Raw genomic sequence first — 48997 nt, 5'->3', positions numbered from 1 at the left:
CCCCGCGGAGCGGGTCCCTTCGGGCTGCGCCCGAAGAAAGCGAACCCCCGCGCTGCGCGCGGGGGTTGCGCTCACGCTCCGCGTGAGCGCGAGCGGCTCGCTGCGCTCTCCGCCCAACCCACAGGCTGCGCCTGTGGGTTGCTGCCCCCTTTCGCTTCGCTCCGGGGGCAGAGCCGTTTACGCGGTCAGGCCCGGGGCTTCGCCCCGGGCCGTGCGGTTTCCGCTGCGCTCCAACCGCAAAGCCCCGCGCTGCGCGCGAGGCAAACGGGCCACGCTGCGCGCGGCCCGAAGTCGGCAGCAGGACGGGCTGTGTGCCGGCCGAGAGGTTTGGTGGCGCTGGTTGCGCCGGAAGAGGTCGTCTGCCTCTGGGAGTTGGATGCGTGGCGAACGATGTTCGTGGGTTAGCGATAGACCGGTGGTGGCGGCTGAACAGGGGTTGGTGGTGCGGGTTTTGGCGGCCAGAAAGGATCGTTCGGAGGGGTGTACGGATTTGTCGAGTTGCTAGGAGCGGGAGCGGGAAAGTGAATCTTTCCTGCGGTCCACAGGACACCCAACGTGATCACTGTGGCCGTCACGATAGCCAGTAAGTGGTAAAAAGCCCTCTTTAACACGCCCCTGCCCCTCCCTCACCTGCTTCACCCGGCCATCGCCCGGCTTCTTCCGTACTCGCACCCGTCTGACTCCCTCCTCCCCCGGTCTTCCAACCCGAAACGAGGGACATTGAGGCACAGTCGAGGCGTTCTCCTGAAGCAGGATGCTTCAAATTGAGACTTAGATAGACTATGGAATGAAGCAGCAGCACCAGTAAGGTCAAAAAAGCCGGACCTGGTCACCTTGTCTGTACCGGCCAGAGGCGGATGCTCGGCTTCGGCCACGTTCCACGGGCTGCTGATCCACCGTCACATCCGTGGTGACTCCGGGCTCCCTGCCGTGCGATGCACCAGGCACGGCCCGCAGAAAGCGGCAGATGGGAATGGTAGTGAAGGAACTCCGACCTCACCAGCGAGAAGCAGTGGACGCGGTCCTGCGAGCACTTGAATTTCCCGCAAGATCGCTTGTGCCCGAGCGTGGACTCCGAACACAGGTCATCATGGCGACCGGAACCGGCAAGACCCTCATCGCCGCACGCAGCGCCGAGGAGCTCCGCGCGGGCCGTGTTCTGGTGCTCGTACCCTCGCTGGACCTCCTCTCTCAGACCAGGGCCGCATGGCGCGAGGGCGGCCGTAGCGGACCGATGATCGGGATCTCGTCCCTGCGCGGGGACGAGGCGGGCTTCCCCAACACCACGGACGTGGAGGAACTGGTCGCCTGGATACGGCCGTTCGACAAGGTCACGGTGTTCGCCACGTACGCCTCGCTGGGACTGGGCACACTGGAGCGGGCACACAAGGCCGGCCTACCTGGCTGGGACTTGATCGTGGTCGATGAGGCGCACCGGTGTTCGGGACGGATCGGGAAGCCGTGGGCGGTCGTTCACGACAACACCCGCATCCCCGCCCTGCGCCGCCTCTACATGACCGCCACGCCCCGGCTGTGGCAGCTGGACGAGGACTCCGAGGGCGCGCCGGGCGAGCTCGTGGCGAGCATGGACGACGACCCCAGCTCGCCGTTCGGCAGCAGGTGCTTCACGTTGACGCTGTCCGAGGCGATCGACCGGGGGATCTGCGCGCCGTACCAGGTGGTGTGCGTGGACATCACCGACACCCAGCTCCAGGCCGCCCAGCTCCTGGGAGCCGAGGGCCGCTCGGACGAGGTTCGCGGGCCCCGGCTCGCGACGCTGCAGACCGCGCGGGTGAAGGCATCAGCGAGGAAGGCTTCCGCAGGACGCTGACGGTGGCCGGGGCGCTGTCCCAGGAGCGACGCGAGCAGTTGGAGGAGATCGACCCCTCCTGGTGCCCCACCTGGCCAGTGGAATGGCAGCGCGCCTTCCACCTCGTCCGCCTCCACCTGGAAGCCGGCGGCGAGCTCCCGATGGAGCCGGGCACCGTCGTGCACCAGGGCGAAGACCTCGGCCGGTGGGTGAAGTCGGTGCGGTTCGGCTGGGACAAGCTGACGACCGTGCAGCAGTGGATGTGCGAACACATCCTCGGCATCGAGCCCGCGGCCAAGGACGAGAAACCGCCGCCGCGCCGTACCCAGGCCGACAAATGGGCCACGAACTACACCGCCACCAAGCAGTACTACGAACGCGAGGGACACCTGCGGGTACCGCGCAAACACACCGAGACGATCGTCGTCGGCGACGGGAAGGGGGGCAGCGGCCAGGACCAGGAGGAGCGACAGCACCAGCTCGGTGCATGGATCGGGAACCAGCGCTCGCGGAGTACGACGCTGTCGCCGGAACGCGTCGAGCAGTTCTCCGCCATCGGCATGCGCTGGGCATAGCGGCGCGGGCAGCCGTGGAACCGGCTGGTCGTTGCGCCGGATTGCCTTCGATGCCGCCTGAGTATCCGACGCCGACGTAGACGCCGCCGTGTGCGAGGGAGGCGTTGCAGGGACCGAGCAGCGGACCGGCGACGCCGTCGATCACGACGTCCACGCCCCGGACGTCGGTGATGCGCGGGACGCCGTCGGTCAGGGATTCGCGGGACAGGTCGATGACGTGCTCGTGGCCGGCGGCACGGGCGGCTTCGGCTTTGTCGGTGCGGCTTGCGGTGGAGACAGTCGGGGATACGCCGAGTTCGCGGGCCACCTCCACGGTGCCCATGCCGACAGAGCCACCGATGCCCGGTGCCAGGACGGTACCGTCAGCCTTCAGCCCGGCAGGCCGGGTCAGGACGAGGTAGGCGGTGCTGTATCCGGCCCCGGCGAACAGCGCGCAGGCGGCCTCGTCGCTCGCCCCGTCGGGATGGGTATCAGCTGATTGGCGTCCGCGGTCAGTTGCTCGCGCCAGGTGCCGTCGGTGCGCCAGCCGAGCCCCCCGCCGCCGACCACGACGCGCGCTCCCTCCGCCAGGCCGGTCGTCCCGGGGTCGGTGATCTCACCCAGCGCGCCGCCGCCGGGTACGTGGGGCGGCGTCTGGTGCAGGGCGGGGTCTATCCGGCGTGCCCTGATGGTGTTGTCGGCCGGGCTCATGTCGGCGTAGGGGAGCCTGAGCGACGTACGGCCTGTGGTGGCCGGTTCGGCTGGACGGTCCGCGAGCCGCAGTTCCTCGTGTCCGCCATGGCGGCGGTGCTCGATCGCCCGCATGGCGTTCCACCTCGGTACGTCCGAGCACGGGCCGTGCGACGGGCCTTGATGATCCAAGTCGATGAAACAGGTTCTGTACAACTGCGGGCGAAGGTGGGTCCCGGCCGGCCCCGCTCGGCGCATCAGCCGGAGCGGTCGGCCAGGGTCTTCCTCAGGACGTCCCGCGATCGGGGCCCCCGCGAGTTCCCGCCGGACAGCCTCTTCTGCGTCGGCATAGACGTGGTGCAGCGCGGACTGGATGCCGCGGCCGACGGGGCACGCCTGGTTCGGTTCACCGCGGTGCAGGGCGAACAGAGGCTCGTCGTGCACCGCGTGGTAGACGTCGAGCAGCGCGATGGACTCGGGTTCGCGGGCCAGTGTCCAGCCGGCCCCGGCACCGTGACGGGCGGTCACCAGGTGCGCCTTCCGTAGATCGGCGAGGCTGCGCCGGATCACGACGGGGTTCTCCGCCGCGACGGCGGAGGGGACTGCGGCCTTCCTTCCCCCCTGTCTGCTGGGTCTGCGGATAGGCCGGCGGTCGATGAGCAGGCTGTTGCCCCTGGGCCGCCGCGGCGGCGTCGACGTCGTCCTCCCCGTCACCTGGCAACCGAGCTCGCCCCTCGCCGGCCTGCGGTGATGGCGCGGGCCGGCGGGGGCGCGCGGGGCGGACAGGCACCGCGCGCTCAGACGGCGCTCAGCCCTCCGTCGACCACCAGACTCTGTCCGGTGATGTAGGAGGCGCGGTCGGAGAGCAGGAAGGCGACGGCTTCGGCCACCTCCCAGGCGGTGCCCTGGCGCCCGAGCGGTATGCGCGTGAACGAGGTGGTACGCGACGCCCGCCGGGCCGATGCCTCGCGGCCCATCGGGGTGTCGATCAGGCCCGGGACGACCACGTTGGCGCGGACCCCGCGCGGCGCACCCTCCTTGGCGACATGGCGGGTGAGGCCGACCAGGCCCGCCTTGGAGCTGTCGTAGGCGGGCGAGCCGGTGGCGGCGCGCAGCCCTGCCACGGAACCGACGAAGACGATCGAGCCCCCGTCGGCGAGCGCGGGCAGCGCGTACTTGGCGGCGAGGAAGGGGGCGCCCAGGTTGAGCGAGAGCACGCGTTCCCACTGCTCCGGTGAGGTGTCCGCCAGACCCGCACCGAGTCCGATGCCGACGTTGACCACCAGTGCGTCGAGCGCGCCGAGTTCGCGGAGGGTCTCGTCGACCATGGCCGAGGACTGGCCGGGGTCTGTGGCGTCACCGACCACGGGCAGGCCACGGCCGCCTTCCTCGCCGACCAGGGCGGCGGTGGCCGCGGCGGCGCAGGGGGAGACGTCGGCGCAGGCCACGCGGGCTCCCTCGCGGGCGGCGAGAACGGCCACCGCCCGCCCGTTGCCCACCGGGGCCTCGGGGTCGTCGCTGGGGCGGGTGCCCGCCCCGATGACCAGGACGTTCCGTCCGGCCAGGAGGCCGGCCGGGCCGGTCGCGGTGTGCCGGGACTCAGGCATCGCCGTGTGCTCCTTGCGCCGCGTCCGCGCCGGCCCCGGCGAGTGTGGGCAGGCCTTCCGTCGCGTAGTCGGGCTCGAGTGGGGTGCCGGCGGAGTTCAGGAAGAACGCGACCATGTGGTACTGACCGACGAGCATGGTGATCTCGATCAGCTGGGCCTCGTCGTGGTCGGCGGCGAGCGCGGACCAGGTGGCGGCGGACAGGCGTGCGTTCCGGTGCAGTTCGTCGGCGGCCCGCAGCAGACGGGCGTCGGCCGGCGTCCACCCCTGGGCGTCCGGGCCCGCGCCGACCCGCCGGATCTCCTCGTCGGTGACCCCGGCGGCCCTGGCCAGCGGTACGTGCCGGCCCCATTCGTAACCGGCCCGGGTGTTGTACGCGGTACGCAGGATCAGCAGTTCCCGGGTCCGGTCCGGGAGGCGGCCGTCGCGCAGCAGATGGGTGCCGAAGGGCAGGAAGTGCCGGAAGAGGCCGGGGTGCCGCACCAAGGTGGTGAAGACGTTGGCCGGGCGGCCGTCGGCGTCCCGGGGGACCGGGGCGAGGAGCTCCCGGGTGAGCGGGTCCCAGCCGTCCTCGGGCAGGGGCGCCAGGCGTGGGCCGGTGGGGGCGGCAGGACGGTCGGGGCGGTGATGGTGCTCGTCGGTCATGGTGCTCTCCGCACGGTTCGTCAGGGTGGTCGGTGGCACGGGGGCGGCCCTGAGCACGGTCGATCGGCGCAGCGCTGCGTGCGCCGATGCGGGCTCCTTGCGCCGCCGTGCCACTGTGCTTTCGGCGGTGGGGGCTTGTCGACGGCTCCTCGGCCAAGGGCGGGGGTCGGCATATTGTTCAGATGTACAACGGCCGGTTCCGGAAGGCGGGAGGTGAGGTCCATGCCCGGACAGCCGGGCGCGGCAGCGCCCCTCGAACGGGTCATCGCCGCGATGGCCGCACAGCAGCGGCACGTCGGCCGGCGATTGCATGCGGATCTGGCGGATGACATCCCCTCCTACCGCGCGGTCCCGCGGGAACTTCTCGACGAGATCTGGCGCCGGCACTTCCAGCGGGCCCTCGCGGTGGTGCGAGAAGGGACGGTGCCGGCACCGGAGGACTTCGGCGAAGCCGATGTGGCCCGGGACCGGGTCGCCCGGGGAGTGCCGCTCAGCGACGGGCTGCGCGCCTTCCGCCGGGCGCTGAGCGCGATACGGGATCTGTTCATCGCCGAGGCGACCGGAAGCGGGCTCGCCCCCGGCCTCATCATCGACCGCACCACGTGCCTGTGGGAGCTGGCGGACGTCGCGAGCCTGCGGATCGCCGCGGTCCACCGGCAGGCGGAGGTCGCCTCCGCCCTGTTCGACGCCCGCCGCCGCGCCGACTTCCTGCGCGGGCTGCTCTACGGCACGCTGAGCGCCGTGGAGATCCACAGCGGCGCGGCGGTCTACGGGCTGGACCCGTCCCGGCCGTACCGGGCCATCAGGGCCGTACCGTGCGGCGACGCGGATCCGGGCGCGCTGGAACGCCCCCTCGGGTCCCACTGCCGCGGGAACGGCCGGGGCGCGCTGCTCACCGTGCTGGACGGGGCTGTCGCCGGGGTCGTAAGCGCGAAACCGGAGATCGGTGACCTGGAGGTGACGGCGGGGCTCGGTCCGCCGGCGGACCTGGCCGCGGCGCACCGCTCCTTCCGCGCCGCCGGCAGGATGCTGGAGGCCGCCCGTGCGTACGGTCTGCGCGGCCTGTACGACCTGGGTGACCTGTCCTGGCGGGTGGCCGTCGTCGCCGAACCGGAACTCGCCGCGTTGCTGTGCGGCCGCTATCTGCGCCCCCTGGAGGCGGAGGGGGAGTTCGGTGCGCTCATCGAGGAATCGGTGCGGGCATATCTGGACAACGGACGGCAGATCCGCGAAGTCGCCCGCACCGCACACGTGCATGTCAACACCGTCCGCTACCGCCTGCGTCGTTTCGAGGAGCTGACCGGCACCAGCCTGGACGCTTTGGACACCGCGGTGGAACTCAGCTGGGCCCTGGCGGCACGCGAACTGGGCACGTTTCGACGGGGCCAGGCGTGAGGCCGGCCACCGCGCCCGCCGGAATCCCTCAAAGGCTCCGGTCGGTGTGCAGGACCGCATCCCGCCGGGCGACGACGCCCGCAGCGAATGGCTGCTCACCCAGTGGGCCCGCGTCGGCCGCTGGATCATCGACCACGCCAGCGCGGACGCCACACACGCGTGAAGCCGGGACGTGCGCGCGCCGGCGCCCCTGCGGACCGCGGGAGCCGCGCCGCAGCACCCGGCTCCTGACACGCGCCGATGTGCTGACGGCCGTCGACGCGCACGCGGTGCGCCGCGGTCAGGAGCACGGCGGCGGCGCACCCGATCCGCCCCTCGATCGGCCATGCCGTCCCGGCGCGGGCGCGCCGCCCGCTTACGGTGCCGCCAGGAGGTGGGCGATGCGAGTGGGGTTGCACGTGCTCGGTATCGGTGACGGTGCCCGTCCCGAGGTCATCCGGGCGGTGGCCACGGCCGCGGAGGCGCACGGCTTCGCGAGACTCTGGTGCGGCGAGCACGTGGTGCTCGTGGACGCGCCCGCCTCCCGCTACCCCTACTCCGCGGACGGCCGGATCGCCGTGCCCGCGGACGCCGACTGGCTGGACCCGCTGCTCGCCCTGAGCTTCGCGGCAGCGGTCACCAGCCGCATCGAGCTCGCCACCGGCGTGCTCCTGCTGCCCGAGCACAACCCGGTCGTCGTCGCCAAACAGGCCGCCACACTCGACGTGCTCTGTGCCGGACGGTTCAGTCTCGGGGTAGGGGTCGGCTGGTCGGCCGAGGAGTTCGCGGCGCTGCGGGTCCCCTTCGCCGGGCGCGGGCGGCGCACGGAGGAGTACCTCGCCGCGATGCGCACCCTCTGGGCCGAGGACCCGGCCTCCTTCGCGGGGGAGTTCACCCGCTTCGAGGCCATCCGGGTCAACCCCAAGCCGTTGCGCGGCGGCCGGCTCCCGGTCGTGTTCGGCGGCAACAGCGACGCCGCCCTGCGCCGCGCAGCCGCGCTCGCCGACGGCTGGTACGGCTTCAACGTCCCGGCGGCCGACGTGCCCGCCCGGATCGCCGTCCTCGCCCACGAGTGCGCCCGCCGCGGCCGCGCCTTGGACGAGCTCACGGTCGCCGTCGCGCTGGGCGACGGCACCCCCGAGGACCTCCCCGCGCTGGCTGCTGCGGGCGTCACCGAACTCGTCGTCGTCGGCGCGCCCCCGCCGGGTCCGGGCACGGCGGGCGCCTGGGTCGCCGAACTCGCCCGGACGTGGATCCGCCCGTGACGTGGCCGGCGGCGGCTCGGCACACGACTTCGCACACCAGCAAGGCCCCCTCCGAGCGTCAGCGGCGGCGAAGAAGGCGATCCGGGACGTCTGCAACGCCGAGGCCCGCGCGCACGCCGAGCGGGCCAACCAGACCTTCGCCAGGCTCTACGGAGACGTGCTGCCGGAGTTCTACGACTGCCCGGCCGAGCACTGGATCCACCTGCCAAGCAGCCACCCCGGTCGAGTCGGCCTTCGCCACCGTCCGGCTCCGCACCAAGGTCACCGAGGGCGCCGGCTCCCGCGCCGCCGGGCTCGCGATGGTGTTCGAGCTTGTCGAGTCGGCACAGGCCCGGTGGCGGGCCGTCAACGGCGCGCGCCTCGTCCCGCTCGTGTGCGCCGGAGCCCGCTTCGAACGCGGGCAGCTCGTCGGGCGGGCCGAGGCGGTGGCCGCGTGAATCGCCCGGGGTGCGGGATGCGACCGGTCTGCTGGGCGGCTCCTGTTGCGCGTCGCCAGCCGGATTGCGGAGGGTCGGCCGACGCTCCTGCGAGTGGCTGTGTGGTCAGGGCCCTGCCGGATCCGGCAGGGGTCGCAGGTCCAGCATCATGTCAAGTGACACAGAGCCGTCCGCCTCGGTGAAGAAGCCGGCCGGTTGGAAGCCGTTCTTCTCGTAGTAGCGGATGGCACGAGGATTGTCAGCGCGGACGCCGCCCCACAGGATGATCCTGGTCCTGCCAAGCAGCCGTACGACCTCCGTGATAAGCGGGGAGATGAGCGTTCCGACGCCCCGGCCCTGGTAGTCGTCAGCCAGAGTGGGGCCGAAGCGGCAGTCAGTCGTCTCGGCAAGGTGGATGCCCGCGTCCTGGTAGCGGGCGATGTCCTCGGGAGTCAGAGCGAGGCTGAATTCGAGCAGGCCGACGATCCTGCTGGACGGTGCTTCCTCGAGCACCAGCCTGAGCTTGTCGTAGCGTGCGATCGCGTCACACAGCTCCTGGGCGGTCGCGAGGTCGTACCCGTCGAACGTGCTGAACCTCCTCGATTCGCAGGACAGAGCCTCGAGGAACCCGGCCAAGTGCCCTGTGTCGGCGTTTGTCAGGGGCCGGAAGATGACGTCCGGACCGCCATGAGCTTTCAGACGGCGCGTCAGGCACAGGGGGTTTTCAGCAATCTCCGTCAGCGTAAGCACCCCAGCAGCCTCTCCGTCCCAGTTCCGGTGCGACGAATCTACCGGCTGCCGAGGGTCAGAAGCAGGCCGCCGACGAGGTGCCTCAGGCTGAGGTCCCCTTTTCCGACGGCCCCTTCCCGAACCGGACGGGCCCGGTGTCCAGGCCTCCGGCTCTCCAGTGATCACTTCCGCAGCGGTGCGGTGGGACGTCACGCGTCGATGTCTTCATGACAGCGGTGGCAGATCACAAGGGTCTTGCGCCGTGGCATCGCCATGAGATGGACCCACGCGGAGTGCTCGCGCTCCCCCACCGCCGACGGCCCGCACCCAAGGCAGTCCGGGGTGCCCGACCCCCGAGAGGGAAACCCCGCATGTCCACCATGGCCCTGCTGGTGATCCTGCTCCTGGCCGTCGCCGTCGCGATGCTCGCGGCCGGCGCCGCCTGCGCCCGTCCGCCGCGACCCGTCCTGGGGACCAACCGCTGACAGTCGCCTTCGGCGCCGTCCGTCATGGGCACTCTGATCGGCGTGATCGTCGCCCGGTGGACCGGGGTGGTCGCCGGGCCGGCCGGCCCGCGCGGACCGGGGTGACGGCGGAACTCGCGTACAACCGCTCACGGCTGGTGGCCGGCGCTGCCGCCGGTGCCGAGCGCCCGCCGCGCTACCGTCCCGATCCGCTGCTCCACCCGGCACCGGCTTCTACAGTAACGCCGCGCCGGCACCCGGGCCCGAGCCGGCGGGCCTGCCAAGGCTGGCTGACGACCGCTGCCTCCTGCCCGGACGGCCCGCCGCTCTTGGGGCGGCGGGCCGTCCGCACTCGGTGAGAAGTCGTGCCACGTCCTGTTTCAGCGGGTCATCGCTGACAGCGGAGCCCGGGATCCGGTACCCGACCATGCCGCCGGCTCCGGACGGGCCCCTTCACCAGGACCTGGCCGGAGGCCAGGTCGTCAAGATGATGCTTAGCCTCCATCGCCTTGATGCCGGCGGCGAACAGAGCCGGAGCGAACCCGCGGACAGCGGCCGTCGCGCAGCCTCACCCGACCGGCGCGCCCGTCGCAGTACGGCAGTGGGCCTTGATGATGCCGACCAGGCCGTCGGCGGCGTCGATGCCGAAGCCCCACCCGGTGGCCGGGGTCAGGTCGAGGATGCGGGCAACGGCGGCGTGGCGCGGTGTGATGGCGCTCTGAGCCGCGCCGTGAAAGGGATCAATCGCCGCATGCTGCGGGCACGGGACACGATGGACCGCGCCTACGCGCAGCCGCTGGACATCTCGGCCCTGGCCGGGATCGCCCATGTGTCCAAGGCGCACTGCACGCGCACCTTGCGGGCCACGTTGGGCGAGACTCCCCACCGCTACCCGCAGCGTCGCCGGGTGGAGTGTTTCGATGTTCCTGCTGCGGGAGACCGACCACAGCGTGACGGACGATCTGCTTCGCGGTCGGCTTCGCCGGCCCGGGAACCTTCAGCCGCACCTTCCGCGCCGCCGTCGGCCGCTCGCCGCGGGCGTACCGCAAGGAAGCGGCGGCCACGGACGTACCGACGTGCTTCACGATGGCGTGGCCTCGGCCGAAGGCCTGACCGTCCGCGTCACCGGCGCCGTCCGTCGGCTGAGCAGTTTTGGATAGGTTTTCCTCCGGCCCGCCCACTGGCGTGACGCACATGTTCAACGCCATCACGCATTGGCAGATCTACGTCCTCGACCAGAACGAGGCCCCGGACTTCTACGTCGGCAAGCTCGGCCTGGAGGTCAACGCCGACGTCGGCCTGGGCTTCCTGCGGTGGCTGACGGTCAGCATCCCCGCTCACCCCGACCGCCAGATCCTGCTGGAGCGGCCGGGCCCTCCGGCGCTGTGCGAGGAGACGGCGCAGCAGGTTTGCGAGCTGATCACCAAGGGCGCGATGGGCGGCTCGCTCATCTTCAGCACCGACGACTGCCAGAAGACGTACGAGACGCTGCGCGCGTGGAGTTCGCCGAGGAGCCCACCGAGCGTCCCTACGGAATCGACTGCGCCTTGCGCGACCCCTTCGGCACCAGTATCTGCTTCACGCAGCCGAAGCCATGAGGGCCGTCCCCGCCAGCGCCTGGACACGCCGGCCCCCACCGGACCGCTCCCGACCCGCCCGGTACGGCCGCGGAGAACCATAGTGAGGCCGGCTCTTGCAACATGCCGGCAGGGCCCACGTCTGCCGGCCGGTGTGCGGCGCCCTACACCTGGCCGCGCCAGGTTTTCAGCCCCAGCCGACCCGCCAGGACGCTCCTGCGGAACGCGGACCACTCAACTGCCGTGAAGCGCAGCGCCTCACGGTGGGGGTTCTTGGAGTCGCGCAGCGCGACCGCCCCACCGGGCAGATGCGCCACCTCGACGCGGTCCCCGTCGGCGAGACAGAACGACGACTTCTCCCACCGCACCTGCGAGAGGTCCAACGCGTGCAGATCAGCCTCCTCCATGACGTCCTCCTCGCCTGAGCCGGTCGCGCCGCATCACTACCCGAGCCGGACAACGCCTACCGGTCAATGCTCTCTGCAGCCTCCGGGGCGTGCCCGGCGGTCAGTTACCGTCTCACCGGGCACGCGGGTCCGAGCGCTCCGCGTCAGCTGTTGACGCAGGTGTTGCCGAACGTCGGGTTCAGCAGTCCGACGATGTCGATGGCGTTGCCGCACAGGTTGATCGGAAGCTGGATCGGCACCTGGATCACATTGCCGGAGACGACGCCGGGCGAGCCCACCGCTGCGCCCTCGGCGCCGGAATCTGCGAAGGCGACGCCTGAGCCTCCCATCATGGCGGCCGTAGCCAGAGTGCAGGCCGCAACGACAGTACGGATACGCATGTAACCCTCCCACGGGACAGTGCTCTCGAATCGGCGGCGCCAGTCGGCAGGACAGCCCGAGAAGCGCCGACCGCACGGGGATGAAGATCTCCGGCCCGGCCCCGCACAAACGACTCATGCACCCGATTCCGCCTTACCGGTGACGACCTCGATTTCATGCCAGGGCAAGGGAAGTTGAGTACAGCGTCACCCGACGCCGGCGCCGTACTGGGGCGCCGCGACCGTTGTCGGCGAGCGCCGAAAGGGGGGGTCCTCCCCCACGGAGGGCCCCGCCCACTTTCCGGATGGGGGTCGGCTCAGGCCGGGGCCGGACAGAGCGGTCGTCCGTTCACGTTTGCACACAATCCGCAGGACCATCAGGGAGAGCCTCGGTGATCCGAGCCGACTCGTTTCCCCGGGCGCCTGATCAAGCCCCTCGCCGTCGAACCCGCCCCCCTGCCCCATCCACCGGCAGCAGGCCCGGTCTCGCCGGCCGCCTCATCGACGCCCTCGCCTGCCGACCGCCCCGCTCCTGGCATGCCGCAGGATCTGCGGGCCGTTGAGGTGCCACGTCCCCGGCACGCCGGCCCGCACGGCCACGCCGCCGAAACCGGACAGGCCCTCCTGGCCCGCGCCACAGCACTCCCCCTCCCCACAGCCCGCCACCGGGAACCCGACAGCGGCCAGCCCGCCGACGGCCCGACGGAAGGGGACGAGCAAGACAGCACCGACGACCTCGACGGCCTCCCCGACGACGACACCAGCCCCGCCGCCTCCACGGGCTTCGGGCTCTACGACGCATACGAGGAAGCCGACAAGTGGTGCCTCCTCAACCGCAGAGCCCGAACAGCGCAGCAGCCACCGCCGACGGCGCGGCCGGGCCGTCCTGGCCCCTGGTCACCTGGCCACTCCGTGTTCGTCTGGCCCTCTGCGAGCATAACGGGGACGGGCTGCGCGCCAGGGAGATCTGCCGCATCCTCGGCACCGGCACCGGACCGCGGTACACCGAAGGCATGCGCGCCGAGCTGAAACGCCTGGTCAACCGCAGTGTCCTCACCGAAGCCGAACCTGGCCTTCTCCCCCTCACCGCGCCAGCCCTGGCCGCCCCGGAGGCCGACTCGAACTGACATCAGCCGAAGGCCCGCAGAACACCTGCTCCGACGACACGCGCAAGGCAGCCCTTGGCCCGGGACGTTGGGAGAGACGGCCCATGGGGCCCCGCGGCCTCCGCCGCCGTGGCTCGACCACTGTCAGTCTCCGGTCTGCGGCTGCGCCGGTACGGCGATCACCGCCCGGTAGGTGGCGGTGTCGTTCGGTTCGCCGACGGGCCTGCCCTCGGCTTCCACCCAGGCGTGCGCCCCGAACGGTGAGGTGCGTACCCCGCTGCACCACAGGGGCCAGTGCCCGCGCATCCGGCACAGCAGGGTGGTGGCCAGGGAGCGTTGGAGGCAGTAGCGGCCCGCGCACAGGGTGCTGACGGCCGTGACGTCCTGGCGGGCGCGCAGGGCTTCGTCGTAGCGGGCGGGGGGCCGGTCCTGGTCCTTGCGGCCAGGGCCGGCACCCGTCGGGCCATCAGGGCCACAGGCCGACCGGCATGTCAGGCCAGTCCCCGATGTAGCCCTGGGTCACCTCGGTGTACTTCCCGACCTCGGCCAGCAGCGGCGGCTCGTAGACGTCCTCGGTGCCGATGTTCTCCAGCTTCTCCACAGCGATCACCTCCGGTCACACGGCGGCGGAACTCACGCATCCCGCGGGCCAGTTAGGCACGCGGCGCCATGAGCCGACCGGCCCCACCAGGCCGAATCGATCATTCCGCCCATCGAGGCACCGACCACGTGCGCGCGTTCCATACCCAGCTCCTGCCGCGGCTGCTGCGCGGCCGGCGGCTGGGGGCCGGTGTTCGTCACCCACCACCGGCCGGACCCGGCAATGGTGGTGGGCCCGCCGCCTCCGGCGGCGCTGCACGGCGTCGATCGCCCACGCGCTGCCCTCATCGTCCGCGACCAGGCCGGGTGTTCCACCCGGCCACGGGCCAGCGGCCGGGACCTCCTCGACGGCGCTCACGCGTACCTCGGCCACCGCGACGCCGTACATGCCGGCGCAGGGCTCGCACGCCTGCAGGTTCGTGCCGTCCGTGCCCGGCCGCATGGGGAACGGCGGGTCGAGGGTGGCGCTGCACCAGCAGGAGCTGCCGGCGGACTGGCGGTGGCTCGACTTGTCCGGGTGCAGCGCAGGAGTGTCCACCAGGGCGCCGGGGCGGGGAGCTGTGCCGCGCGTCGTCATCGTCGGGGCATCGTTCGTCGTCACGGTGGCCGCCGGTCCCCGTCGGGGATGGGAGGGGAGGGACCGACAGGCCGTCCACTGGGCCATCGGGAACGATCAGCGGACTGCCGGTATTCACTCAACTCCGCTGTGCTGCACGGGGAGCGGAGTGGGGCCGGTCAAAGTGCAGGGCGTAGACGGGGGTGTGGGTGGAGGTCGAGGTAGAGGCCGTCGGTGGGCCGGTCGGGGCGGGTGGGCAGGGGCAGCATGTCGCTGGTGGCGTGGCCGCCCAGACCGTGGGGGCTGTGTCCGGGGCGGGGCTGGGTGAGGGTGGTGTGGAGGCGGTCGAGGAGGCTGTGGCGGCTGTCGTGGAGGTCGTCGGTGCCGGTGATGATGTTGAGGAAGGACTCGTGCAGGCGCAGGTGCTGTTGGTCGCGGTGGCTGAGGGTCTGGGCGGTGCGGAAGTAGGAGTCGCGGCCGTCGTGGATGCGGTAGAAGGCGCTGACGAGGATGAGGAGTCTTTCGTAGGCGTGCCGGTAGGCGCTGTGGTAGAAGCGGCGGGCGTGTTCCTCGTCGATGTCGCCGGCCAGGATGGTGGCCAGACAGGCCGCGGCGAGGGTGGCGCTGTACATGGCGAGGTGGACGCCGGTGGACAGCAGGGGGTCGAGGAAGCAGGCGGCGTCGCCGGTCAGGAAGTAGCCGGGGCCGCAGAATTCGCGGCTGACGTAGGAGTAGTCGCTTTCCACTTTCAGGCCGGTGGCCAGATGCGCCTGGTCCAGGAGGGTGCTCAGCAGTGGTTGCTGGGCGAGGGCCCGGTGGTAGACGGCCACGGTGGAGCCGTGGGTGCGGCGGGCGGTGTTGAAGGACGTTTTGTCGGTGACGAGGCCGACGCTGAGCGTGTGGTCGTGCAGGGGGATGGCCCACAGCCAGCCGTGTCGGGGCAGGGAGAACACGCCGATGGCGCCCTCGGGGGCGTTCGGCAGGGGTTCGGCGCCGCGCCAGTAGCCCCAGGCGGCGACGTTGCGGAACACATCGTGCAAGCGCCGGTTGCGCAGCTGGCGGGCGGCCAGGACGCCGGCGCGGCCCGAGGCGTCGATGAGGTGGTCGAAAGCGGTGCGGCCGTGGCGGCCGTTGCGGTCGCGCCACAGGGCGGTGGAGGGGCGGCCGTCTTCGAAGAGGATGCGGCGGACGGTGACGCCTTCGTGGACTTCGGCGCCCTCGTGGCGGGCGTGGGTCAGGAGCAGGTCGTCGAACTCGCTGCGGATGACCTGGAAGCTGTAGGCGGCAGGCCTGCCGGGCTCGTCGAAGCCGAGGGACCATTTCTGGCCGCCCCAGTCGTAGAACGCGCCGGTCTTGCGGACGAAGCCGTGCGCCTCGACCGTCTCGCGCGCGCCGAGGACGTCCAGGAGCGGCAGGAGGGACGGCAGGAGCGATTCGCCGACGTGGTAGCGGGGGAAGCGGTCGCGTTCGAGGAGCGTCACGTCGGTTCCCTGGCGGGCCAGGAGCGCGGCGGCGGTCGATCCTGCCGGACCGCCGCCGATGACCAGGACACGGGTGTGCTGCCGCATAGGGGTTCCTTCCAGCCGACACCTCCAACATGATTACCGTAAGTGACACAATGGTTGCTATGAAGAGTGAGACGTGGACGTCCTCCCCCGCACCGTCCCCCGCGGCCCGCGCCCCGTCTTCCTCTCACGGCGGCACGCCCCCAGTGCGGGTGGGGGTGGAGGAGGAGTACCTGGTGGTGGACCCGGTCTCCCGGCAGCTCAGCGCCCGGGCGGACAAGGTCGTCGCCGAAGCGGCCACAGAACTCGGTGCCAGGGTCACCACCGAACTGACCCGCTATCAAGTCGAGGTCCGCACCCACCCCCACACCAGCCTCGCCGCCCTCGGCGAGGACGTGCGCCACACCCGGCGTGCCGTCGCACGCGCCGCCGCCCGCCTGGGACTGCGCATCATCTCCAGCGGCACACCCGTCCTGGGCCAGAGCACTCCCCGCCGCTCACATCCGGACAGCGCTACGCACAGAGCCTGGCCACCTTCCGCGCACTCGATCACGAACAGACCGTGTGCGCCTGCCACATCCACGTGGAGATCCCCGACCTCGGTACTGCTCTCGCCGTCAGCAACCACCTGCGGCCCCACCTGCCCGCACTGATCGCCTTGAGCGGTAACTCCCCCTACTGGGACGGCCAGGACACCGGCTACGACAGCTGGCGCACCCTGGCCTGGCAGCGCTGGCCCGTGGCCGGGCCCCCGCCCTACTTCGAGTCCGCCGCCCACTACGAAGACCTCGTCGGCCGGCTCATCACCAGCCACACCCTCCTGGACCGCGCCGGCGTCTACTGGGACATCCGCCCCTCCCACCACGTGCCGACTTTGGAAATCCGCGTCGCCGACGCCGCCCCCACACCCGACGACACCCTCCTCCTGGCCGCCGCCGTCAAGGGCCTCACCGCCGCGGCCCTCGGCGCCGTACGCGACGGACAGGGCGGGCCGCGGCCGGAGGCGGAGATGCTGCGCGCGGCGTACTGGCGCGCCGCCCGCGACGGCGTGAAGGGCCAGAGCATCCACCTGTCCTCCGGCCGGCTTCAGCCCGCCGGCCGCCTCCTGGAGCAGCTGTGGAACACCGCCCTGCCCGCCCTGGCCCCCGGCGACGCCGACAGCGTCCGCACCATCCGCCAACGCCTCGCCGGGCAAGGCAACGGAGCCGACCGCCAACGAGCCGCCTACCGCCTGCGCCACAAGCACCACGACGTCATCGACCACCTCATCCAGCAGACCGCCTGACTCGGGTTCTGGCGGTGCCGTAACCTCACCGCAGACATGCACCCGGCTGATCTATTCTCCGGTGAGCCTGGCCCGCCACCGGGGTGAGCCGGCCCGGGTGGCGGCCGCCCCGTGCGCTGCCGACCACCCGGACCGGGACACCGCCCTCGCTGCGGTGCAGGGGGCCGCCGCCGCCCAGGCCCACCAGCAGGCCGCGCTACCGGAGTTGGTGGGGTGCCGCACGGCGGATCCGGCGACGTGGCTGCGCACGCCGGAGGGCCTTGCTCGGTTCGCCGCCTTCGCACGCGAGGCCGATGTCCGCCGCGCCATCGCCGACCGTCAGCAGCCTGAATCCTTGACCCGGTCGACGATGTACGCGTAGCCGTCGTGGTCCGTCCGCGCGACGTCACCGGTGCGCAGCCAGCCGGCCTGGACGGCGGGTATGCGCTGGCCGGTCTCGGCGGCCTGCCTCCAGGCGACTTCCCGGGCTGAGGCGCGGGCCGCTCGCAGCGAGGCGAGTACTGCCCCCTCGGTGTTCGGCGAGCAACCGCCAGGCGGTGGGCGTGGACCGAGCCTGGCCAGGGCACCAAACGGGGCGGCCAGACCGGCCGCCGTTACGGCTCCGTTCACCGGCGTGCCGCGGAACCGCCTTCGACCCGTTTGCGCACCCTGCGCACCAGCTCATCCGCGGCCCGCGGCCACTGTGCGTACTGAAAGTCGAAGCCTGCCTGCGTCAGTCGGCCCGGGACGACACGGCGGCTCTTCAGCAGCAGTTCGGTGTCGGAACGCAGAGCGAACGCGCCGACCTCGGCCATCCACTTGGTTGCGGGGAGACCCACCGGTACACCCCACGCGGAGCGCAGGGTGCGCATGAATGCGCGCTGCGGCAGAGGATGGGGAGCCGCCAGGTTCACCGGCCCTGCGATGTCCTCCCGGTCGATCAAGAACTCCACTGCGCGCACGAAGTCGTGTTCGTGGATCCACGACATGTACTGCGCTCCACCGGCGACCGGGCCGCCGAGACCCAGGCGGGCCAGTCCCAGCAGGACGGCGAAGACCCCACCGGGGTCCGGGCTCATCACCATGGCCGAGCGCAGAGCGACCTTGCGCGTGGCCGGCGTTTCGGCCTGCTGCTGAGCCTGCTCCCACGCCTTGGCGATCTCGACGCTGTACGCCCAGTAGTCCGGCACGCCCGGTTCGGTACCGCCGATCACACCGGTGGCCTCGTCGTTGGGCGCGTCGAAGCGGTGCGCGTACACCGTGGCGGTGCTCATCTGCAGCCAGACCCGGGGCGGTCGGGCAGCTCCCGCGATCGCGGCGCCCACGACCCGGGTGGAGTCGACCCGGGAGTCCATCATCTCGCGCAGGTTGGCCGCCGTGTATCGGCAACTCACGGTGCGTCCGGCCAGATTGATCACGACATCACTGCCGTCCACCGCCGCCGTCCATGGCCCCAGGGTCTGACCGTCCCATCGGACCGCGCCCTCGCGCCTGGGGCGTCTGGTGAGAATCACGACCTCGTGGCCGGCGGCGTCCAGCGCGCGCTTCAGGACCGCGCCGACCTGTCCGGTACCCCCAGGAATCACAATCTTCACCGGCTACCCCTCCTTCGTCCCGGATGAGCCTAGACCGAAGAGTTGAACGCGTTCAAAAGGATGGGTGCAATCCCACGATTCCAGTCAGCCCCGGCGTGCGGCACAGGGCGCTGGACGCCGTGCGAGACGTCAGAGCCGGTCAGGTCGGGCGACATCGGCACGCTGCCCGGCATCCTCGTCGCGCCCTTGCTGCACTGGAGCTGGGCACACATCGAGAGCAGCTCCGGGCCACTGTTCGTCTTCGGCTTCCTCGCCGCCTACCGAGGGGTGGCCCGCTTTCTCGGCCTGAGCCTGCTGGTCGGCGTGACCAGCGGGCTCGCGGTGTGGTTTTTCGAACGAGGCGACGTGGATACGGTCGGCGCCAGCGGTCTGATCTTCGGATACTTCAGCTACGCCGTCGTGCGCGGACTGTTCGACCGGCACCTGGTCGACACGCTGATCGGTGTGGTCATGGCGGCCTCCTTCGCCTACCTGCTCACCGTGGCCGTCCCCGGGACGCCGGGAGTGAGCTGGCCGGCACACGCGGGAGGGCTCATCGGCGGCCTGGCGGGAGCCTGGGTCTTCCGAGACCGGCGCTCGCGGACCGACGCAGGGACAGGCTCCCGCCAGGGACCGGGGCCGGCCACGCACGGCAACGTCCAGGTGCGCTCCGGCCACCCGCGCGCCGACCTCCACAAGGAACTCGGCGACCTCGGACTGCTCTAGACGCGTGATCAGGAACCGTCACCGGCGGTTCGTTGTGCCCGGTTGCGGCTTCAGTGCCGCTCTTGGCCGAGGGCGGCGACCTCGCGTACGGCCTCGGCGACGGCCGGGAAGTCCTTCTTGAGGATGGCCCCGTGGTTGCCGGTGACCTTCGCGCTGATGCGGATGTGCGGGTTGCGGGCGGTCACCGCGTCGAGGCTGGTGCGTATGCGTTCCTGTTCGTCACCGCGGCTTCCGAAGGACGTCCCCGATGCGACCACATACCGTACCGGGACGGTGATGCCGTCCAGCACGGGGCCCAGCTCGCTCTCGCGGGAGAGCCTGCCGAGTTCGATGTTGCTGTCCGCCTGCTGTTCGGCGGTCATCCGCGGGGCCAGGCCCGTCGGGCGGAGCAGCGGCATGAACCAGCCCAGTCGGCGGAAGAGCGTGCGGATCCGCTGCTCCATGGCCTCATCCAGCCAGTCGTAGGGGAACGCGCCGTCGACCAGGACCGCGCCCAGGGCACGTTCGGGATTGCGGCCGGCCCAGTGCGCCGCGACGACCGCTCCGTAGGACCAGCCCACCATAAGAGCCCGGTCCACTCCCCTGGCCGCCAGGACGGCGTCGACGTCCCGGACGGCGGCCTCGAAGGAATAGTCGGCCGAGCGCTTCGATCTGCCGCGGGCCCGCTCGTCGTAGGTGATGTGCCGCCATCTGGGCCCCAGTTCGGCGACGACCCGCCGCCAGTAGCCCTGGGTGGCGAACTGGCCGTTGAGGTAGACCACCGGGATGCCGGGACCGCCGGTGTCGGTCACGGCCAGGGCCGTATCGTCGACCGGCACCATGCCGGCCCACTTGGAACCGCTCGAGGAAGTGCTGTTCTTCGTCATGTGTTCCCCCTGATTCGCGTAAGAGCGTCTGGTACGACTCGCCGGGCCCTGCACGCGGATCGCGGGGACCTCGGGACGGAAGGCCGGGGCCTCGGCGACGACCGAGTGGGGCTCGATCGCGGTGGCCCCGGCCGGGCAGTTCTGGTTCTGTTCCTTCAGAGGCTGCGGGCGGTGATGTCGCCGTGGGAGGTGGTGGCGCGGATGTCGAGTTCGGCGGTGCCGTCGTTCTTCAGGGCGTTGCTGATGCGGCCGGAGGCGGTGCCGGCGTCCAGGGTGGCCGATACGCCGGCGGCGGCGGTGACGGTGATGTCGCCGGACTGGGTGGTCAGTTGGACCGTGCCGCGCACGGCCTCGGCGATCTGGATGTCGCCGCGTGCGGTGCTGATCTGTGCGGGGCCGCCCAGCCGGCCGACCTCGACGTCGCCGTCGACCGCGGTGAGGCGGAGGCTCGCGGCCTCGTCGATCTTGATGTGGCGGTACGCGCCGTCGAAGACGACGTCGCCGAGGCGGCCGACACCGCGCAGCTCGCAGGCGTCGGTCCTGGCCTCGACGCGGGAGCCGGCGGGCAGCTTGACGGTGACCTCCACCGAGCCGGAGGGGCCGAAGAGCTGGTTCTGGGGCTCGGCGGCGCTGATCCGCAGGACGCCGTCGGCGTAAGCGACTTCGGTCTGCTCCGCCGCCTTCACGTCACGGCTCTTGGACGAGCTGGCGGGCTTCACCTCGACGGTGGTGTCGCTCCGGTCGGCGGCGATGAGCTGGATGCGGCCGGCGGGGAGGTCGAGGACCGCGGAGACCGGGGCGGGGGTGTCGAACTTCTGCATCGTGCTCTCCTGTGCTCGCTGTTGTTTCCGACAGAAGGAAAGCTACGTTGCTTTCCAGGTAAGGGCAACAACTTCTTTGCATCAAAGATGCATCTACGCTGGTGAAAGCGCTATAATCGTTGCAACATTCTCTCGTTTAACGCAATGACCGTGCATCAGTTCGTTGCAATAGGATGACGGTGAACGCTATGGTGGATGCGTCAGGCAACACCGAGCAGCACCGCGGAGCACCCGTGGACACGAAAGGGGGCCGGGATGCCGGGAGGCAGACTCACACAGGCTGAACGTCAGCAGATCGCGGCAGGGCTGGCCGACAACCTCGCCTACGCCGAGATCGCCCGGCGTCTTGACCGACCCACCTCCACGATCACCCGTGAGGTGATGCGCAACGGCGGCCCCACCGCCTACCGCGCGGACCTCGCCCACCGCGCCACCCAGCAGCGCACCCGCCGGCGCCCGCAGGCCGCGCCCCGGGGGGCACAGGCGCTCGAGCAGCCCCACGGACGCGACCCCGAAGCCGTGCGCGACTACCAGGAGAGGCTCACCACCGTCTTCATGGTTTCGGGCCTGCCCAAGATGATGGCGCGGGTCCTGGGCTGCCTCTACACCACCGACGCCGGCAGTCTCACCGCTTCCGAACTCGCCCAGCGTCTGGCGGTCAGCCCCGCCTCCGTCTCCAAGGCCATCACCTTCCTGGAAGGCTTGGACCTCGTCCGCCGCGAACGCGACGAACGCCGCCGCGAGCGCTACGTCGTCGACGACGACCTGTGGTACCAGTCCATGGTCCGCAGCGCCCGCGCCAACGACGAGTTCATCGAAACCGCACGGCAGGGCACCCGCGTCCTCGGCCAGGGCACCCCAGCCGCCACCCGCCTCGAAAACGCCGCCCGCTTCCTCGACTTCGTCAGCGAGAACCTCATCCGCGCCGCGGAACAAGGCCGCGAAGTCCTCTACACCCGAACGAGAACGACCCCGGACGGCACCGCCGAGCCGGGCCCGGGCGACGGACGGGCAACCGTCCCCACGACCACACCGTGAGCAGCGCCGTCCAGCCGGCTCCACGGCTCGCTCCCGCGCTCCCGGCTTCCCCGGACGCCACGATCCGGAGGGTCCGTTCGGGGTGCGCTGCTGCAGCGCACCCGGCCCAAGGGCGCCGGCGAGGCAGCGGTCGGTGGTTCCCTACGAGCCACGTGCTCCCTGGCACAGCTCATCGGGGCAGCCGTGGACGACCGGCCGCCTCAGGTTCCCGGAGCCCGGTGCCCGACCCCGAAGGTGAACTCGCGGCGCGAAGACGTTGGGCATGTTGTGGCTGATCAAGATGATGCCGAGGCCCTGGTCGCGCAGGTCGCGCACGAGTTTGAGGACCTGTCCGGTCTCGCGGACGCCGAGGGCGGCGGTGGGCTCGTCGAGGATGACGACGCGGCCTGCGAAGGCCGCCGTGCGGGCGACGGCCACGCACTGGCGCTGGCCACCGGAGAGGGTTTCCACGGCCTGGTTGATGTTCTGCAGGGTGCCGATGCCCAGCCGTTTGATGTGGTCGGCGGCCTGCTTCTTCATCTCGCCGGTGTCGAGCATGCGGAACACCGAGCCGAGCACGCCTTTGCGGCGGACTTCCCGGGCGAGGAACAGGTTGCTGGCGATGTCGAGCGCGGGGACGACGGCCAGGGTCTGGTAGACCGTCTCGATGCCTGCTTCGCGGGCGTCCTGGGGCCGCTTGAAGTGGACCTCCTTGCCATGGACGAAGAGGCGGCCCTGGTCGGGGACGAGGGCCCCGGACAGGCACTTGATCAGGGTGGACTTGCCGGCGCCGTTGTCGCCGATGACGGCGAGGACCTCGCCGGGGTGGAGGGTGAGGTCGACGTCGTTCAGGCCGACGACCTTGCCGAAGAGCCTGACCAGGCCCTTGGCCTCGAGGACGGGGGCGGTGGCGGTGGTCACGACTCCACACTCCGGATCCACTGGCCGACGGAGACAGCCGCGATCAGAAGGATGCCGGCTGCGAGGACTTGGTAGTTGGGGTCGATGCCGGCCAGCGCGAGGCCGCTGACGAAGACCTGGACGGCGCCGTGGCGGGGGCCGGGGCCCCGGCCCCCGCCCCGCGCCCTGTGTGCCCACTGCCCAGCCGGCAGGCGCCCGGGCAGGCTCGGCCTGAACGGCCGCCCGGCTCTCCTCGCTCCGGTACGGCCACATCGACTTCCTCGGCCGCTGCCCCTGCGCCCGGCCTCCGGCAACCGGGCCTGGGGCAGCGGCGCGATCCGACCGCACGGCATGCGCGATCCGGCGCGTCAGGGGATCTGGGCCTCGAGGGAGGCGAGTTGGGCGGCGAGGACTTCTTCGAATGCGGCGCGGCGGTCGGCTCCCAGGGGGCGGACGTCGCGGGCGAAGTGGGCCAGGGCGGGGAAGCGTTCGGGGCCGGCGCCGGGCACCGCGACGCGGAACTGCTCCATGCCCTGTTCGTGCTCCCTGGGGGTGAGGGTGCTGATACCGGCCTCGGAGGCGATCAGGGCGGCGAGGAGGATCACGGTGCGGTGGTATCGCGCCGGGACCTCCTCGTCGGGCAGGCCTGATGCGCGCAGGGCCTGCAGCAGCTCTCCAGGCTGCCCCCTCGCCAAGGGCCGCCAGGCCGCCGCCCTTCGCCGGGGTGGGGGAAGGGCCGGGCGTGTGTGAGGTGCGTGCCCGGCCAGGCCCAGACATTGCCGGAGTTCACCGTGAGCTGTTCTGCCGTGCCGGTCGGCGGCAGGTAGGCCGGTCACCAGAAGCGGCGGCGCCCTTGATGTACTTGTCCCGCACTGTCAGCCCACCCTGTCCCCTGCGTCCCCTGCCATCTGCTTCTCGATCAGGTCTGCGGCCCGGCGGGTGCCGCCCTCGGCGCGTACCTCGGACCACAGCCATGCCGAGCGCGCGGCGACCTGTGGATCGCCGATGAGTTCCATCAGGGCGGTACGCAGCGCCGCCGCCGTGACGTCCGCGGTGTCGATCCGGCGGGCGACCCCCAGTTCGACGAGCCGGTCGGCATGGAGGCACTCGTCCGGCCCGCTCGGTACCGCGATCATCGGCACACCGGCGTACAGGCCCTGGCTGCTGCTGCCCATCCCGGTGTGCGTCACCCACACGTCAGCCTGCTCAAGAATCGTCAACGGCGCCGCCCACGGCCGTACTTCGAAGTTACGAGGAACCCGCTCGGCCAACTCGCTGCCCCTGTCCGTCTGCAGCACCACGTGCCACCCCGGGAGATCCGCGAACGCCGCCACGCAGTGGTGGTAGATCTCCTGCGGTCCGTGGCAGGCCGAGCCGGCCAGCGACACCAGCAGCACCTTCTTCGCACCAGCCGGCCGCGTCCAGCCGTCCTGCTCCCGGCGGGCGCCGAAGCACGGTCCGACGAACGTCACCGCCTCGGTGTCGACACGCTCCGCATGTGGCTGCAGGGCGCGCGGGATCATGGCCAGCACTCGCCGCGGGTGGCCGGTGAATTCCTCCACGTTCGTGGTCACCGCGCCGCACCGGGTCAGCCAGGCCGCGAACCGCGCTCGGTGTGCGGGACCTCCCGGCAGCTGGGCGAACGCCGCGCCGATCTCCTCCTGGGCGCCCTCCCAGGCCACGTGCGTCGCGGCCAGCTGGACGAGGCCGCGGCCCTGCTCCTCGGCCAGCGCGCGGCCCGCGTACGCGCCGACGTCGTAGAGGTAGAGATCGGCGGGATCGTCGTCGTACACGGCGCGCAGTTGTGGCAGCGCGGCCATCGCCTCGTCGAGGAAGAGGGAGGCGGAGGCGATGGGATCCTGCGGCCAGCGGTCGGCGACCGGAAGAGTGGAGGTGATGCCGACCAATTCGGCGCCAGTGGGGGTGATCAGCTCGGCGACGGGGCCGGCATTGGCGTACGTCACGCGATGACCACGGGCCACCAGCTCACGGATGATCTCCAGGCCGGCCAGCACATGGCCGACCAGAGGCGTGCCGACCATGGCGATATGAGCAGGACGGGGCATGACCAGACTTCCTTGGATAGACGTCTACGCCATAGCAACGCTGAGGAGCCCGGCTGAGCAACGCGGTCCTTGGGCCGAACCGCCCGCACGTCCGCCGGCGGGTGCAGCCCGGCCGCCGTGCGGACGGTTCGGCGGCCGGTGTCGGTGAGGGCCCGCAGGTGCGGTCGATGAGGTCGAAGGTCTTGTCGTGGTCGGCGGTGCAGTAGCCCTCCTGGGACTGCTCGCCCGTCACGATGCGGCGTGCGCCACGGGCCGGTGCGCAGTGTCCGGCGCCGCCGGACCTGAATCCGCGACGCTCCGCGTCGCCACTGCCAGATTCGCTTCACCACCGGCTGGTGGTCTGCGGGGAAGTTCATGCCGCACAGAGCGACACACATCGGCATTGCCCACGCCAATACCAAGAGGGTGGAGTTTCCCGGGACCGCAGCGACATCTCACCGGCATCCCGGTCGTGCCGCTGCCACCGGCCACTTCCTGAATCCCGCAGCACAGTTGCGGGGGGATGCCGCCCGGTCGGCCTTCGGACGGCGAGTTCGGCGTCGGGAGCTGGCGGCGTCGGCGGCGTCGGCCTCGACGGATGTCCTCCGCTGTCCGTACTCCGGGGCCGGGTGGACGGATAGCGGCGTGAATGAAGTGTGCTGCAGACGTGAACTTCCGTGCATGGGATGCCGGTCCGGCCTTGTGTACGGGTGGAGCGGGTGCGAATACTGAGGCCCTTGGCATGGACGTGACATCCCGCTGATGCGGGCCGGCTCCTCCGTGCCAGGCATGTCACACCTCCTCCCGGGCCCGCATGACTCCCCACAGTCAGGGCCCATCCCCCACGAGAGGCACTCAGTTGAAGCACCACCGCATACGTCACCGCCGTACGATGCTGGCCGGCACGGGCGCGCTCGCGCTCGCCGCCACCGCGACTCTCACCCTCACCAACGCCCAGGCCGCCCCCACATCCTCGGCGGCCAGACTCTCCCCGGCCGCCGCAACCACCCTGGCATCCCAGCTCACGACTGGTGCGGCTGGCGCGTACTACGACGCCAGGACCCAGAAACTGGTCGTCAACGTCGTGGACGAGGCGTCCGCCACGGCTGTCCGGGCCAAGGGCGCCGAAGCCAGGATCGTCCGCCACTCGACGGCGCAGCTCGATGCGGCCCGGCAGACCCTGAAGGCCAAGGCGACCATCCCCGGCACCGCCTGGGCCATGGACCCCAGGGCCGACAAGGTCGTGGTGACGGCCGACCGCACGGTGACCGGCGCCAAGCTGGACCGGCTCACCAAGGTTGCCAAGAGCCTCGGCGACACCGTCGAACTCCACCGCACCAAGAGTGAGTTCAAGCCTTTCATTGCCGGCGGTGACGCGATCTGGGGCAGCAGCGCCCGCTGCTCGCTCGGCTTCAACGTGGTCAAGGACGGCCACCCGTACTTCCTGACCGCCGGCCACTGCGGCAACGACATCAAGGACTGGTCCGACCAGCAAGGCGGCCAGACGATCGCGACCACCGAGCAGTCCACGTTCCCGGGCAACGACTACGCGATCGTCAAGTACACGGGCAACACCGACCACCCCAGCGAGGTCGACCTCTACAACGGCAGCACCCAGAAGATCACCAAGGCAGCGGACGCCGTCGTCGGCGAGAAGGTGCAGCGCAGCGGCAGCACCACCCAGGTCCACGGCGGCACCGTCACCGCACTGAACGCCAGCATCAACTACCAGGAAGGCACCGTCAGCGGACTGATCCAGACCGACGTCTGCGCCGAGCCCGGCGACAGCGGCGGCGCCCTCTTCGACGGCGACAGCGCCCTCGGCCTCACCTCCGGCGGCAGCGGCGACTGCACCAACGGCGGCCAGACCTTCTTCCAGCCCGTTCCCGCCGCCCTCCAGGCATACGGCGCACAGATCGGCTGACCCCGGGCGAAACGGCCCTGGCGGGCGGCATGCACCGGCCCCCGGACTCCCGTCCGGGGGCCGGTGCCGGGTGGCAGCCTGCCGCCACCCGGGCCGGCCCGCCCGCGTCGCGCACGATCGTGAGGATGCGCTGGTACTCCGGCGGCAGCGCGTCCTGACCCCGCTGCTCGCCCGTGCGCCCTGGTGCTTCCTCCAGCTACACCGCTTCAAGCGCCTGGCCTCCGCCGGGAACGCCGTCCCGACCTGCACGACGCCCGCGCCTCACTCGCCCGCAGCCTCCATCTGCGCAAGTAGCCGGACTCGGATGCGTCTACCTCGCGCTGATGAGCCGGGACCCGACCGGCAAGGGCCGACGCAGGTGGACCATGCGCTGGAAGACGCCGCTGAACGCCTTCCAGATCGCCGTCGACGGCCGGCTGGGCCCGAACCGCCGCTGACCACTCAACAACCGGGATCAGCCGTTGAGTTGACACTCCCGGACCGCACCGCCAAGCGGAAGATCTGCTCGACCTCGTTGCCGCGGGTCAGCCCGGCCTTGCCGTGGATCTGGACGGCCTGGTCGGCGACCCGGAAGCACGCCTCCGACGCGAACAGCTTGCACATGTTCGCCTCGACCGAGACGTTCTCGCCCCGGTCGGCCCTGGCCGCTGTCGCCAGGACCATGGAACGGGCGGCGTAGATGTCGGTGGCCATCTCGGCGATCTTGTGGTGGATGGCCTGGTGGGCGGGGAGCAGCTGACCGAAGGCGACGCGGTTCGTCGCGTACGTGAGGGACAGGTCCCAGGCGCGGCGGGCGGCGCCGATCAGGGACGGGCAGTGCAGGAGCCGGTTGAGGGTGATGCGTCCGATGCCGATGCGCAGGCCCTGGCCGATCTCGCCGAGGAGGTCCGCGGCCGGGATCCGGCAGTTGTCGAAGACGAGGTCGCCTTCCAACTGCTGGCCGGACACGGGGACTTCGCCGTCCAGGACCGTACAGCCGGGGGTGTCCAGGTCGACGAGGAAGGCGCTGTACGCCTCCTCGGTGCCGGCCATGCGGGCCACGACGATCGCGAAGTCCGCGACGGGGGCGACGGAGCTGAACACCTTCTTGCCGGTGAGGACGTAACTGTCGCCGTCCGGGGTGGCGGTGGCGGTCATCCGCCGTACGTCGGAGCCGGCGTCGTCCTCGGTGAGGGAGAAGCAGCAGGCGCGCTCGCCCCGGATGACAGGCATCAGATAGTGCTCCATCTGGTGCTCGGTGGCGTACTTCACGATGGCTCCGGCGCGCAGCGGGGCGCCCATGTCGGGCGAGCACCGAGTGGGACAGGGCCGCTCCGGATGCGGTCAACTCCTCCTTCACAGAGCAAAGTTCGGTGAGGTTCAGGCCCTGGCCCAGATCGGGACGGCACGGGGCCGCCTAGCCGGTTGTCGACGGCGAGCAGGAGCTGCGGCCACTCGTCCTGCGACCCGTGTAGTCGGCTGCGGGGGCAGTGGGACGGCCGCTGCTTTTGTGGGTCTGTGCGGGGGCGGTGGGGGCTTTCCAGACCTGGACGAGGTAGGCCTCGGGGGCAGGAGGGCTGGTCTTGGCGGGCCGGGGCCGGCAGGGCGGGGCGGCATGCTTGCTGTCGAGGCGGCCTCGGGCATGGATGGGGATCCGGTAGGTTCCGGGGCCGTCGAAGGCGAGGTTGGTGGTGAGGGCTTTGTCGTAGCCGGCGATGAAGGCCTGGCCGCGGGTGAGGACGGCGCCGAAGTCCTTGTGAACTCCATGACGTCTTCGAGCAGTTCTCCCCGTGTACGGCGCCGGGTGCCGCCCCATGCCGTGGGGCAGCACCCAGGGGCCCGGGCACCGAAGCGGGGCCGGCCCTTAAAGCCCCAGCCGTTCAACGGAGATGCCAAGCTCACGGCCTTGCGCAACACCCTTTAGGATCTTTCTGCGCAGGTGAAACCGCAGGGCGGAACCGCAAAGCCTGGGAGCAGAGCATGAGGAAGTACATCCGCGGCGGGGGGCTCATACTCGCGGTGGTGCTGGCGCTGGTCGGGTGCGGCGCTTTCAGGAAGGGAGCACCCACGCCGGTCGCTACAGGTGCGGTGACGATGCCCGATCTGGCGGGGAAGAACGCCGAGAAGGCCGAGGACCAGCTGGAGAAGCTCGGTGTGCCCAAAAGCCGCATCGAGCTGCAGGCGGATGACGGAAACCATGTGGTGGTGCTGGTGGCATCGAACTGGGAGGTGAACACCCAGTCGGTGAAGGCGGGTGCGCAGCTCGGAGTGAAGCAGGTGCTCGTGCTCGGCGTGGGAAAGCCGACGTGGCGCGAGCGTCATCACGGCCACCGGCTCTAAGCCGTGTCTCTCAACTTCGTAGCCAGGCGATGACCGCCGCCGGCACGGCTGCAGAGCGATAGACGATCGCGAGTTTGTCATAACGGATGGCCAGACCCCGCCACTGCTTGAGCAGGCTGAAAGATCGTTCCACCTACGACCGCCGGCGGGCGGCCGTTGCCGTCTACGGCGTGATGGATTTTGGTTGTCAGGCCCCCACGGGATCGGCCTATTGCGTGGCCCGTCGGCTCACCCCTGGTCGCAGGGGCGTCGTTCTTGCTGCGGCAGGTGGCGGCGCCGGTGTCCTTCTCCGGCCGGGTCGTGTTCGTGGCGTGCTGGTGGGCCCGGTCGATCGTCGAGTCAACCGAGACCGTCCAGTCGATTCCGCCGGTCGAGGATGCCTGGGCGGTCAGCTGTGCGAGCACCGCGTCCCAGGTGCCGTCAGCCGCCCGTCTGCGATGGCGTTTCCATACCGTCTGCCAGGGCCCGAACGCTTCGCGGGGCAGGTCTCTCCAGGGGATGCCGGTGCGGTACCGGTAGATAATCCCTTCGGTGATACGACGGTGGTCGGCGAACGGTCGCCCTGCCGTCCCCGCGTTGCGGGGAAGGCAGGGCGCCAGGCGTGCCCCCTGCTCGTCGGTCAGCAGGCGCATGCGCCCGCTCGTGGTCACCGAGGCTGGTAGGCGGTGGCCAGCACGGAAACGGTGACCTGATCAGGCAGAAGGCGGCCGTCATTCAGGTCTGCGCGGCTCACGTGACGTGCGCTCGGCGTCATCGCTACCAGGTCCAGGGCATCCAGCCTGGACAGGGTCGCGGCGTACTCCACCTGTTCGGTGACAGCGGCCTCGAAGAAAGGATCCAGCGCCCGGTGCAGGCGCTGTTCCTTGGCCGGGTCGATCGTGACCATCGCCGGCAACCGGCCACGCAGCTCAGCCAGGTGCCGCCCGGTGGGACGGACCACGATCAACCGGCCGGCCGGGCGCAGCACCCGGTGGAACTCGGCCGGGTTGCGCGGAGCGAACACGTTCAGCACGACATCGGCAGCCCCGTCAACCGGCGGGAGGGACGGAAGACGTCCCAGGCCACCGCGGCGCCTCGTTCGTGGGCTCGGGCTGCCGAGCGCAGAGCGCGTACTGATGTGTCCGGGCCCAGACCGCGGGCGCCGGACAACTGGTCGAGTACGCCGGCCAGGTAATAGCCCGTGCCGCACCCTACGTCCACAACCGTGGCCTCCCCGGACACGGCGTCGGCTGCCAGGCGGGCCGCGACTTCACGGATGGGCACGAAGGCGCCGGCGGATAGGAATCGCTCCCGGGCCTGAACCATGGCCGCGTCGTCGCCGCTGGTGGCGCGGGTGCCCGTCAGCAGGCCGGCGTAGCCGTGGCGGGCGATGCCGAAGGCGTGGCCCACCGGGCAGCGCAGTGCGCCACGGTCTGGGTACAGGGGGCGCGTGCGCGGCACGTTGGGCAACACAACAGGTCGACAGACAGCTCGAGGGCAGGGGGAAGCGACACAGGCACGAGGCACTCCTGGCAAGGGTGGAGGGAAGAGCCCGTGCCTGCACGCGCGCTCACCGTGCCATTGCCTCAGGAAGGAGTGGGCAGCGTTGGGAGCGTGGTTCACTCCAGGCACGCCAAGGAGGGCGACGCCGTCCGGCATCGCCCTCAGCGCCTTGCGATCACAGGAAGCAGCAGTGCGGGGTGCTCATGAATGCCACGTCATGAGTCTACGAGAATCCGCGAAGCCCCTCATGCCCCACTGAAGTCGGGAGACACGGCCTGGGCCCGCAGAAACGAAGTCGGGCGGCTGACCAACCGGTTGACGGTCGACCAGGCCGTGGCAACGCGCTTCGGCAAGAAGCATACGTCCTTCACGGCACCGTGACCGTTGCCGCCGTACGCCTCCGGCTCCGTCCGTGGCTCCCGAAGCCTTTAGCGGCTGCGTTCGAACTGCTCGGAAAGCTGCCGTCGCCACCCGGATTTAGGACAGCCGGTGTCCGCCATCGTGCCTAGCTTGGCGTCCGACATCGCAGGCTGAGCGCGAAATGAGAGTGGCCATGGCAGAGATGGTTCTGGTTCCCGGGTTCTGGCTCGGAGCGTGGGCATGGGAAGAAGTGACACCGGAGCTGAGGGCAGCAGGACATGACGTCTACCCCCTCACGCTGACCGGCCTGGCCGACCGGGCAGCCGAGGCCGCCCCCGATGTGGACGTCTACACACACGTAGATGACATCGTCCGTCTCATCGACGACAACGATCTGCGGGATGTGGTGCTGGTCGGGCACAGCGGAGCGAACCTGCCGGTTACTGGTGCCGCAGACCGGATCCCGGAGCGGATCGCCCGGATCGTATATGTGGACGCCGGACCATTGCCCGGCGGCATGGCTCTGATCGACTTCAATACGCCCCAGACGCAGGAGGAGTGGCGCAAGCAGGTCGCGGAACAGGGGCACGGCTGGCAGCTGCCAGTACCGCCGTTCGACCCGGCAGCGGACCCGGACAATCTGGCAGGACTCACCAGCGAACAACGCGCGCGCATGGTCGAGTTGGCCACCCCCCAGCCGTTCGCGACCGCCACTCGCCCCCTGAACCGGCCCACGGTGCCGCCGGACACGCACTGTTCCGTGATCGCCTCAACGTTCACTCCCGAGCAGGTACGCATGCTGGCCGACGGCGGCGACCCGGTCTTCGAACCGATGGCCGCAATGGACCTGCTCCACCTGCCAACCGGGCACTGGCCGATGTTCTCCCGGCCCGCCGAACTGGCATCGCTGCTGGACGAGATCGCTCGCTGACCAGGGCTACGCTCGCCACGAGCACGCCTTGAGCCTTCAGGGCGGCCGCGCGCGTCATAGCCGGGCCCCAGGCCGTCCGCACAACCCGCCGGACACTGCCCAGGAACGGGAGTGCCGCAGCCCGCGCCGGTACTCGACCGGTGCCCGGTCGGCGTTGCCCCGGATCCAGGCCGCCGTGTCACCGAGGCCGGGCAGCCCATCCGCGACCGCGGCGGGCCGCGCTCCGCACGCGATGACTCCCGTGATCACGCTCAAGCCCGCGCCGAAGACACCGCGTTCGGCTGCTCCGGCCGCAAGCACGGCGCACTGAGCTGCCCAAAGGCGGCTTCGGCGGGCGGGTGCGGCACCGGGCTGAAGGCGACGATGCGCTGGCCGGGGTCCCCGGGCAGGTCGAAGTTGTCGTGGTGCAAGGCCAATTCAGGTCACCATCGACGGCCACACCTCCCGCAGCAGCATCGCCATGACGGGCGGGCAGTTCCTGGTCGGTCTCAGCTGCGACAACCGCGCGAAGGCCCGGGTGGCGGCGGGCGATGAGGTCGAGGTGGAACTGCGGCTCGACACCGCGCCCCGTGAGGTCGCCGTGCCGGCCGACCGCGCGGAGGCGCTGGATGCCGAGGCCAGGACGTTCTTCGACGGTTTGTCCTACAGCAACAAACGCCGGGTCGTCGAACCGGTCGAGGCCGCCAGGACAGCCGGGACCAGGCGACGGCGCATCGCCAAGGCCGTCACCGCTCTCCGCGCGGGCAAGGTTCCCTGGTGCCGTGACCACATGACTTCGCCGGGTTCGGCCTTGGCTCCAGGATCCGATGACCATGGGGGGATCTGTTCGCATCCGCTGGCGTGCGACTCACACGGTCGCCGTGGCGTTGGCCGGGGCGGCCGTACTGGCCGTGCTGTTCGTCGTGCTTCTGGTCCTTCCGGGGATGGTGGTGGACCACGATCTCGCCGGCGGCCACCTTGCCGCCGCGGACCGGATGAACGCGGTGAACAACGTGCGTACCACGCTCCTGCGGGCGGTCGGTGGCGCGGTCGTCCTGTTCGGCGCCTACGCCACCTGGCGGCAGTTGCGTGTCAGCCAGGACGGGCTGAACGCCAGCCGGGAGGGCAATGTCACCGATCGCTTCAGCCGGGCAGTGGAACAGCTCGGCAGTGACAAGCTGGACGTGCGGATAGGCGGCATCTACGCACTGTGACGGATCGCGGACCACTCCGCCCACGACCACGAGGCCGTTGTCTCGATCATGGCGGCATACCTTCGGACGCATCTGCCGTGGCCGCCACAGGAGCCGGGCGCCCCGGCGGCGGACGCGTCCATCAACTCGGTGCGCCCGCTGGAGACTCGTGCCGCCGACGCTCAGGTGGCGCTCACCTGCCTGGAGGTCCTCTGCCAGGAACGCGGCCCGGGTTGGCTCAACGTCAGCTTCACCGATCTTCGCCGAGCCGACTGCGACGGGCTGTGGCTGAACGGCGTCAACCTCGACGCCGCGTGCCTGGAAGCGGCGAGCGTGTACCAGGTCAACCTGAGCGGGGCGTCACTGATCGAGGCCAACCTGCGTCATGCCGAACTCGGGACGTCGGTTCTTCACCGGGCCCGCTGTCTCGAAGCCGATCTGCGCGGCGCACGCCTGGTCAAGGCCGACCTGCGGGAGGCGGACTTCTCCGGTGCGGACCTCAGGGAGGCGAACCTGCGCAAGGCCCGGGCCCAGGGGGCGGTGTTCGTCCGTGCGGATCTGCGATCGGCCGACCTGCGGGGCTGCGACCTCGGCAGTGCCGACCTGCGGCACGCGAGACTCGAAGGCGCGCTGGTGAGCGACCTGGCCCTCTGGCCGAACGGCTTCGACATCGACGCGGCCGGCCTCGTCATCGCCGGGGATCCCGGCGCCGAACCTGACGTTCTGCTGCCGGCTGCCGCGATCACGAGGCCAGTCCCGCCCCTGCTGTCGGACTGATGCGTGGTTCGGCTTCACCGCACCGGATCGATCAGACCGCCGAGTCGGGGGGGCGTCCGCCCCAGCGGAGCCCCTTCTCGCTGCGGACCGCCTGCGCGCTCGCGCCGCTGAGCGGCCAGCGCGTCGGGAGTCATCGTGTCCATCAGCGCGAGCGCGTCCTCGATCTCCTCCTCCGACATCTGCACCGGCGGGGGCAGCAGTTCGGCGGGGTCGCGGATCTCATCCGGCAGGGAGCGGTCCCACAGGCACGCCCGCCAGGAATGTGGCCCCGCCGCGGCTGCGAGTACGCGCTATGCCGGTCCGCCGTACATCCAGTACAGGTTGTGGTCGCCTGTCATCGTCTGTTTGCACCACATGGTCTGCCCGTTGCTGTCGGTTGTGGTGGCGTTCAGCGTCGAGCATGGTTGGCCCGGCCCTGGTTGAGCCGTCGTAGCAAGGGCGGGGCCGGCGAGACCGAGCGCCGCGACGGCCAGGGCCGCCCCGAGTGTGAGTGCTGCTTCGGTGGGTCGTCGTGTGCTCATCGCCGTCATCTCCCGGCGCAGATTCCGCGTCTCGTCCAGGATGATCCTTCGCTCTTACGGCCGCATCTTGGAGGCTCGTTCCGCCAGGTGGGGCCGCGTGCCGTGAGGCGCGAGCGGCCGCCCTCGGACGGTGAGGGCGGGGCCGTCGGCGTCTGCGGGGGCCTCTCCCCCGCCGCGGCGTTGGTCCCGGCGGGCGCGGCATGGGTTGCGGGTGGATCCGGTTGCCCGGTTCCGGCCTGGTTCCGGCAGACGGTGTTCGTCGCCCTGGTCGCTGCGTCTGCGCTCACCGCCTCTGTGTGCGGTGGAGGATCTCCGCACCCCTCACCGGGCGGGGAGCTGCCCGCCCGGCTTGATCCGGACCTCCCCGGGCGCCGAGTGGCTGGGTTCATATGGCGCAGCGGGCGGCGTGGGCGCGTGCGTGCGCAGTTGCACCCTGGCGGATGGTCACCACATTCTGCAGGGCCGCCGCAGCCAGTCGGCCGCCCGGCGCGGCCTTGCTCGGCGAGCCAGCCGCCGAAGCGCCCGCATACGTCGTCATCGACCTCGATGTCACCGACCCCACCGGTTTCCAGCAGTACCTCGAAGAGGCGACCCCGCTCATCGAGCGGGCCGGAGGCCGCAACCGAGGTGGTCCTCACCGACCCTTCCAGTTCGATGAACACCGCTCAAGCCCGAGGAGCCAACAGCTTCTTACACCGCTCGGGCCTTCCCTGACGCCGCGATGCCAGGCGCGCATCGGGACAGCAGAGCGATCTAGCGTTGCGCTCTTTGGAGCTTGCTCACGGACGCTTTCGCCACCTCTTGGAGCATGCTGGGGTAATACCCGTCGTGTGCGAACACTGTGATGGTGAGCGATACCGTGCCCACTCGCACCAGGCCAACGGTCGCGCATTCGCTCAGCCTGTCGGAGATCAGGCCGACACGGGTAACGGTGGAATCGTCACCCATTACCGGCAGTGGCAGGGGGGCCAAGTTCATGCGCTGCTTCCCACCCTCGTCCGTAAGACGGGGGCATCCCTCGGCCGAGTTACGAGTGTCGTCGATGACCTGCTGCGCATCGGCCGACGAGGCGTGGCCCACCAAAGAGACCCTGATCTTCATCGTTCCGGCGGTCGTGTGGGCGATGAAGGACCTGCCCAGCTCCGAAGAGGGATGGTAGGAGTCTGCGGACGCGTTGGAAGCGTTAAGGAATTCCGTGCAGACCGGCCCTCCGGAGCTCGCCGCGAGCCTTCGAGTCATGATCCCGGTGCTGTCATGTGCCGGGTCGGCTCGCAGGGCCGGAACGTCCGCGGCGGTTATCGCGGCAGCCTCGAGCCGGCTCTGCGTCATTGGTGTCCCACTTGCCGCCGAGGGCGAAGTGGAGCCGGCTGGTGGATGGGTGGGGTGGGAAATCGACTGCGCCGACCGCCGTGCGGTAGTCGGCAAAGGCTTTGGGGGTGCCGGGGCCGTCCCGTTGGCGCTGCTGCACGCCGGCACCGGGACGATGCCCAGCGAGAGGGCCGCTGCGCACGCAACGCGCCTAGCCTTGAGATTCACAACCCCAGCCTTTGGATCATCAGTTCGACCAGCGTAGGCAGTGTAGCGGCCGGGCCCCTCGGCCCACGGGCCCACGGTGAGAGGTGGCGCCGTGGGCCGGGTCGCCGCCCACTCCCCGTCCGTCATGTCCGGATACCGGGCGCTGCCGCTCGGGCCGGTCGGCCGCATTGCCGTACACGCGTGCGGGGCAATCACACGTCACACCCTCGCTCGACCGCCACCGCTCAAGAGCGACAAGACAACAGCTTCTGAGTCCCGAGCTCACAAAGCGATCGGTCGATACGCCAGGGCCTGATCGACTACCTCATCAGCCGAAAGCTTCCGCTCCGGCGGCCAGAAGATCAGGCCGCTGACATGGCCGGACGGGCATGCCAGGGCTCTGTCGAGCCTGTCCAGCCAGCCGTCCGCCTCGTCGTGCGAGGCGTAGTCCGCTTGCATGATCCGCTGCACGAGCGCGACGGCTTGCGCGCGACTCATCTCCACGGCACTCACCAGGTCCCTCCGCCGGCTCACCCTAGCGGGAGGCGTGATCGCCCGGAGCAGGTCCTAGTGGGGCGCGGTGGGCTTGTGGGTGCCGTCGGGCTGCAGCTTGTCTCCCAGGGTCGGTGCCTGGTAGCGGGGCCATGTCTGATCGGGCATGACCGTGAAGCCCTTGCCGCCGTTGTCGATGAGCGTGCTGCCGGCGTGGCCGGCGTCGACCCAGTCCACCTCCACCGCGAACGTGCACGCCTGCGCGCTCTTGCCCAGGTCGAAGTCCAGCTCGAACTCTTCCGGGTCGTGACGGGAGATCCGGTAGGGGAACGTTGCCGCCGGGACCGCCGGCCCCGTGGCGGACCGGGCAATGGCGACCGGGCGCAGGAGGGGGTTGGGTGCGCTCAGGTCTGCATGGAAGGTGCGCACCGGATTGCCGGTGCCTCCGCACTGGCCCACCGAGACGAGGGCGCCGCCGGCAGGCACCGCGAACCGTTTGACGTGCACCACCTTGATCCCGGTCGGCATGACGTCCTCGTCCGCGCTCGCTTGGGCGGTGACCATGGCGGAGGTGGAGGAGAGGGGCACCAGCCGGGCGAGGTGGCGGGCAGTGAAGGATCCCGCCAGCGCCGTGTGCAGAGTCGTCCGGACGGCTCGGGCAGCGAGCCGCCCCGCGGCGCACTGGAGGCATCCCGCCTTTTCCGGCGCCGCGCTACTCGGCGCCGTCGTCCGTGCCCCGGGAGGCCTTGAGTGACGACCGCTGCCTGCACCTGCCGCACCCGTACCGAGTTCGCCGGCGACGCGGCCTTCTACCCGTGGCTCAGCCACGTCCGCCCGGTCGACCTCCTGCGCGTCATCATCGCCTGGGACCGCCTGACCAGGCGCGTCCCCGAGGGCCGGCGGCCCGTCGACTGGCTGCACCGGCGCACCCGCCTGTCCCGCCGGCTCTTGGGCGACCTGCGCCGCACCCGCCACGCCTGCGCTCACCCCCACCTCGGCCCGCGCAGCCAAGCCGATCTCGACCGGGCCCTCGTCACGGCCTACCGCGCTCTGGCCCGGCTGCCCCGCCGACCCAGGTCATCTCCGCGTCCCGGTACCGGGACGCGCCGCGACCCGCGGCGCCGGGCCCGGTCCTGGTGACTCCTGCCGCCGCTACGTCCAACTCCGGCCGGGGGCTTGCCTCATGGCCCTGATCATCAAGCCTCCAGGGTATGGATGCGAGGTTCGGCGCAGGCGCCCCCGCCGCGCCCAGAGCCCGCCGGCGAGAAGCCCGGCAGTCCGGAGCGGCCCGGCCCATGCCATGGCGTGTCAGGATCCGGATCGATCCCAGCGCGGTCGGCCCGCGTTCGTGTTCAGGCGGGTGCTTGGGCCTCGTACTCTTCTTCGTCCTCGCCCCGTCCCGCCAGGGTCAGCCCGCGCTGCGGTACCCGTCGCCCACGTCACGGGACGAGCCCGGCGTGCAGGTCGTCGGCGAAGCCGGCCGTGTCCGTGAGTGCGAAAGCCACACGCTGGAGCAGGAGTCCGTGCAGCAGCGCCATCACCATGCGGGCTGCGCGGTCCGGGTCCACGGCGGCGGGCACCGCGCCCGCGGCCCGGCCGCGGCGCAACGCGGCGGCGATGCTGGCGCGGACCTTCTCGAAGCCCTCCGCGGCCGGGCCCTGCACCTCGTCGTTGCGCAGCACCTCCGACCACGTCTGCACGACGCAGCGCAGCAGCTCGTCGACCGGGACCGTGTGCCCCGCCGCGTCCTGCACCGTCTCGCCGCTGATCGTGTCGAGCGCGGCGGCCACCAGTTCGGCGACGGCCGGGGCGTCTGTGCTGTCGGCCAGCCGCTCGACCGGTTCGAAGATCAGCCGGAACGTGTCGCCCGCAATGGCGAGGATGATCTCTTCCTTGCTGGTGAAGTAGCGGTACGGGGCGCCGGCCGAGACACCCGCCTCCGCGGCGATGTCCGGCATCGAGGTCTGGTGGAAGCCGTCGCGGGAGAAGCAGCGGCGGGCCGCCGCGACGATCTCGGCGCGCTTGGCCTCGCGGCGCTCGGCTGTGATGCGCGGCATGATGTCCCTTTCATCGTGAATGAGCATTCGCCTTGACGGCTCGGGCGTTCCGGGACCATCATAAAAGTGAACGATCATTTACGTAAATGGCCCGAGTCACGGACCGCCCGAGAGGAGATCCGCTGATGAGCACGCAGCTGAGCATCGGCGTCTACGCATACGAGCACACGGAGGCACTGTTCGACGGCCGGGTCACGGTCGACGGGGTGGACGCGGTGTTCGAGACGGCACCCCTTGTGTCGGACATCTTCCGCCGCGCCGTTGAGGGGCACTACGATCTCGCCGAGTTCGGTCTCACCTACTTCCTGCGCACCTTCGACCTCGACGATGCGCCGTTCCTGGCGCTGCCGATCCTGCCCAACCGCAACTTCCGCCACTCGGCGATCTTCGTGAACACCGCCAGCGGGATCGAGAAGCCTCAGGACCTCGCCGGCAGGACCATCGGCGAGTTCGGGCTCTACGGCCACGACGCCGGGATCTGGCCGAAGGGCATCCTGGCCGACGAGTACGGCGTGACCCCCGACCAGTGCCGCTGGGTCATCGGCGGCACCAACCACCCCCTGCCCGCCTTCGACTGGGTCCCGCAGCCTGTCCCGGACGGCGTCGACGTGCGCCACGCGCAGGACGGCCAGACCCTGGGCGCCATGCTCGAATCCGGCGAGATCGACGCGCTGATCTCCATCGACGTACCGCAGGCAGTGCTGGACGGCTCACCGAAGGTCGCCCGCCTGTTCCCCGACTACGAGGCCGTGGAGCGCGACTACTACCGCCGCACCGGGATCTTCCCCCCGATGCACATCGTCGCGATCCGCAGGGAACTGGCACACCGCAAGGGCCTCGCACGAGCCGTCTACGACGCCTTCGCAGAGGCCAAGGAACTCGCCGAGCGCAAGTACCTCAACGACGCCGCGAAGCAGCACATGGGCGTCATCACGCCGTGGTTCAGCGCGCTGTTCGAGGAGAACCGCCGGCTGCTCGGCGACGACTGGTGGCCCTACGGGGTCGGCGCAAACCGCAAGGCCATCGACACCTTCTTGCGCTACCACCACGAACAGGGCCTGTCCGGCCGCCGGCTGACGTGCGAGGACATCTTCGTGCCGGAACTCCTCGACACCTGAGCCCGACTCTGCGGGGATCTCGGGACGGGCCAGGTCAGGTGCCAGGGCCCGACTCGCCAGGAGCGGGCTTTCCACCCGGGTCTGTGCTGCTCGGTGCGGACACGGGCGTGCAGGTCGCGCAGTTCTCTCCGGAAAAGGCCCACGTTCCGGGTGCTCTCGCGGCGGCTGGTGCACCAGGGGCGGTCCGGACACCTGTCCGCGGTCGAAGCCGGCGTAGAAGTCGTCCCGGTCGAACCCTTCGTTCCGGCGGTGCCGGCGGGTGGGGCCGGCCGGTAGCGGCCGGCGAACCGCGCACGTTCCACTGCCGTTCCGGCTGCGGGGAGGGCAAGTCGGCCCACGCCTTCGCATCCGGCGCCATGAGGGCAGGCGGGCCCCCGGAGGACAGCCCCGGCCGACCTGTTGCGGCCCCCCCCGTCCCGGACTTCCTGCCGGGCGCGGGGAGCGCCGGCGCGCTCACGGTCCGGCCCGCCGCTACGGGGGAAAGCGGCGGGCCGGACCGTTTCGCAGTGACACGCCTGACCCCTCACCGGAAGCTGAGACCCGCGGAACCTCGCGGCGGCTCCCCCGCCAGGCCCAGCCCCCGTCCTCCTGCCCACCGCCTCCGCCGCGGACCCGGAACCGACCGGGGCCTTTCTCCTTGCCGTCGATCTCGCCACCGGGCGGGCCGGTTCCACCCACAGATGCGAGACGTTGCACCTGAAGACCATGCTCACCGGCCTCCCGGCGTACCGCGGCACGCGCGGCGTCAAGGAACTGGGAGAACGCGCCCGGGACGTCGCGTCCCCCTAAAGCCACCTGACCACCACCCGTCGGAACCAGCCCGGGTCGCGGACTGGACAGGTGGTACGGACGATGAGTCCGTGCGACATCACACGACGGAGGCCCCCTTGCCCTCCTTCCCCCGCGTCCGCCCTCACGGAGCGCGCTTCGCCGCCGGTGCCTCGGCCGTCGTGACGCTGGCACTCGCGGCCGCAGCACTGGCCGGATGCGGCGGTGGCGGCGGCAGTTCCACCGCGAGCAAGACGCCCACCGCGCCGCAGACGGGCTCGTTCTCCTCCCAGACGCTCCCTCCCGCGATCGCCTCCTCGGCGTCGGCGGCCATCTCCTCCGTCCGGGCGTCGGCCTCGGCCGCGGCCTCCTCCGCCTCTGCGCGTGCCTCCGCGTTCGAGGCGTCGGTGTCGGCGGAGTCCGCCCGGCGGTCCGCTGCCGCCGAGAAGGCACTCAAGGGCGTGAAGGGGCGCGGCAACGCCATCTCGGAGGTGGGGATGACCGGCCTGCCCACCGCACAGACCGGAGGCGTACGCGCCGTCCTGCTCACCGTCACCAACAAGACCGCCCGCAAGGCGTCCTACGCCATGCAGGTCGACTTCGAGGACCCGCACGGAAAAGTGGTGGAGACCCAGTACACCGGCGCGGAGAACCTCGAACCGGGCAAGAAGGACCAACCGATCGTGTTCAGCCGGCAGCCCTCCGAACCGAAGCTGACGCCCCGGCTGGTCAAGGCCGAGCGCTACTGAGCCGCCGCCCGGCCGCCCGCTGCCGGGCGGGTCGGTACCGGCTTCGGCTCGTCACGGTGACGCTGGGTCGTCGAGAGTCAGGCCGGTGCTGCCATGAAGCCGTCGAGGGTGTCGGGCCGGTACTTCAGGAGTCCGAGCCGGTTGCGGACGAGCGTTTCCAGGCGGTCGAGGGCGACGACGGCGGGGTTGGCCAGACTGCGTTTGACATGTGCCCACGCGCCGGCAGGAACACCGTCAGCCACTCACGCTCGGCGATCAACCTACGCATGGCATGGGAGACGCGCGTGTTGAGCCGGTCCCAGACCCGCGCGATCTGCGCCTTGAGGAGCTGGTGTGTGCCGTCGATCAGCGCGATGAAGTCGCGCTCGCCCATGCCACGGCGTTTGCCCTTGCCTGCCGGGCGGGTGCGCAGGCGGTGGCACAGCCGGGTGCGGGAGCCGGGTCCGCCACGTCCGCTCCTCGCTCTGACGGTTTCCCCTTGCGTGTGCGGTTCACCGGCTTGGTGACCGCTGGCGAGCGCGACGACCGCCTGGCGCCGGAGCGGACAGCCCGGGTCGCCGAGCCCAGGTGCTCGGTGGCCGCACCCAGCCGGCGATCGGCCGCAACGGGCGTGGTCATCTGAGTACCCCTCACAGCGCGATCCCCCTCGGCGCGGGCCGGCACACCCCCGGGTGCTCGGCCCGGCCGGGCAGGGTGGTGGCCTCGCCGCGGGGCCGCCGCGGCCCGGCCTGCCTTCTCACGGCGGCACGCCGACGCCGGGCGCGCCCGGCCGGGACACCCTGCGGGCGATCGGACGGTGGGACAGAACTGGGAGACTGCGCTGGCGACGGCCCGCGGACGGCGGGCAGCGAAGAGACGAGGAGCTCAGGTGGTCACACAGCACCGGGCCGGGCCGGCGATTCCGGCACCCGCCGATGTATGGATGCTGGTGCGGGAGCGGCCGGCGGTGCTGCGCCGGTCTACGCAGGAATTGGCCACGGCGCTCGCTGAGGCCTACGGCCCGCGTTTCGCGGTCTGGCACACCGACGAGCTGCTCTTCGGCGTCCGGGAGGGAAGGCTGACGCCGGGCACGCTGGGCGGTGCGGATCTGCCCGCGCCCGAAGTGGTGTGCGTACGCCAGGTGGCCGGCCCCATGCGCGAGGACCGCGAGGTGACCTTGCTGCGCCACCTCGAATGCATGGGCAGCACCCTCGTCAACGCAGCCGGGCCCAGCTGAAGTGCCGTAACAAGTTGTGGCAGTTACAGGAACTCGCCCTTGCCGGACTGCCCGTGCCCGACACCCTCTCCTACGCGACCGCCCCCATGGAAGGTGTCGTCCGCAGCCCCGGCCTGGTCGTGCCGAGTGTGGTGAAGTCCGTCAACGGCGCCAGGGGCGGGCAGGTCTTCCTCGCCGATGACCCGCACGTGCTGCGCGACCTGGCCGGCAGCCTCACCCGCGAGGCGCCGTTCCTCTTCCAGCAGTATGTGGCCCCCTCGCACGGCCGTACGCTGCGCGTCGTCGTGGTCGACGGCGAACCGGTGGGCGCCGCCCTGCACGTCTCCCGCAATGGTGCCCTGGCGTCCAACGTCGCCAAGGGCGGCGGTGCCGCCCTGTGCGCGGGCCGCTATCCGAAGGCAGAGCAACTGGCGGTGCACGCGGCCCGTGCCCTGGGCCTGGACGTCGCCGGGGTGGACCTGTTGTTCGCCGCCGAGGACACCTACATCATGTGTGAGGTCAACGCCGTGCCCGGCTGGCGCCCGGAGATGACCGCGGTCACCGCCGCCATCACAGCCTGCATCGCCGATCGCCTCTCCTCCCGCCGCTGCGCGGCAGCGACGCCGGCCGCAAAGGACCGTGCCACGGCCACCGCAACGGGCAGCGGCCCCGCCGGCGGCAGCTCGGCCGGTCTGCCGAGCAGGGACCACCCCACCGCGTGAAGCAGGCCGGCAGGCGTCCGACGAGCTGGCTGGCGGCGGGGATGGAGGCACGGCGCCGGCCGATGGTTCTGAGCCCCTGGCCAGGGGCAGGGAAGCGGGCCCGGCGCAGGGGAACGCGGGGATCTTCTGCACTCGATCGGGCGGTGCGGTTGCGCCATTCGGGTTACGCCCCGACAGGGCATCCGGGTAGGTGCCACGATCCCCCGGGGCCGGCCAGGTCCGCAACCGCCGCTGCCCGGACCACTGGCGCCGTCATCGCCCCGGCGGCATCGGCCGGCGCGGCGGAACTCCAGCCCGCGGCATCGGGCATGGTGCTCATCACTCTCAACCCGTCTCTGCGGTCGGCGGACGGTGAGACGCACACCAAGGAGGTCGGCGGCGGCTTCTGGACTCACGGCCGAGAGCTGACGACCGGCGGCAGGTCGCCCGCGCGGCAAGGAGCAAGAGTCCTGGTCGCCCTGGAGCACTCGGTCCTCACCGACGTCCGGCACATGGTGACCCCCGACGCCGGATACGCCGGCCTCGGCGGCCGGCGCTTCGTCGAACGCACCGGCCGCGCCGGGCGGACCCGGCGTCCGGTGAGCCGGCTGAAACCGACACCGCTACCGAGTGGCCCTCCCAGCAGCAGGAGCCTGACCAGCGGTTACGGGCACGGGACGGGGGGATTTTGGAATCAGGCGGGTACGACCGGCTCCTCCTCCAGGAGCATGCGGCGCTGGCAGATGAGGTAGCCGAGCTCGGCGCGGCTGCGGCTGCCCAGAACCTCGGCGACCTTCTTGATGTGGGCGGAGACCGTACGGGAGCTCATGCCGAGGCGAGCGGCGATCGCCTCGTCGGTGTGGCCGGTGACGACCATGCGGAGCACGGCGGCACGGACCGAGTCGGTCACCAGGTCCGGGCGGTGCTGTTCGGGGGCGATGGAGACCGGACGGGCGCGTGCCCAGGTGTGCTCGAAGACCTTGACGAGGAAGGCGACGGCGCCGGGGTGGCGGACGGCGAGCGCCGCGTTCTTGCGTTCGGGGATACCGGGGATGAAGGCCACCGAGCGGTCGCAGATGATGAGGCGCTCGAACACCTCGTCCACGGTGCGGACCTGGGCGCCTTCGGCCGTCACGCGCTCGATGTAGGCGAGCGTCGGCTGGTGGGAGCGGACGCTGTGCTGGTAGAGCGTCCGCTGTGCGACGCCGCGCCGCAGGATCGCCAGGTCGCGGGGCAGGGCCTCGGCGAGCAGGGCGGGGGAACGGCCGCCGCCCGGCTGTGCCGTGAGCAGTTCCTCCGTGCACGCCTCGACGACCAGCCGCAGGGACTGGCTGATCACGTCCGCGCCCCGCAGGGACTCGATGAGGACCCCGGTGTCGTGCTGCGCCCGGTGGTAGAGGCTCTGGGCGGCCACGAAGGACGAGCGCAGTGACGCCAGCGTATTCTCGTGGTGTGCGATCTCCCGTACGACGGAGCGGGAGAGTTCCGCCTCGGCGACTTTCGGGGGGATCGGGACGTACAGGCCGGTGACGCCCGGAACGGGGCGCAGCAGCCGGTAGGCGATGAGGCATTCGGGAACGTCCCCCGAGATCGTTCCGTCGTTGAGGGCTTCGCGGTAACGCTCCAGTCCTTGGGCACAGAAATACACGCCCGGTGTTCCTCCGTCGGCGCGCTTTCGACGGTCGCCCTTTTCCTCGTTGTCCTCTTCCTGGCACATATGTCCCGCCTTCGTGTTGGCGCGTTGCGTGTTCCCGACGCCTGTCGCCCTCGCCTCTCCGTCCGCACGTCAGCATCATTGATCACGTGCGGGGCGCGGTCGATCGGCCTCCTGCCAGGCCGAACGGCCCGGCAGGAGGCCGTGGACGATCATGACCGCCAGCCCGGCGGAACATTGCTAAACATGGAACTACTCACACTGGCGAGGTATCGAAGATGTACCAGACTGTCCGGTACGGCCGCGTCTGCACCGCCCTTGTCGTGGGAATCGCAGCCACGGACAACGACTCCGCCTGGGGCTGATTCCGGCCACCCAGACCGAATTCCGCCACGAGGACTTCTCTGTTCCGTGTCCCAGGGGATGCCCGGGGGGACTCGAGGTGCTTTTTCGTAGTTCTTTCGGAGAAACGATCGGTTTTCCCGAAAGCGTCTCGGCAGAAGTCACCGAGTAAATTTTTGCCGAGTAAATTTTACTGTGCACCGACCTCGGGAGGAAAAGAGGTATGTCCAGCGAGCGGTACGACGTCGTGATCGCCGGCGCGGGCCCCGCCGGGCTCCTCACGGCGGCCCTGGTGGCCGGCCGGGGACACCGGGTGCTCCTGCTGGAGAGGGACCTCTGCCCGGATGCCCCGCGGGGCGTGGTCGTCCGGGAGCGGTCCACCGCGGTCAATGTCGTCATCGAGGACGAGCGCGTGGCCGGGCTGCGCCACCTCCCGGAGGGAGAGCCGGCCCGCACCGTGCGGGCCCGCTGTGTCGTGGACGCCTCGGGCGGCGACAGCCTGCTGCGCCGTCATGTCGCCGGCGCGCGCGGCTCGTCCGGGCTGGCGGTGTACGCCTGCTTCAAGGCGGACACCGGCCGGGCGGAGGGCCCGCGGCGCTTCCCGTTCGGCGGCGGCTGGTTCTGGACCGCTCCGGCCGGCGGCGGGCTCACCCGGGTGGGTGCCGTGGTGGGGCCGGACCTGGCGGAGCGGGTGCGCACGGACCCCGAGGGCGCGCTGTCCGGCTTCGCCGAGGCGTGTCCGCCGGTCAGGGACCTCCTGGCCGGCGCCTCCCGGGTGCCCGGCGGCCCCGGCCGGATCCGGGTGCGCCCGCACTGGTCCTACGCCGACGACCGACTGTGGCGCCACGGGATGCTGCTCGTCGGCGACGCCGCGTGCGCGGTCGGGGCGCAGTCGCTGCCGTCCCACGGGACGCACCTGGCGGGCCGCGGCGCCGGACTGGCGGCCCGCGCCCTCGACGGGTTCCTGCGCGCAAGGGCGGACGAGGCGGAAGCCTTCGCGGAGTTCGAACGGCGCTACCGCCAGGCGTACGACAGCGTCCTGCGCGACGGGGTCCTTCACGGCGGCGGACCGTTCGCACCGCCGCCCGGGCTGTGCGCCGGTGCGGCGCGGGCCGGCGTCAGTCGGTGACGAGGTTGTCCGGGGCGGACCGGGCGAGTTCGACGAGCTTGCCGAGTGCCTGCGACAGAACCTCCGGCTGCGGGGAGGCCAGGCCCATGCGTACGGCGTCGGGTGCCTGACCGCCGCCGACGGTGAACGCGGCGGCGGGCACCACCCCGATGCCGAGCCGCGCCGCCGCGGCGACGAACGTGTCCGCCCGCCACGGGCGGGGCAGTTGCCACCAGCAGTGATAGGAGCGCGGATGGCTCCGCACCGCGAAACCGGCGAGGTACCGGGCCGCGATCTCCTGACGTACCGCCGCTTCCCGCTGCTTGGCGGCCACCAGCTTCGTCACGGTGCCGTCCTGCTGCCAGCGGTGGGCGGCCTCCAGCGCGAACCGCATGGGGGACCAGCCGCCCGAGCGGAGGCAGACCGCGATCTCGCTCGCCAGGGCAGGCGGCGCCACCGCGAAGCCGAGGGTCAGACCGGGCGCGATGCGCTTGGACAGGCTGTCGATCAGCACGGTGTGCTCGGGCGCGTAGGCCGCGAGCGGCGGCAGTTCGTCGCGCAGGAACGCCCAGACGGCGTCCTCCACCGCGGGGATCTGCAGGCGCACCAGGACCTCCGCGAGCTGCTCGACGCGCCGTGGGGGCATCGTGAGCGAGAGCGGGTTGTGCAGCCTCGGCTGGACGTAGACGGCGTGCAGCGGGGCCGCGGCGTGGGCCTGCGCCACGGCCTCCGGGATCAGCCCGTCGTCGTCCATGGCCAGCGGGACGAGGGTGATGGCGAGCCGGGCGGCCACGGCCTTGACGACGGGGTACGTCAGCTCCTCGACGCCGAGGCGGCCGCCGGGCGGCACCAGGGCGGTGATGACGGCCGAGATGGCCTGGCGGCCGTTGCCCGCGAAGAGGACCCGCGCGGGGTCGGGGCGCCAGCCACCGCAGGCGAGGGTGTCGGCGGCGGACTCCTGGACGGCCGGCAGGCCCGACGCGCCGACCGGCAGCAGGGCGTACCCGAGGGCGTCGGGGCGCAGCAGCCCGCCGAGCCCCTCGGCGAGGAGCGCGCTCTGCCCGGGTACGGCCGGGTAGTTCAGCTCCAGGTCGACCCGGCCGGCCGCCGGTTCGGTGAGCGCGGGCAGGGCGGCACCGGACGTCGCGGACACCGCGCGGACGAATGTGCCGCGTCCCACCTCCCCCACGGTCAGGCCGCGGCGGCCCAGCTCCTGGTACACGCGGGTGGCCGTGGAGTTGGCGATGCCCTGCTGCCGTGCGAACTCGCGCTGCGGGGGAAGGCGGTCGCCGGGCCGGAGCACGCCGGAGCGGATCTCCTCGGCCACCGCGTCGGCGACGCTCTGATAGTCCTTCACTCCGCGTGCTCCCCTCGTCCTGTCCGGGCCGCCTCCATCCAACCACAGCATTGCACTCGGTGCAATAGTCCAGTTGCAGGGAGCTATTGCCCTGCCATATGCTCCGGACATTGCTCCGAGGCTGGGAAGGGAGGCCTGGGCTCAGTGAAGACGACGACCCGAACCCCGTCACCGCTCGGCCGCGCTCCCGCGCCACTGCCCGACTGCCGCCACTGCGGATTCCGATCCCGCCTGATCCGTCACGACACCATCGCCGACACCCTGCGCGAGTACGCCGCCGCCTGGCAGGACGTGCTCCGTGACCCCGGGCTCGGCGGCCGGCGCACGGGCGTGTGCTCCTGGACGCCCCTGGAGTGCGGCTGCCACGTCCGGGACATGTGCCTGCTGTTCCACACCCGGCTCGATGCAATCCTGGGTCAATCCGGGATTGCATCGACCTCGGGCCTCGGTATGACGTCCGGAGCATCTGCGGATTGCCCCGACAGTGCCCCGCGCTACCGGGACGAGGAGCCCCGGCAGGTGGCGGAGGAGCTGGGGCGGGCCGCCGACGCCCTGGCCCGCCGCCTGGCCCGGCTGGCCACCGACGACTGGCAGCGCGACGACCCGCGCCTGGGCGATCCGCGGCTCACCGTCGACTTCTTCACCCGCCATCTCCTGCACGACATCGTCCACGACCTCGCCGAGGCCGGGCACGACGCCGGCGCCGACACGGCGCACACGGAGGACGGCGTCCCAACACACCTACGAATGAGGGGTTTTCATGGTTGAACTGAGCGGAATCCTCGGCGTCTCGGTGGTGGCACTCGGCATGGTGCTCACCCCCGGCCCCAACATGATCTATCTCGTCTCCCGCAGCATCACCCAGGGCCGGCGCGCCGGGATCATCTCCCTCGGCGGTGTGGCACTCGGCTTCATGATGTACCTGCTCGCCGCGAACCTGGGCCTGTCGGTCGTCTTCCTCGCCGTGCCCGAGCTGTACGTCGCGGTCAAGCTGGCGGGCGCCGCCTACCTCGCCTACCTGGCCTGGAACGCCCTGAAGCCGGGCGGCATCTCCGTCTTCGACCCGCAGGACGTGCCCCACGACTCGCCGCGCAAGCTGTTCACCATGGGCCTGATGACGAACCTGCTCAACCCGAAGATCGCCATCATGTACCTCTCCCTCATCCCCCAGTTCATCGACCTGGGCAAGGGCCACGTCCTGCTCCAGGGCATCATCCTCGGTTCGTTCCAGATCGTGGTCAGCATCGCCGTCAACCTGACCATCGTCCTCGCCGCCGGCACGATCGCCGTCTTCCTCTCCCGCCGCCCCTCCTGGCTGAAGGTACAGCGCTACATGATGGGCACGGTGCTCGGCGCCCTCGCCGTCTCCCTGGCCATCGACACCTCGGGCCCGGCCATCACCAGTTGACGGACACCGGCGCACAACGCCGAGGGGGGACACCCGAGTCGGTGTCCCCCCTCGGCGTTGTGCGCCGTCAGGAGTGATCGCGGGCTGCGGTGAGGTGTTCCGCGTGTTCCTGGAGCGAGCGGACGCCCACGTCGCCGTGGTTGAGGGCGTCGATGCCCTGGACGGCCGCGGC

The 48997-nt window shown here is 71.0% G+C and carries 47 protein-coding genes and 12 pseudogenes; 28 read left to right on the top strand and 31 right to left on the bottom strand.

The features are described 5' to 3' along the window. The first annotated feature begins 967 nt into the window (after positions 1-967). Complete coding sequence (locus ACZ60X_RS42905) at positions 968-1831, top strand: DEAD/DEAH box helicase family protein (RefSeq protein WP_469611094.1); 864 nt, start codon at positions 968-970, stop codon at positions 1829-1831. Between the two features lie 2 nt (positions 1832-1833). Further along, entirely contained in the window at positions 1834-2385 is a 552-nt protein-coding gene (locus tag ACZ60X_RS42900; protein ID WP_469611092.1) for a helicase associated domain-containing protein, read from the top strand. A 67-nt stretch (positions 2386-2452) separates the two neighbouring features. Here ACZ60X_RS42900 and ACZ60X_RS42895 read toward each other — a convergent pair. From ACZ60X_RS42895 to ACZ60X_RS42880, 4 genes and pseudogenes are all read right to left on the bottom strand, one after another. Continuing rightward, positions 2453-2707 (bottom strand): annotated as a pseudogene (locus ACZ60X_RS42895) (zinc-binding dehydrogenase); the annotation flags it as partial. Positions 2708-2772: 65 nt separating this feature from the next. After that, positions 2773-3624 (bottom strand): Rrf2 family transcriptional regulator, encoded by an 852-nt coding sequence (locus tag ACZ60X_RS42890; RefSeq protein ID WP_469611090.1) that lies wholly within the window; start codon positions 3622-3624, stop codon positions 2773-2775. A 227-nt stretch (positions 3625-3851) separates the two neighbouring features. Further along, the gene (locus tag ACZ60X_RS42885) at positions 3852-4661 is read right to left on the bottom strand and encodes an SDR family NAD(P)-dependent oxidoreductase (protein ID WP_469611088.1); all 810 of its coding nucleotides are present in this window, start codon (positions 4659-4661) and stop codon (positions 3852-3854) included. Further along, the gene (locus ACZ60X_RS42880; protein ID WP_469611086.1) at positions 4654-5304 is read right to left on the bottom strand and encodes a carboxymuconolactone decarboxylase family protein; all 651 of its coding nucleotides are present in this window, start codon (positions 5302-5304) and stop codon (positions 4654-4656) included. Before ACZ60X_RS42880 ends, ACZ60X_RS42885 begins: the two co-directional genes overlap by 8 nt. A 222-nt stretch (positions 5305-5526) precedes the next feature. On the opposite strand from ACZ60X_RS42880, the gene ACZ60X_RS42875 reads away from it, so the two are divergent. From ACZ60X_RS42875 to ACZ60X_RS42865, 3 genes and pseudogenes are all read left to right on the top strand, one after another. Next, positions 5527-6699, top strand: a complete 1173-nt coding sequence (locus tag ACZ60X_RS42875; protein WP_469611084.1) for a PucR family transcriptional regulator — start codon at positions 5527-5529, stop codon at positions 6697-6699. 380 nt (positions 6700-7079) lie between these two features. Next, complete coding sequence (locus ACZ60X_RS42870) at positions 7080-7943, top strand: LLM class F420-dependent oxidoreductase (protein ID WP_469611082.1); 864 nt, start codon at positions 7080-7082, stop codon at positions 7941-7943. 46 nt (positions 7944-7989) lie between these two features. Then, a pseudogene (locus ACZ60X_RS42865) lies at positions 7990-8380 on the top strand (IS256 family transposase); the annotation flags it as partial. A gap of 105 nt (positions 8381-8485) precedes the next feature. Here ACZ60X_RS42865 and ACZ60X_RS42860 read toward each other — a convergent pair. Both ACZ60X_RS42860 and ACZ60X_RS42855 read right to left on the bottom strand, forming a co-directional pair. After that, the gene (locus ACZ60X_RS42860; RefSeq protein WP_469611080.1) at positions 8486-9109 is read right to left on the bottom strand and encodes a GNAT family N-acetyltransferase; all 624 of its coding nucleotides are present in this window, start codon (positions 9107-9109) and stop codon (positions 8486-8488) included. A gap of 1011 nt (positions 9110-10120) precedes the next feature. Then, on the bottom strand, positions 10121-10381 hold the full coding sequence (locus tag ACZ60X_RS42855) for a hypothetical protein (RefSeq protein ID WP_469611102.1): 261 nt from the start codon (positions 10379-10381) through the stop codon (positions 10121-10123). On the opposite strand from ACZ60X_RS42855, the pseudogene ACZ60X_RS42850 reads away from it, so the two are divergent. Beyond that, positions 10304-10665: pseudogene (locus tag ACZ60X_RS42850) on the top strand (helix-turn-helix domain-containing protein). The gene ACZ60X_RS42855 and the pseudogene ACZ60X_RS42850 sit on opposite strands and share 78 nt — an antisense overlap. A gap of 81 nt (positions 10666-10746) precedes the next feature. Continuing rightward, positions 10747-11150, top strand: a pseudogene (locus ACZ60X_RS42845) (VOC family protein). A gap of 143 nt (positions 11151-11293) precedes the next feature. Here the strand turns inward: ACZ60X_RS42845 and ACZ60X_RS42840 are convergent. Both ACZ60X_RS42840 and ACZ60X_RS42835 read right to left on the bottom strand, forming a co-directional pair. Then, positions 11294-11536 carry a DUF397 domain-containing protein gene (locus tag ACZ60X_RS42840; RefSeq protein WP_469611078.1) on the bottom strand — a complete coding sequence of 81 codons (243 nt, stop codon included), beginning with the start codon at positions 11534-11536 and terminating at the stop codon, positions 11294-11296. A 143-nt stretch (positions 11537-11679) separates the two neighbouring features. Then, a complete protein-coding gene (locus tag ACZ60X_RS42835) occupies positions 11680-11916 on the bottom strand; it encodes a chaplin (protein WP_469611076.1) in 237 nt (78 codons plus the stop codon). Positions 11917-12713: 797 nt separating this feature from the next. Between ACZ60X_RS42835 and ACZ60X_RS42830 the strand changes: the two genes are divergently transcribed. Further along, positions 12714-13022, top strand: coding sequence for a hypothetical protein (locus ACZ60X_RS42830; RefSeq protein WP_469611074.1), 309 nt, complete (start codon positions 12714-12716; stop codon positions 13020-13022). A 123-nt stretch (positions 13023-13145) separates the two neighbouring features. Here the strand turns inward: ACZ60X_RS42830 and ACZ60X_RS42825 are convergent, their stop codons facing one another. The 3 genes from ACZ60X_RS42825 to ACZ60X_RS42815 all read right to left on the bottom strand — a co-directional run bounded on the left by ACZ60X_RS42825 (position 13146) and on the right by ACZ60X_RS42815 (position 15725). Beyond that, positions 13146-13496, bottom strand: coding sequence for a lasso peptide biosynthesis B2 protein (locus ACZ60X_RS42825; protein WP_469611100.1), 351 nt, complete (start codon positions 13494-13496; stop codon positions 13146-13148). Further along, positions 13468-13602 (bottom strand): lasso RiPP family leader peptide-containing protein, encoded by a 135-nt coding sequence (locus tag ACZ60X_RS42820; RefSeq protein ID WP_469611071.1) that lies wholly within the window; start codon positions 13600-13602, stop codon positions 13468-13470. The genes ACZ60X_RS42825 and ACZ60X_RS42820 overlap by 29 nt, the downstream gene beginning before the upstream one ends. Positions 13603-14336: 734 nt before the next feature. Then, positions 14337-15725, bottom strand: a complete 1389-nt coding sequence (locus tag ACZ60X_RS42815; RefSeq protein WP_469611069.1) for an NAD(P)/FAD-dependent oxidoreductase — start codon at positions 15723-15725, stop codon at positions 14337-14339. A 29-nt stretch (positions 15726-15754) separates the two neighbouring features. Here ACZ60X_RS42815 and ACZ60X_RS42810 point away from each other — a divergent pair. The 3 genes and pseudogenes from ACZ60X_RS42810 to ACZ60X_RS42800 form a co-directional block, all read left to right on the top strand. Continuing rightward, positions 15755-16069: pseudogene (locus ACZ60X_RS42810) on the top strand (glutamate-cysteine ligase family protein); the annotation flags it as partial. A 119-nt stretch (positions 16070-16188) separates the two neighbouring features. Beyond that, entirely contained in the window at positions 16189-16947 is a 759-nt protein-coding gene (locus ACZ60X_RS42805; protein WP_469611098.1) for a carboxylate-amine ligase, read from the top strand. Positions 16948-17008: 61 nt separating this feature from the next. After that, positions 17009-17308, top strand: a complete 300-nt coding sequence (locus ACZ60X_RS42800; protein ID WP_469611067.1) for a hypothetical protein — start codon at positions 17009-17011, stop codon at positions 17306-17308. Between the two features lie 244 nt (positions 17309-17552). Here the strand turns inward: ACZ60X_RS42800 and ACZ60X_RS42795 are convergent, their stop codons facing one another. Continuing rightward, positions 17553-18521: a TIGR01777 family oxidoreductase gene (locus ACZ60X_RS42795; RefSeq protein ID WP_469611065.1), complete on the bottom strand. Its 969-nt coding sequence runs from the start codon at positions 18519-18521 to the stop codon at positions 17553-17555. Between the two features lie 186 nt (positions 18522-18707). Between ACZ60X_RS42795 and ACZ60X_RS42790 the strand changes: the two genes are divergently transcribed. Beyond that, the gene (locus ACZ60X_RS42790) at positions 18708-19226 is read left to right on the top strand and encodes a rhomboid family intramembrane serine protease (RefSeq protein ID WP_469611063.1); all 519 of its coding nucleotides are present in this window, start codon (positions 18708-18710) and stop codon (positions 19224-19226) included. 50 nt (positions 19227-19276) lie between these two features. Here ACZ60X_RS42790 and ACZ60X_RS42785 read toward each other — a convergent pair whose 3' ends face one another. Together ACZ60X_RS42785 and ACZ60X_RS42780 are read right to left on the bottom strand one after the other, a co-directional pair. After that, a complete protein-coding gene (locus ACZ60X_RS42785; protein ID WP_469611061.1) occupies positions 19277-20092 on the bottom strand; it encodes an alpha/beta fold hydrolase in 816 nt (271 codons plus the stop codon). A gap of 155 nt (positions 20093-20247) precedes the next feature. Beyond that, complete coding sequence (locus ACZ60X_RS42780; RefSeq protein ID WP_469611059.1) at positions 20248-20913, bottom strand: DUF4097 family beta strand repeat-containing protein; 666 nt, start codon at positions 20911-20913, stop codon at positions 20248-20250. A 255-nt stretch (positions 20914-21168) separates the two neighbouring features. Here ACZ60X_RS42780 and ACZ60X_RS42775 point away from each other — a divergent pair, with 255 nt between their 5' ends. Beyond that, the gene (locus ACZ60X_RS42775; protein WP_469611057.1) at positions 21169-21951 is read left to right on the top strand and encodes a GbsR/MarR family transcriptional regulator; all 783 of its coding nucleotides are present in this window, start codon (positions 21169-21171) and stop codon (positions 21949-21951) included. A 141-nt stretch (positions 21952-22092) separates the two neighbouring features. Here the strand turns inward: ACZ60X_RS42775 and ACZ60X_RS42770 are convergent, their stop codons facing one another. The 4 genes and pseudogenes from ACZ60X_RS42770 to ACZ60X_RS42755 form a co-directional block, all read right to left on the bottom strand. Further along, the gene (locus ACZ60X_RS42770; RefSeq protein WP_469611055.1) at positions 22093-22851 is read right to left on the bottom strand and encodes an ATP-binding cassette domain-containing protein; all 759 of its coding nucleotides are present in this window, start codon (positions 22849-22851) and stop codon (positions 22093-22095) included. A gap of 347 nt (positions 22852-23198) precedes the next feature. Beyond that, a pseudogene (locus ACZ60X_RS42765) lies at positions 23199-23504 on the bottom strand (TetR/AcrR family transcriptional regulator); the annotation flags it as partial. Positions 23505-23705: 201 nt separating this feature from the next. Then, positions 23706-24896: a macrolide family glycosyltransferase gene (locus ACZ60X_RS42760; RefSeq protein WP_469611053.1), complete on the bottom strand. Its 1191-nt coding sequence runs from the start codon at positions 24894-24896 to the stop codon at positions 23706-23708. Between the two features lie 154 nt (positions 24897-25050). Further along, a pseudogene (locus ACZ60X_RS42755) lies at positions 25051-25146 on the bottom strand (ribonuclease); the annotation flags it as partial. 588 nt (positions 25147-25734) lie between these two features. On the opposite strand from ACZ60X_RS42755, the gene ACZ60X_RS42750 reads away from it, so the two are divergent. Beyond that, on the top strand, positions 25735-26799 hold the full coding sequence (locus ACZ60X_RS42750; protein WP_469611051.1) for a S1 family peptidase: 1065 nt from the start codon (positions 25735-25737) through the stop codon (positions 26797-26799). A gap of 293 nt (positions 26800-27092) precedes the next feature. Further along, positions 27093-27236 (top strand): annotated as a pseudogene (locus ACZ60X_RS42745) (IS256 family transposase); the annotation flags it as partial. A 4-nt stretch (positions 27237-27240) separates the two neighbouring features. On the opposite strand, the gene ACZ60X_RS42740 reads toward ACZ60X_RS42745, so the two are convergent. Both ACZ60X_RS42740 and ACZ60X_RS42735 read right to left on the bottom strand, forming a co-directional pair. Continuing rightward, on the bottom strand, positions 27241-28080 hold the full coding sequence (locus tag ACZ60X_RS42740) for an acyl-CoA dehydrogenase (protein WP_469611049.1): 840 nt from the start codon (positions 28078-28080) through the stop codon (positions 27241-27243). 115 nt (positions 28081-28195) lie between these two features. Further along, on the bottom strand, positions 28196-28594 hold the full coding sequence (locus ACZ60X_RS42735) for a hypothetical protein (RefSeq protein WP_469611047.1): 399 nt from the start codon (positions 28592-28594) through the stop codon (positions 28196-28198). A 164-nt stretch (positions 28595-28758) separates the two neighbouring features. Between ACZ60X_RS42735 and ACZ60X_RS42730 the strand changes: the two genes are divergently transcribed. Beyond that, positions 28759-29118, top strand: a complete 360-nt coding sequence (locus ACZ60X_RS42730) for a PASTA domain-containing protein (RefSeq protein ID WP_469611045.1) — start codon at positions 28759-28761, stop codon at positions 29116-29118. Between the two features lie 10 nt (positions 29119-29128). On the opposite strand, the pseudogene ACZ60X_RS42725 reads toward ACZ60X_RS42730, so the two are convergent. Both ACZ60X_RS42725 and ACZ60X_RS42720 read right to left on the bottom strand, forming a co-directional pair. Next, positions 29129-29768 (bottom strand): annotated as a pseudogene (locus ACZ60X_RS42725) (IS5 family transposase). After that, positions 29765-30617: pseudogene (locus ACZ60X_RS42720) on the bottom strand (methyltransferase domain-containing protein). The pseudogenes ACZ60X_RS42725 and ACZ60X_RS42720 overlap by 4 nt, the downstream one beginning before the upstream one ends. 536 nt (positions 30618-31153) lie before the next feature. On the opposite strand from ACZ60X_RS42720, the gene ACZ60X_RS42715 reads away from it, so the two are divergent. From ACZ60X_RS42715 to ACZ60X_RS42700, 4 genes and pseudogenes are all read left to right on the top strand, one after another. Next, the gene (locus ACZ60X_RS42715; protein WP_469611042.1) at positions 31154-31891 is read left to right on the top strand and encodes an alpha/beta fold hydrolase; all 738 of its coding nucleotides are present in this window, start codon (positions 31154-31156) and stop codon (positions 31889-31891) included. Positions 31892-32303: 412 nt separating this feature from the next. After that, positions 32304-32624 (top strand): annotated as a pseudogene (locus ACZ60X_RS42710) (YdeI/OmpD-associated family protein); the annotation flags it as partial. 79 nt (positions 32625-32703) lie between these two features. Next, positions 32704-33084: a hypothetical protein gene (locus ACZ60X_RS42705; RefSeq protein WP_469611040.1), complete on the top strand. Its 381-nt coding sequence runs from the start codon at positions 32704-32706 to the stop codon at positions 33082-33084. A gap of 48 nt (positions 33085-33132) precedes the next feature. Continuing rightward, a complete protein-coding gene (locus tag ACZ60X_RS42700; RefSeq protein ID WP_469611038.1) occupies positions 33133-33840 on the top strand; it encodes a pentapeptide repeat-containing protein in 708 nt (235 codons plus the stop codon). 14 nt (positions 33841-33854) lie between these two features. Here ACZ60X_RS42700 and ACZ60X_RS42695 read toward each other — a convergent pair whose 3' ends face one another. The 5 genes from ACZ60X_RS42695 to ACZ60X_RS42675 all read right to left on the bottom strand — a co-directional run bounded on the left by ACZ60X_RS42695 (position 33855) and on the right by ACZ60X_RS42675 (position 36932). Next, positions 33855-34019, bottom strand: a complete 165-nt coding sequence (locus ACZ60X_RS42695; RefSeq protein ID WP_469611036.1) for a hypothetical protein — start codon at positions 34017-34019, stop codon at positions 33855-33857. Positions 34020-34130: 111 nt separating this feature from the next. Next, on the bottom strand, positions 34131-34361 hold the full coding sequence (locus ACZ60X_RS42690) for a hypothetical protein (protein ID WP_469611033.1): 231 nt from the start codon (positions 34359-34361) through the stop codon (positions 34131-34133). Positions 34362-35114: 753 nt separating this feature from the next. Continuing rightward, complete coding sequence (locus tag ACZ60X_RS42685; RefSeq protein ID WP_469611031.1) at positions 35115-35690, bottom strand: hypothetical protein; 576 nt, start codon at positions 35688-35690, stop codon at positions 35115-35117. 468 nt (positions 35691-36158) lie between these two features. Continuing rightward, positions 36159-36374 (bottom strand): e9imm peptide, encoded by a 216-nt coding sequence (locus ACZ60X_RS42680; protein ID WP_469611096.1) that lies wholly within the window; start codon positions 36372-36374, stop codon positions 36159-36161. Between the two features lie 69 nt (positions 36375-36443). Then, positions 36444-36932, bottom strand: a complete 489-nt coding sequence (locus ACZ60X_RS42675; RefSeq protein ID WP_469611029.1) for a hypothetical protein — start codon at positions 36930-36932, stop codon at positions 36444-36446. A gap of 186 nt (positions 36933-37118) precedes the next feature. On the opposite strand from ACZ60X_RS42675, the gene ACZ60X_RS42670 reads away from it, so the two are divergent. Then, a complete protein-coding gene (locus ACZ60X_RS42670) occupies positions 37119-37508 on the top strand; it encodes a hypothetical protein (protein ID WP_469611027.1) in 390 nt (129 codons plus the stop codon). Between the two features lie 299 nt (positions 37509-37807). On the opposite strand, the gene ACZ60X_RS42665 is transcribed toward ACZ60X_RS42670, so the two are convergent. Then, positions 37808-38425 carry a TetR/AcrR family transcriptional regulator gene (locus ACZ60X_RS42665; RefSeq protein WP_469611025.1) on the bottom strand — a complete coding sequence of 206 codons (618 nt, stop codon included), beginning with the start codon at positions 38423-38425 and terminating at the stop codon, positions 37808-37810. A 125-nt stretch (positions 38426-38550) separates the two neighbouring features. Here ACZ60X_RS42665 and ACZ60X_RS42660 point away from each other — a divergent pair, with 125 nt between their 5' ends. Then, complete coding sequence (locus ACZ60X_RS42660) at positions 38551-39543, top strand: 4,5-dihydroxyphthalate decarboxylase (RefSeq protein ID WP_469611023.1); 993 nt, start codon at positions 38551-38553, stop codon at positions 39541-39543. An 887-nt stretch (positions 39544-40430) separates the two neighbouring features. Then, the gene (locus ACZ60X_RS42655) at positions 40431-41060 is read left to right on the top strand and encodes a hypothetical protein (RefSeq protein ID WP_469611021.1); all 630 of its coding nucleotides are present in this window, start codon (positions 40431-40433) and stop codon (positions 41058-41060) included. Between the two features lie 51 nt (positions 41061-41111). Here the strand turns inward: ACZ60X_RS42655 and ACZ60X_RS42650 are convergent. Beyond that, a pseudogene (locus tag ACZ60X_RS42650) lies at positions 41112-41502 on the bottom strand (IS630 family transposase); the annotation flags it as partial. Between the two features lie 426 nt (positions 41503-41928). On the opposite strand from ACZ60X_RS42650, the gene ACZ60X_RS42645 reads away from it, so the two are divergent. Together ACZ60X_RS42645 and ACZ60X_RS42640 are read left to right on the top strand one after the other, a co-directional pair. Beyond that, positions 41929-42276 (top strand): hypothetical protein, encoded by a 348-nt coding sequence (locus ACZ60X_RS42645; protein ID WP_469611019.1) that lies wholly within the window; start codon positions 41929-41931, stop codon positions 42274-42276. A 14-nt stretch (positions 42277-42290) separates the two neighbouring features. Further along, complete coding sequence (locus tag ACZ60X_RS42640) at positions 42291-42977, top strand: ATP-grasp domain-containing protein (protein WP_469611016.1); 687 nt, start codon at positions 42291-42293, stop codon at positions 42975-42977. A gap of 673 nt (positions 42978-43650) precedes the next feature. Here ACZ60X_RS42640 and ACZ60X_RS42635 read toward each other — a convergent pair. After that, positions 43651-44604, bottom strand: a complete 954-nt coding sequence (locus ACZ60X_RS42635; protein ID WP_469611014.1) for a helix-turn-helix transcriptional regulator — start codon at positions 44602-44604, stop codon at positions 43651-43653. 571 nt (positions 44605-45175) lie between these two features. Between ACZ60X_RS42635 and ACZ60X_RS42630 the strand changes: the two genes are divergently transcribed. Beyond that, complete coding sequence (locus ACZ60X_RS42630) at positions 45176-46081, top strand: NAD(P)/FAD-dependent oxidoreductase (RefSeq protein ID WP_469611012.1); 906 nt, start codon at positions 45176-45178, stop codon at positions 46079-46081. Here the strand turns inward: ACZ60X_RS42630 and ACZ60X_RS42625 are convergent. Beyond that, positions 46071-47417: an aminotransferase-like domain-containing protein gene (locus tag ACZ60X_RS42625; protein ID WP_469611010.1), complete on the bottom strand. Its 1347-nt coding sequence runs from the start codon at positions 47415-47417 to the stop codon at positions 46071-46073. The two genes, ACZ60X_RS42630 and ACZ60X_RS42625, sit on opposite strands and share 11 nt — an antisense overlap. Positions 47418-47561: 144 nt before the next feature. Here ACZ60X_RS42625 and ACZ60X_RS42620 point away from each other — a divergent pair, with 144 nt between their 5' ends. After that, positions 47562-48185, top strand: coding sequence for a DinB family protein (locus tag ACZ60X_RS42620; protein ID WP_469611007.1), 624 nt, complete (start codon positions 47562-47564; stop codon positions 48183-48185). After that, positions 48178-48825, top strand: a complete 648-nt coding sequence (locus ACZ60X_RS42615) for a LysE family translocator (RefSeq protein WP_469611005.1) — start codon at positions 48178-48180, stop codon at positions 48823-48825. Before ACZ60X_RS42620 ends, ACZ60X_RS42615 begins: the two co-directional genes overlap by 8 nt. Positions 48826-48997 lie beyond the last annotated feature (172 nt).

The organism is Streptomyces sp. NPDC104106, assembly GCF_055584345.1.
Note: the sequence above shows the minus strand (reverse complement) of the source record. Positions and strands in the feature narration are given on the sequence as shown.

Coding starts and splice junctions, on each gene's coding strand:
- ACZ60X_RS42775 (WP_469611057.1), top strand. CDS start 21,169: ATGCCGGGAGGCAGACTCACACAGGCTGAACGTCAGCAGATCGCGGCA.
- ACZ60X_RS42785 (WP_469611061.1), bottom strand. CDS start 20,092: ATGACGAAGAACAGCACTTCCTCGAGCGGTTCCAAGTGGGCCGGCATG.
- ACZ60X_RS42875 (WP_469611084.1), top strand. CDS start 5,527: ATGCCCGGACAGCCGGGCGCGGCAGCGCCCCTCGAACGGGTCATCGCC.
- ACZ60X_RS42660 (WP_469611023.1), top strand. CDS start 38,551: ATGAGCACGCAGCTGAGCATCGGCGTCTACGCATACGAGCACACGGAG.
- ACZ60X_RS42615 (WP_469611005.1), top strand. CDS start 48,178: ATGGTTGAACTGAGCGGAATCCTCGGCGTCTCGGTGGTGGCACTCGGC.
- ACZ60X_RS42715 (WP_469611042.1), top strand. CDS start 31,154: ATGGCAGAGATGGTTCTGGTTCCCGGGTTCTGGCTCGGAGCGTGGGCA.
- ACZ60X_RS42740 (WP_469611049.1), bottom strand. CDS start 28,080: ATGGGCGCCCCGCTGCGCGCCGGAGCCATCGTGAAGTACGCCACCGAG.
- ACZ60X_RS42885 (WP_469611088.1), bottom strand. CDS start 4,661: ATGCCTGAGTCCCGGCACACCGCGACCGGCCCGGCCGGCCTCCTGGCC.
- ACZ60X_RS42705 (WP_469611040.1), top strand. CDS start 32,704: ATGGGGGGATCTGTTCGCATCCGCTGGCGTGCGACTCACACGGTCGCC.
- ACZ60X_RS42630 (WP_469611012.1), top strand. CDS start 45,176: ATGTCCAGCGAGCGGTACGACGTCGTGATCGCCGGCGCGGGCCCCGCC.
- ACZ60X_RS42780 (WP_469611059.1), bottom strand. CDS start 20,913: ATGCAGAAGTTCGACACCCCCGCCCCGGTCTCCGCGGTCCTCGACCTC.
- ACZ60X_RS42880 (WP_469611086.1), bottom strand. CDS start 5,304: ATGACCGACGAGCACCATCACCGCCCCGACCGTCCTGCCGCCCCCACC.
- ACZ60X_RS42840 (WP_469611078.1), bottom strand. CDS start 11,536: ATGGAGGAGGCTGATCTGCACGCGTTGGACCTCTCGCAGGTGCGGTGG.
- ACZ60X_RS42680 (WP_469611096.1), bottom strand. CDS start 36,374: ATGAGTCGCGCGCAAGCCGTCGCGCTCGTGCAGCGGATCATGCAAGCG.
- ACZ60X_RS42870 (WP_469611082.1), top strand. CDS start 7,080: ATGCGAGTGGGGTTGCACGTGCTCGGTATCGGTGACGGTGCCCGTCCC.
- ACZ60X_RS42735 (WP_469611047.1), bottom strand. CDS start 28,594: ATGGGGCGGCACCCGGCGCCGTACACGGGGAGAACTGCTCGAAGACGT.
- ACZ60X_RS42730 (WP_469611045.1), top strand. CDS start 28,759: ATGAGGAAGTACATCCGCGGCGGGGGGCTCATACTCGCGGTGGTGCTG.
- ACZ60X_RS42760 (WP_469611053.1), bottom strand. CDS start 24,896: ATGCCCCGTCCTGCTCATATCGCCATGGTCGGCACGCCTCTGGTCGGC.
- ACZ60X_RS42685 (WP_469611031.1), bottom strand. CDS start 35,690: ATGACGCAGAGCCGGCTCGAGGCTGCCGCGATAACCGCCGCGGACGTT.
- ACZ60X_RS42665 (WP_469611025.1), bottom strand. CDS start 38,425: ATGCCGCGCATCACAGCCGAGCGCCGCGAGGCCAAGCGCGCCGAGATC.
- ACZ60X_RS42700 (WP_469611038.1), top strand. CDS start 33,133: ATGGCGGCATACCTTCGGACGCATCTGCCGTGGCCGCCACAGGAGCCG.
- ACZ60X_RS42690 (WP_469611033.1), bottom strand. CDS start 34,361: ATGAGCACACGACGACCCACCGAAGCAGCACTCACACTCGGGGCGGCC.
- ACZ60X_RS42675 (WP_469611029.1), bottom strand. CDS start 36,932: ATGGTCACCGCCCAAGCGAGCGCGGACGAGGACGTCATGCCGACCGGG.
- ACZ60X_RS42855 (WP_469611102.1), bottom strand. CDS start 10,381: ATGGGCGATCCCGGCCAGGGCCGAGATGTCCAGCGGCTGCGCGTAGGC.
- ACZ60X_RS42835 (WP_469611076.1), bottom strand. CDS start 11,916: ATGCGTATCCGTACTGTCGTTGCGGCCTGCACTCTGGCTACGGCCGCC.
- ACZ60X_RS42695 (WP_469611036.1), bottom strand. CDS start 34,019: ATGTCGGAGGAGGAGATCGAGGACGCGCTCGCGCTGATGGACACGATG.
- ACZ60X_RS42815 (WP_469611069.1), bottom strand. CDS start 15,725: ATGCGGCAGCACACCCGTGTCCTGGTCATCGGCGGCGGTCCGGCAGGA.
- ACZ60X_RS42905 (WP_469611094.1), top strand. CDS start 968: ATGGGAATGGTAGTGAAGGAACTCCGACCTCACCAGCGAGAAGCAGTG.